Below are 56948 nucleotides of genomic sequence, written 5' to 3'. Positions count from 1 at the left end.
CCTCAAGGCGGCGACCGTGATGTTCGGCGAACGGCTCGACCCGCACGTGCTCGGGCAGGCGATGGCCGTGGCCAAGGGGTGCCAGGTCTTCATCGCCGTCGGGTCGACGCTCCAGGTGCAGCCCGCCGCCTCCTTGGCCGGGATGGCGGCGGAGGCCGGGGCCCGGCTGATCATCGTCAACGCCGAGGAGACCCCGTACGACGCGCTCGCCGACGAGGTGGTGCGCGAGCCGATCGGAACCGCCTTGCCGGCGCTCCTGGCCCGGATCACCGCCGACCGCTGAACGGGAGATTGGGGCCTAGCCCGAGAACCCGTCGGCCGCCCGGCGCATTTCTGCCACGTCCAGCTTCTTCATCTTCATCATGGCGCCGGTGGCCCGGGCGGCCCGCTCCGGGTCCGGGTCGCTGACCAGGTCGATGGCACCGGGCGGGATGACCTGCCAGGACACCCCGAACCTGTCCTTGACCCAGCCGCAGGCGGACTCCTGGCCGTCCTTGGTCAGGGCGTCGTAGTAGTAGTCCGCCTCGGGCTCGTCGGCGCAGTGGATCTGGAAGGAGATCGCCTCGGTGAAGGGGAACTGCGGTCCGCCGTTGAGACCGATGAACTTCTGCCCGTTGATCTCGAACTCGACGATCATCACCGAGCCCGCCTGCCCGGGGCCCGCATCCGTGTAGCGGCCGATCCGGCCGATCTTGCCGTCCTTGAAGACGGACAGGTAGTAGTCGGCGGCCGCTTCCGCGTCGCCGTCGAACCACAGACACGTGGTGAAACCGTTGCCGCTCATCTCTGCCTCCAGGCCGGTGTGTGGACGGTGGTTACCGTTCACCACATACAGACCGGCCCCGGACCCGAATTTCATCGGTGGGCCCGGGGCCGGTCTGTGTTCGGCCGGGATTTCGCTCGTACGGCCTACTTCGCGGGCTGCGCGCCCATCGCGAGCATGCGGTCGACGACACGCTCGGTGGCGTGGCCGTCGTCCAGGTCGCAGAACTCGTCGCGGAACGCGGCCCGCGCCTGCGCGTACTGCTCCCCGATGGTGTCCGCGTTCCGGACGGCCTCGATCAGGCTCGCCGAGTCCGCCAGCAGCGGGCCGGGCGCCTTCTCCTCCAGGTCGAAGTTGAAGCCGCGCAGGGTGCCCTTGTAGTGCTCCAGGTCGTACGTGAAGAGCAGGATCGGCCGGTCGGTGAGCGCGAAGTCGAAGAGCGCGGAGGAGTAGTCCGAGATCAGCACGTCGGCGACGAGCAGCAGGTCGGCTGCGTCGGGCCAGCGGGAGACGTCGACGACGAAGCCGTCGCGGACGCCTTCGCGGACCTGCTCGCCCACGTGGTGGTGGCCGCGGACCAGCAAGACGTGGTCCTCGCCCAGCTCGCGGCGGGCGTGCTCCAGGTCGATCCGCAGGTCGAGCTTGTAGCCGCCGGACCAGCCCTCGCAGTTCTCGCGCCAGGTGGGCATGTAGAGGACGACCTTCTTGCCCTCCGGCAGGCCGAGCCGCCGCCGGACCTCGGCGATCCGCTCCGCGTCGGGCCGTACGAGGGCGTCCGTACGCGGGCTGCCGGCCTCGATGACCTCGCCGTCGTAGCCGAGGGCGCGCTTGAGGAGGGGCGTCGCGTACGAGCTCGGGGAGGCCAGCAGGGACCACTGGGCACTGTCGTGCGCCAGCCCCTCCAGGATCTCGGGGCTCGTGTAGTAGTCGTGGACGAAGTCATGGCCGATCTGCTTGATCGGCGTGCCGTGCCAGGTCTGGACGACGACCTGACCGGCGCGGCGCTCGAAGCGCATCGGCACGTTGTCGTTGGTCACGTAGTAGCGGGCGCGGGCCAGCAGCTCCCAGGACTCGACGCTGCCGTACTGCACGGCGCGCGCGGTCGCCGGGACCTCGGCACGGCCGTCGCGGACCAGCCAGATGTGCTCCAGCTTCTCGCCGCGGCGCAGCAGTTCCTCGTGGATGGCGCGGGGGGAGTCCCCGGCGCCGTTCCCCTGGAAGGTGTCGTAGACGACGACGTCCTTGACAGGCAGGGCGCGCTGCGCCGGGTAGGTCTCGAAACGGGCCACGCGCTGGGCGTAGCGGGAGCGGTCGTGCGGGCTGAGCAGCGGGTCGGCGACCAGCACCATGCGGTCGTAGAAACGGGTCTCGACCCGCATCCGGCGGCCGTGCGTGGTGAAGGGGTGCGGTCCGGCGACGAGCAGGCCGGGGCCCATCTGCACGGGGGCTCCGCGGTCGACGCCGAGGAGGCCGGCGGTGGTTCCGCCCTGGGCGGCCGGCCGCAGCGTGGGCCACCAGCGGCCTTCGGGAAGCGTGGTGCGGCCGGCGTAGGGCTCGGGGAGCACGGGCTCGAAGGTGGTCTCGAAGCCGTCGCCGTCTCGAGTGACGGGGTAGCTGAACTCCACGCCGTGCGCGTTGTGCAGGACGAGCTCGTACGGCTCGTCGGTGGGCGCCGTGAACCGGCCGCGCAGGGTGACCGTGCCGTCCTTGGTCTCGACGGTGTCGACCAGCGGCGGCGAGGGCTGCACGGAGAGGGTCAGGTGTCCGGTGTTGCCGCGCTTGGCGAAGAGGGCACGGCCCGCGTCCTCGCCGGGCAGCGGAAGGACCAGGCCGTTGAAACCGCCGCGCTCGTCGTGGGCCACGCGGTGCTCGGTGCCGTCGGCGCCGAGTACGGACAGGCTCCACGGCTCCGGCATCCACTCACCGGGCTCGCACGGGGCGTCCGGTACGGCGGCCAGCTCGGCCAGCGGCACACGGGCGGTGAACGGGATCCGGCCGGCGCCCGCCTCGGCGGTCTCCAGCGGGAAGGTGAGGACGGTGCCGGTGCTGACGTGGACGGCCTGCAGGGTGGCGGCTCCGCCGAGCTCGGCGGAGAGTTCGCCGGTGATCAGGACGGCGTCGTCACCGGCGGGGCGTACGTCCAGGGCGCGGGCGCGGACGATCTCCACCTGGATGGTGAGGGAGCCGGAGACGGCCGGCACGATCCGGACGTCCGGGGCCACCCAGTGCGCGGGCGGGTTCTGGCCGGTGTCGTTCTCTCCGCCCTTGAGGCGGGCGCGGTGCAGGCCGCCGGCCCCGGTGACGGCGACGGAGGTGGTCCATATCCCCTCGCGCCAGGTGCCGCCCGACTGGAAGATCGACGGGTCGACGACGGCGGTGAAGCCGGCCCAGTCGGCGTGCTTCAGGGCGAGGTGCGGCGCGTTCACGGTGGCCATCGGGGAGGCGACCGTACGGGTGCTGACGACGGAGCGGCGGCGCTTGCCGCCCTCGCGGAACACCAGCATCTTGCGGGAGCCGAGGCGGCTCTCGGCGCCGAGGTGGCCGGGCACGGCGTAGCCGCGCAGGAGCAGCTTGCCGTCGGCCCAGGCCGCCTGCTCCAGGCGGCTGACGACGCGGCGCTCGCGCGGGCCGAGGGTGAGGATCTTGGCGGGGACCGGCGGACGGCCCTGCAGGAAGGGGTAGTCCGCCTGCGGGCGGGCGATTCCCTTGACGGGCACGCTGTAGTGGTAGTCGCGCTGGTGGTCCTGGAGGGCGATGAAGTCCTCGACTCGGCCTTCGCTCGCCAGGAACGCCTTGAGTCGGTCGGCGACGGTCAGGTCGGACCAGGGGCCGGTGCCGATCTCCCGGACGAGGCCCCCGACCTCCTTGACGAACGCGGCACGGAAGTCGGGCCCGCCTTCACCGACGTACTTGTAGATGAGCGGGAGTTCCTCGCTCAGTACGTTGTAGTCGTAGTCGCGCAGGTAACGGACGTACTTGGCGCCCTGCTTGGCCTTGAGGGACTCGCGCACCAGGCGGACGGACTTCACGCGGTCGATGAGGGAGACGGGGTCGGTGGAGCGCTGGGTGATGGAGCGCTCGCCGGTCTCGCGGACGCGCCAGTGGTAGACGCAGTCGCTGATGATGTCGACGCTGGAGGCGAAGTAGTGCGCGGGGATGCTGACCGGGGCGTCCTCGTAGAGGATGCCCTCCGGGTACTGGAAACCGTGCTCGTCCCAGAAGGTGCGCCGGTAGACCTTGTTCCACGCGGTGCGGTCGGTGACCAGCGCCGGGAACTTCGAGATGTGGGTCTTCAGCTGCGTCCTGGCGAAGGCGGCCCGGTGGCCCCAGGACTGCTGCATGCCGACGGAGCGGAAGCGCTTCACGTTGCCGCCGGCGAAGTCCGAGCCCGTCTCGTCGAGGGCGTCGATCAGCCGCTGGTAGGCGTAGTCCGGCATGGTGTCGTCGCTGTCGACGAACGCCAGGTACTCGCTGTCCTTGTGGGCGTGCCGGGCGCCGACGTTGCGTGCGGCGCCGAGACCGGCGTTCTCCTGCATCACGACCCGGAAGCGCTTGTCCCGCGCCGCGAAGGCCTTGGCGATGACGGCGCTGGTGTCCGTGGACCCGTCATCCACGAGGATGGCCTCGAAGTCGCCGAAGGTCTGAGCGGCGATGGATTCCAGGCACTCGTCGAGGTAGAGCTCGACGTTGTAGACGGGGACGACGATGCTCAGGCGCGGGGGCATGGGTGGCGGGTTCTCCAGCGTTTTGTGCTTTATCGATGATCAGCTGCTCACAGCATCCTACTAGGTAGCAGAATCATGAACTCCTCCCTTATCGGGCATACCACGGCTGATCGCCGGGGCGGACGGCAAAGATTTAAGCCGCCCGCCACCTCGACGACGCGGTCCTGGGTCAGACCTCCAGCTCGGCCTCGATCTTCTTCAGCTGGTGGCGGGCCATCGCGAGGTTGGCCCGGCCCCTGTCCAGGGCGAGGTAGAGGAAGAAGCCGGAGGTGCCCCGGCCCTTCAGCAGCCGGATCAGGTGGTACTGGCTGCCCAAGGTGATGAGGATGTCCTCGATGTCGTCGTTGAGGCCGAGCATCTCCATCGTGCGGACCTTGGCGCGGACCACGTCCGTGTTGCCGGCCGCGGCGACCGCGAGGTCGAGGTCCTTCCCGCCGCCGACGGTCCCGAGGGCCATGCCGCTGCCGTAGTCGACCAGGGCGGCGCCGAGCGCGCCGTCGATGGTGGTGGTGGCTTCCTTGAGCGTGGTCTCGACGTTTGCCATGAGGGGTTCCTCTTTCTTCTTTCGCTTTTTCACTTCGCCGTGGCGGTGCTGGTTACGGTTCAGTCGGTTGGCGTCGTGCCTGGTCAGGCGGGCGGAGCGGGCGGCAGGGGGGGAAGGGGCGGAACGCCGTTGCCCCGTCGGCCGAGGGTGTGGTCGATGAGTTCGGCTATGCGCAGACTGGAGCGCCGGGCCTCCAGGTGGAGCCGCCCGACATTGACGCGCGGCTCCGCGGTCAGGGTGAGGACGGCGGCCTCGCCCGACGCGTAGGTGGCCACGTAGCCGTGCTCGCCGCGCACCAGCAGTTCGCGGAATCCGCCCTGGCCGGTGCTGTCGCTCAGCCGCTGGGCGACCCCGAGGGCGGCCGCGGTCAGTGCCGCGACCGTCTCGGCCTCGGTGGCGGCGCTGTCCTGGGCGAGTACGAGGCCGTCGGCGCTCGCCGCGAGGGCACCGGTGAGCTGGGGCACCCGGGCCCGCAGCCTGCGCAGCTCGGCGAGTATCTCGGCCTCTGCCTCGGGCGGCACCGTGCTCATGTCGGCCTTTCTCCTCTCGGGCTGCCTCCGCTCGGAGCGGTCGGCGCGCAGGGCCGGTCGCAGCGGGAGCCTCACAGGCTTGCCTCCAGTGCGTCGCGTAACCGGCGGAGCAGCGCCACGTCCGGGGATTGGGCCTGGGTCATCCAGTCGGGCAGGGGGTCCGCGACCGGCGGTGCGGCCGGGGTGTGCGGGGTCTCGACCAGTCCGGCCGCCGCCAGGCGCCGTACGTCGAGCAGTGTGTGGAAGGCGGGCCGGCCGAGCACCCACGCGAGGTCCGCCGGGGTGCGTACGCCGTCCGCGTGGTGCAGCAGCATCCGCTGCCGGGCGGTGACCGTCTGGCCGGGGGCGGCCGGCCTCGGTACGACCGGGGAGGTGTCCAGCAGGGGGTACGGCCAGACCGCGTCGAGCAGTTCCCGGCGGCGCCGGGTCTCCCGCTCCACGGCGGCGGCCGGGACGGAGCGGACGGAGCCGATCCAGTGGGTGGCCCCGCGGCGGAACCGGGAGGGGCCGCTGCCCGGGGAGAGCGCGAAGAAGGCGGCGTCGAAGATGGCGGCGAGGTGGCAGATCTCCAGCTCCCCGCCCGCGAGACCGCCGCTGTCGACGAGGAAGCGGGCGACCTGGCGGCGTGCGCCGGCCCGGTCCACGGCCTCGCGCCAGCGCTCGGGGGCGAGGCCGCCGCCGGTGGTGAGCAGTACGTCGAGGCCGGGTGTGGCCGGGCTCTCGGCGTGCACGATGCGGCCGTTCTCCAGGAAGAGGGTGCCACGGTCGCGTAACAGGGCGCCGGTGGCGTGTTCGGCGGCTAGCCGGGTGAGGAGCGGGGAGACGGCGACGGTGGCGGTCGGTGCGGTGGTGGAGGCGGTGGCCGGGGTGGTCATCTGAGCACCAGTCCCTCGGCGAGGGCGCGGAGCCTGTGGCGTGCCAGGGCGAGATTGCCGTCGGCCCGGTCGAGCCACAGGTGCAGGAAGACGCTGCTGTCGAAGCTCGTCTCGACGAAGCGCAGCACGTGGTAGCCGGTGCGGGTGGTGACGATCAGGTCCTCGACGGGCGGGCCGGCGGACGTCCGGCCGGACCCGTCATCGGGTATCCGCTCCGGCTCCGCCGGGGCGAAGGACTCGTACTCGGCGGCCGCGCGGGCCAGCTCGGCGGTCTCCGCGGCGGTGGTCTCGTGGTCGCCCACGGGCGACTCCCCCGCGGTGCCGAGGGCCAGTCCGCTGCTCCAGTCGACCAGCGCGGCCCCCCGCGCACCAGGCAGGGCCATGGCTTCGAGCAGGCATTCGTCGATCCCGGGCACGCGGGCTCCCCTCCCGGCCGGACGTGCGGGGTGCACGGTCGTACGGCGCGACAGGAGGGAACTTACTCAACTTCCACAGTACGAAAGGGCGTTCTGGCATTTTCCGCTGGAACATGCACGGTAGGGCATGAGAGCTTGGCCGGAACCCGTCGACTTTTGATCACGAAGCAAGCGGAAGATCGTCCGCGAGCCGGAACGAGCCGCCCTCGCGCTGCACATAGCCCTCATGGCTGAGGGTACGCAGCAAGTGGTAGACGGTGGGCAACGGAATGCCGGTGAGCCGCGCGAGGCGCTTCGCCGTCACCCCGCCTTCCGCGTACATCGCTTCCAGAAGGCGCAGCGCGCGCTGCACGGAACCGATCAGGGTGGGCGTGCTGTCCTTCTGGCTGTGGTGCTCGGTTCCCATGAGTGGTCCCCCTGCTCCGGTACGAGGCCTGGCGGACCCATCAAAGTCGCTCATCAGCCGCAAAACCAGCTGACTCGCGTAAACCTGAGCATAAGATCACCGCATCTCGGCCCCGGCGGGGGGCGGGCAGGGCCTGCCACCCATCAGCCCGCGGGCCGCTCCGGGAGGAGGCGCTCGGCCATGGTCTCGATGAGGGCCTCCACCGGATAGGCCTCCAGCAGCGTCGGAACGGTCAGGTCGTCCACGATGAGGCCCAGCATCGCGAGGTGGAGCAGCACCACCCCCTGCCGGTCCCCCGGCAGGCCCGACTCCAGGTGCCAGGTGACGTCGGCCTCCAGCCCCGCGCCCTGGAAATTGGCCAGTTCTGCCTGGAGTTCGGGGCGCCGGGTGCCCTCAAGCCTTAGCTCCAGCATCGCGATGTGCACGCTGCGCTCGCGCCGCATCCGCTCCAGGAGCCGGCCGAGCAGCATCTCGGTGTCCAGCGGAGCCGTCAGGTCGGCCGGGTCCGGGACCAGCCGCTCCCGGGTGCGGCGGAGGATCTGCACGAGCAGCTGGGCCCGGTTGGCGAAGTAGTTCGAGGCGGTACCCGTCGGCACGCCCGCCTCGGCGTCCACAGCGCGCAGCGTCAGGCCGCGGGAGCCGTCGCGCGCCAGGACTTCGATGGCGGCGTCGAGCAGTGCGGCACGGCGCTGCGGATTCTGGCGCATGCGCAGGTCCCTCCGGTCGTCGCTGGTGGGCGGAGCGTCGCTGCGGTCACGGTGAGCGGCGGTGAGCGGCGGTGAGCGGGGAGCGGGGAGCGGCGGTGAGCACTGCAAGTGCAGTGATCCGCCCACGGTAGCGGATGCGCACACAGATCCGGATGCGGCCGGTCGGGGCCCTCCCCACCGCCCCCTCCCCCGTGTCAGGCTGCCCGTCATGGAGCGGATCGTCGAGGAGATACGCGAGGACCTGGCCCGCCGGATCGCCGTGGCGGCGGACCGGCTCGCCGAGCGGACGCTGGCCGAGGATCCCGCGTACGCCGCACTGCTCGGCCGGGCCGAGCTGCGCGAGCGGATCCACCACACCCTCCGTCAGACCGTCGAAGGCTTGGTCCGCAGCTCCCGAGGCCTGCCGCCGGAGCTCGCCGACGCCCGGGCCGCCGGCACGCTCAGGGCCGAGCAGGGGCTGCCGCTCGACTCGCTGCTGCGCACCTACCGCAGCGGCGGGCGGCTGCTCTGGGCGGCCCTCACCGAGTCCGTGACCTCGCACGACCGGGCGGCGCTGCCCCGCCTGCTGGCGGGCGCGACCACGCTGTGGGACGTACTGGACCAGATGACGGACGCCGTGTCCGAGTCCTACCGGCAGGCGCAGGCCGCCCGCACCGACCGCGACCGGGAGCGCCGCGCGGTCCTGCTGGACGTCCTGCTCGACGGGGCGGGCGGCGCGGGCGGCGCGGCCACCGCTGGGGGCACGGCCGGCCCGGACGGTCCCGCCGCCCCGGAGGCCGCGGCGCGGTTGGGTCTGCCCGAGCGCGGCCGCTTCGCGGTGGTCGTGGTGGCCGCGGATGGTTCCGGCCGGGCGGCGGAGAGAGCCGGTGCGGTGGCCGGGGAATTGCGCGTGCTGTGGCGGATCCGTGCCGACGCGGAGATCGGCCTGGTGGAGCTGGGCCATCATCCGCTGGAGTCCGTACGGGAACTGCTCGCGCCGCTCGCGGTGCGCGCCGGGGTCAGCCCGCTCGTGGAGACCCCGGCCGAATTGGCCCGGGCGCACCGGCTGGCCGCCCTCGCCCTGCGTACCGCCCCGGAGTCCGGCGGCCCGCGCACCGCCCTGCTGGACGAAGGGTTGCCGGCGGCTCTGGTCGCGGGCCATGCCGAACTCGCCGGGCGGCTGCGGCAGGTGGTGCTGGGCCCGGTGCTGGCCCTGCCCGTGGAGGACCGCCGGCTGCTGCTGACCACGCTGGGCACGTGGCTGGCCTGTCAGGGCTCGACGACGTCCGCCGCGCAGCGGCTGTACTGCCATCGCAACACCGTCTCGAACCGGCTTCGCCGCGTCGAGCAGCTGACGGGCCGCTCCCTGTCGGACCCGCGGCACGTGGTGGAACTGGCGCTCGCGCACGCGGCGGTGGTCCAGCGGGCCGCTCCGAGGTGAACAATGATCACTTGGGAGCGACCGGGGCGGCCGGGGCGGCCGTGGACTTCGCCGACTCCAGCAGGTACGGCACGTCGATCACCGCGACCCCCGGGGTGAACAGCAGCCGCGCCTTCAGCCGCAGGGCGTTCTGGTTGTGGAGGGGCTGCTCCCACCAGTGGCCGACCACGTACTCCGGGATCACCACCGACAGCACGTCGGTCGAGCTGTCCGCCGCCAGTTCCTCGATGTGGGCCAGGACCGGGCGCACCACCTCGCGGTACGGAGAGTGCAGGATCTTCAACGGGAGGCCCGGGTCGTGCTCGGCCCAGTCCGCGCGGAGCCGGGCCGCCGCCGCCTCGTCCGCCGCGACCGTGACCGCCGTCAGCGTGTCGGGGCGCAGGCCCTGCGCGTAGCCGAGGGCCTTCAGGGTCGGCGCGTGCACGGCGGCGACCAGGACCAGTACGTGGTGGCGGGCGGGCTTGCGCGGCTTCGCGCCGGGGGCGACGGCGACCTCCTGGGCGACCTGGTCGTAATGGCGGCGTACGCCCTTCATGCCGAGGAAGAGCAGCGGCATGGCGATGACGACCAGCCATGCGCCGTGCGTGAACTTGGTGATCAGGACGATGACCAGGACCAGCGCGGTCAGGGTGGCGCCGACCGCGTTGATGGCGAGCCGGCGGTGGATGTGCACCCGCTCCTCGCGCGGGGTGGCGGGCGAGGCCAGCTCTCCGCGCCAGTGCCGGACCATGCCCGCCTGGGAGAGGGTGAACGAGACGAAGACGCCGATGATGTAGAGCTGGATGAGACGGGTCAGTTCGGCGTCGAACGCGACGATCAGGGCGATGGCGGCGAGCGCGAGGAGCACCACGCCGTTGGAGTAGACGAGCCGGTCGCCCCGGTTGAAGAGCTGGCGCGGCGCGTACCGGTCCTTGGCCAGGATCGAGGCGAGCATGGGGAAGCCGTTGAAGGCGGTGTTCGCGGCGAGGACCAGCACTCCGGCGGTGACGGCCTGCAGCAGGTAGAAGAGGAAGTGCCAGCTGCCGAAGGTGGCGCGGCCGATCTGGGCGAGGGCGGTGGAGGTCGCGGTGCCGGGGGGTAGTCCCAGTTCGGTGGGGTCGGCCGCGACGTGCACCTCGTACGTCATGGCGAGCGCGGTGATGCCCATGAACATGGTCGCCGAGAGCACGCCCATCGCGGCGAGGGTGGTCGCCGCGTTCTTGGCCTTGGGTTTCCGGAAGGCGGGGACGCCGTTGCTGATCGCCTCCACGCCGGTGAGGGCGGTACAGCCTGAGGCGAAGGCGCGCATCCCGAGGAGCACGAGCGCGAGGCCGGTGTAGGTGCCGGCCGCGGTGATCGGCAGGTGGGCGGACTCGGCGCGGATGGTGTCGCCGGTCGCCAGCCGGACGGCGGCGCAGGCGAACATGAGGTAGATGACGAGGACGAAGCCGTAGGTGGGGATGGCGAACACGCGCCCCGATTCGCGTACGCCGCGCAGGTTCATCAGGGTCAGCAGCACCACGAACCCCACGGACAGCGCGACCTCGTGGTCGTCGAGGGCGGGGATGGCCGAGGTGATCGCGGAGACGCCCGAGACCACGGAGACCGCGACGGTCATCACGTAGTCGACGAGCAGGGCGCTGGCTGCGGTCAGGGCAGCGGTCGGGCCGAGGTTCTCGGAGCTGACCACGTAGGCGCCGCCGCCTCCGGGGTAGGCGTGGCAGGTCTGCCGGTAGGAGGCGACGACCACCACGAGGAGGAAGACGATGGCGGCGGCCGCGTACCAGGTGAGGTGGAGCAGCGCGACGCCGCCGAGGGCGAGGATCAGCAGGATCTCCTCGGTGGCGTAGGCCACCGAGGAGAGCGGGTCGCTGCAGAAGATCGGCAGGGCGAGCCGTTTGGGCAGCAGGGTCTCGCCCAGCCGTGCGGTGTCGAGGGGTTCACCGACCAGCACGCGTTTCGCATGGATACGCCTCATGGAGGAATGATCGTGCACGTTTTGCACCAGTCATCCCCTTTGCCGCCTGTGTCACCCGGCGAGCTCCACCGCCCGCTGCGCCAGCCACAGGTCGTGCCGGGCGCTCGGCGACTGGAGCAGGGAGCGTTCCAGTAGCGCCTCCACACGGGACAGGCGCTTGCGCGCACCCGGCACGGAAATGCCCAGCGCCCCTGCGGCCGGGACGAGTTGGGCGTCGTGCGCCAGCCACACGCGGACGGTCTCGCGGGCGCCGGGCGGAGCGTCCGGTCCCGTCAGCGGGCCCAGATGGTTACGGGCCCAGGCGGTCAGGCGCGGATCGCGCAGCACCTCGTCGAGGTCGGGGGCGGCCGCCGGGCCCCCGCCCGGCCCTTCCCCCGGCGCCCCGCCCGGGGTCAGCCGCAGCGCCAGCGACAGAGCTGCCTGGTCCGCAAGGGAGGCGAGCTCCAGGCCGAGCAGCGCCTCGACCAGGCGCAGCCTCGCGGCCAGGGTGTTGCGGTGGATCTTCAGCAGCCGGGTCGCGTGCGAGGTGAAGTTCAGCCAGGCGTGGGCGGTGGCCCGCAGTTCCTGCGCCCCGGGGTCCTGGGGGCGCCGGGGCTCGTGGGCGTGCAGGGGTGCCAGCAGGGCCTCCGCCCAGCCGGTCCCGGCTCCGTGGGCGGCGAGCGCCAGTTCGGGGCCCGGCCCGAAGCGGGCGTGGCGTTCGCCCCGGCCGCGGGCGACCGCCAGGGCGTGGAAGGCCTGGGTGTAGGCGGCGGGGGCCTCGCGCAGGCTCAGCTCCCCGCTGACTCCGACCGCGCAGTCCGGGGCCACCCCCACCAGCGCCCCGGCCAGGGGGTCGTGGTCGGCCGCAGCCGCAGCCAGGTCGGCCGGGACGAGCACGATGAGGTGGCGTACGTACACCGGGCAGCGCACGATCCAGGCCCGGCCGCCCGTCAGCTCCCCGCACAACCGGGCCACTTCGCCGCGCCGGCCGGTCCGGCATTCCACGACGTACATCCGCATCGGCTCGGGCAGCGAGGGTCCCAGCGCCCCGGCGATCTGGTGGGCGGTGGAGAGCCTGCCGTTCATCAGCAGGTGCAGCACCGCCTCCCGGGCCCGCGACTCGGCGAGCCCGGCCCGCTCCTCCCGCCTCGCGGCATCCTCGGCGCGCAGTACGAGGGCCAGCGGTACGGCGGCGTCCGCGAGCAGCGTGGCCGCACCGGGGTGGTGCGGCTGCTCCAGTACGGCGGCCAGCGCGCGCCCGCCGTCCAGCGCGAACAGCAGCGTCGCGGAGCCGCCCTGGTGCAGGACGGCCGACCGTACGCCGCGCGCGCTCATTTCGGCGGCGCCCCGCACCGCGGACTCGGGCCCCCGCTCCCGCCCCTGTTCGCCGGCGTCCACCACACCGGCCCACCCGCCCAGGCGGGCGGCGAGCCACTCCAGCAGAGCGGCCGAGCCCCCGGTGTGGGCGAGCCGGTGGACCTTGAGGATGTCGTCGGACCGGGGCACGGCCGCATTCAACCATCCACCGCACACTGTGCGCAGTGATACCCGTCTCGCCCCGTCACTGGGCGCAGCGAACCCTGCGCACGGCTCCTCACCCGCATAGGTTGGGCGACGAGCGGCTGGATCCCGGCGCGGCGCAATTCGTTGGGCGCGGGGGAAGCACCGGGGTCCGCCGTCGCTCACATCCTGGCGGCCGCGCTGCGGATGGCCTCCCGGATGCGGAAGTACGTTCCGCAGCGGCAGATGTTGGCGATGGAATCGATGTCCTCGTCCGTGGGCTCGCTGGTCCGCTTGAGCAGGGCGACGGCCGCCATGATCTGGCCCGGCTGGCAGAAACCGCACTGGGCGACGTCCTGTTCGAGCCAGGCCTCCTGCACCGGATGGAGTTCGTCCCCGTTCGCCAAGCCCTCGATGGTGGTCACCGACTTGCCCGCGCAGGCGGAGACGGGCACCACGCACGGCCGGATGTCGGAGCCGTCGAGATGACTGGTACAGGCCTTGCAGACGTCCACACCGCAGCCGTACTTGGGGCCGTTGACCCCGAGCATGTCGCGGAGCACCCACAGCAGGGGCAGGTCGTCGGGTGCGTCCACGGTGACGCTCCGCCCGTTGACGGTGAAGGTGTGGGAGGGCACGGCGTACTCCTGGCTCGGGAACTGTCGGGGACTGTCGCGGGGGTCCGGGGCCGCCCGGGGGCCGTCGCGGACCGGCGGGCATCAGCGGGGGTACGGGGTGAAGTCGACGTCGAAGTCGAGGGGGAAGCTGCGCGGCTTGGAACCGGTGGCCCGCGCCCAGGCGTTGGCGATCGCGCCGACGGCCGCGGGCACCCCGAGCTCGCCCGCACCACCGGGCTCCTCTCCCGTGGCCGGCAGTACGTGGACCCGTACGTCACGCGGGGTGTCACGCTGCTGCGCCCAGTGGAACTGACTGTAACTGCCCTCCATCGGCAGCCCCTTGTCGAGGTGCAGGCCGGCCCGCAGGGTGGTGGAGATGGCGTCGGTGAGACCGCCGATCATCTGTGCCTCCAGCCCGCGCGGGTTGACGGGCAGGCCCACGTCCACGGCGATGACCGCCTTGGTGACGCGGACGTGTTCCGGGTCGCGGGTGTCGATCTCGACGAGGCAGGCGGTTCGGGACTTGTACTCCTCGTGGAAGGCGATGCCCTGCGCGCATCCGGCGGGCATCGGCCGCCCCCACTGTCCTTCCGCGGCCGCCTTGTCGAGCACGGCGCGCTGGGCGTCGGTCTTCAGGAAGATACGGCGGAAGCGGTACGGGTCCTTGCCGGTGGCCGCCGCGAGTTCGTCGACCACGATCTCCTCGGCCCCACGGGTGTTGGCGGAGTACACCGAGCGCCAGGAGCCTGTGGGTATGCCGGTCGGCACCTCGGTGAGGGCCTGGGTGGTGAGTCCGAAGTGGTACGGGGACTTCACCGTCGTCAGGAAGAGGGTCTGGGCCAGGGTCGCGTTGCCGATGCCCAGCGGCAGGCTCGCGGCGGTGGCGGTGATGATCTCGCCGAGCCCGTGCCGGAAGTCGGTCTCGGCGGCCGCGACCCGGTGCTCGAAGCTGAGCACCTCGCCCAGGAGGTGGGTGGCTCTGATCTTGTGGTGGGTGGCGGGGCGCATCCGGCCGTGCCGGGTGTCGTCCACACGGGTCCACATCAGCTTGACGGGGCGGCGGCAGGCCTTGGATATCCGGGCGGCCTCCAGCGCGGCGTCGAAGAAGAGCCGCCGGCCGAAGGAACCGCCGGCCTGGACGACGTGCACCTTCACCTTGTCCAGCGGCAGACCGAGGTCGGCGGCGATGGTCTCGCGGGCCACGATGGGGGACTTCAGCCCGGACCATATCTCCGCGCGGTCCTCGCGCACGTCGGCGACGGCGGAGTTGGTCTCCATCGGGGCGTGGCTGACGAACGCGAAGTCGAACTCGGCGTCCACGTGCGGGGTCAGCAGCGGCGGCACCAGCAGCGGCGGGGTCGCGGCGCGCAGCTTCGTACGGATCTGCGCGTCGGACAGCGCGTCGGCCGGGCCGGGGCCCCAGGTGACCTGGAGGGCGGCCTTGGCGTTCAGGGCCTGGCCGAAGGTCTCGGCGACGACGGCGACCCCGGTCGGGACGCTCACCACGTGCAGGACGCCGGGCATGGCCTGGACGGCGGCGGTGTTGGCGACGGACTTCACGCTGCCGCCGAGGGTGGGCGGGCGGCGCACCACGCAGGGCTTGGCGCCGGGCACGTCGAGGTCGAGGGTGTAGCGCTGGGCCCCGGTGACCATGGCGCGGGCGTCGACGCGGCTGGTCGGCCGCCCCACGAGGGTGTGTTTCGCGGTCTTCTTCGGGGTGGCGCCGGGGACGGTCAGGCCGGGGTCGGCCGCGGCCGCGGCGAGGGAGCCGTAGCCGGCGGTGCGGCCGTCGGGGGCGCGGACCGCTCCGGTCGCGGTGGTCAGCGTGGCCGCGGAGAGGCCCCAGCGGCGGGCGGCGGCCGCGACGAGGCGGGCCCGGGCGGTGGCGGCGCACTGCCGGACGGGCCCGTAGAGGGAGCGGATGGAGTTGGAGGAGCCGGTGAGCTGGTTGAAGACCAACTCGGGCCGTGCGTCGTCCAGTTCCACGCGTACGGAGGTCAAGGGCGCGTCGAGTTCCTCCGCGACCAGCATGGCCACGGCGGTGGTGAGGCCCTGGCCGACCTCCTCGCGCGGCAGCCGGAACCGGATGGTCCCGTCCGCCTCGACGGCGAGCGCCAGCAGGGCGGAGGTGGGCGCACCGGCCAGGATGAACAGGTCACCGAGGTCGATGACATCGGCGATGGCGGGCAGGCTCGGCACGACGGCGTGGGCGGGCTGCGGGGCCAGCGCGTCGGTGCCGGCGCGGGTGACGAGGGCGAGGGTCGGCGCCGCGACGAGGTAGGTGAGGAAGGAGCGGCGGCTCTGCCCCGCCGGGTGGTTCTGCCCGGTCATGTCTTGTGTCCCCACCCTGCACGGATCCGCCGGAGCGGACCTTCCCGGCTCATTACCGACACGTAGGGTAGCGATCGACGGGTGGGGTGGGAAGCCGTGGGTCACCACCCGGGTTCATTCGTTCGGGGTACCGCGGCGGGGCCGCCGATCCGTGCCGTACGGCGCGGGGCGCCTCGTACACCTCGGTCGTACGAGCGATCCGGCCCGCACGCGAGGCCGGTTTCCGGCCGCGGGTTCCTGCCCGGTTCGGGCCGCCGGACCCCGCTTCGCGCAGACCGGGGAGGCAGGCGCGCCGGAGCCGATCACGGGGCCCTGACCTCGGCTGACCGGATTCGTTCGCACGCGGGGCAAAGCGGCCGGAAGGCCTGCGACATATGCCGAAAGCAAGTCCGACGCGGATGTTGCCAAACGTCTTACAGGTCGTCGCCGCCTGTGCAACAGTCGTAACCGGTCCTTCCTTCAGACTTGGCCGTGCCGCGCCTGTATCGGAGTTCTCATGCCGTCCCACTTGTTCGCGGACCGTCCCGCGCAACCGCCCGAGCCGGGATCGGTGGACGCGCTGATCTCGCAGACCCGGCGCCTCCGGGGCGAAGTGGACGCGGTCCGCCGCGACACCGTCGTCGACGACGACGACGCCCAGGGCCGCTGGCAGCGCGCTCTGTGCGACCTCGCCGTCCACCACCTCGACGACCTCCGCGCGCACCTGGGCCAGCTCAAGGAGGGCCTGCCGCCCGCCGCCGAGACCGTCGAACTGCCCCCGGCGGCCCCCGAATCCGGGCCCGAGGCGCAGACCCGCGTCGGCAGCGCCGAGTGGAACCTGCTGACCGACGAGGTCAGTTGGTCCGACGAGCTCTTCCAGATCTTCGGCCGGTCCCCCGAGGCGGGCGCGCTCCCCCTCGACGAGCTGGGCTCCACCCTCTTCTCCGAGGACCAGCCGCTGCTGACCGCGTGGGTCACCGCCTGCCTGGTGGACGGCAAGCCGATCGACGGCGAGTTCCGCATCGTCCGGGCCGACGGCCGGGTCCGGACCTTGCACATGAGGGCCGAGCCGGTACTCGACTCCGACGGCTGCACCGCCTCCATGTGGGCCGTGCTGCGGGACGTGAGTGAACTGCGCCGGAGCCAGCGGGCGGTGCGCGAGTCGCGTGACTCGCTCCAGCGCCGGCGGGAGATCGCGCAGACCGAGCACCGGCTGGCGGTCGAGCTGCAGGAAGCCGTGCTCCCCCCGTGGCGCGGCTCCCTGCGGTTCCCGCACAGCAGTACGGGCACCCTCGACGTGGCCGCGCACTACCTGCCGTCGGCGACGAGCGCGCTGATCGGCGGCGACTGGTACGACGCACTCGAACTGGCCGACGGACGCTCCCTGCTGACCGTCGGCGACCTGACCGGGCACGGGGTCACCGCCACCTCCGGGATGGCGATGATGCTCGGCGCCCTGCGCGGGATGGCCATGGCCGGCATCGAGCCGGGCCCCCTGATGGGCTGGCTCAACCAGCTCCTGGAGACCTCCGTACAGCCCGCGCTCGGCTCGGCCGTGTGCTGCCGCTACGATCCCGCGCGCCGCGTGCTCTCCTGGGCGCAGGCCGGACACCCGGCCCCCCTGCTGTTCCGCCGCGGGTCCGGCCGCTCCCTGGCTCCGCCGGAGGGCGTCCTCCTGGGCGCCACCTCCGGAGCCTCGTACGGGCAGGCCGAGGAGTGCCTGGAGGTCGGCGACGTACTCGTCCTGCACACGGACGGGCTGACGCCGCGCAGCATCGAGTTCAGCCGGGCGGACGGAACCGAGCGGCTGCTGGAGCTCGCGCCCCGGTTCTCGGCGGCGCGGTCGGCACAGGACTGCGTGCGGATGGTGATCGAGGAGTTCGGCGAGAGCGAGCGCGAGGACGACGCCTGCGTGCTGGTCGCCCGCGTCGGATCCTGAGCGCTGATCAGCCGTACGGGTTTCAGGGCCGCGCCGGACGGCGCGGCCTTTCTCGTCTCCCTACGCCGTCCGCCACTACACCTCCGTGCCGCGCGGGCTGCGTGGTGCCGGGATGTCGGGGAGGGCCATTTCGATCTCCTCGCGCAGGTCCTCGATGCGCGCGTAACCGGCGTACTGCCCGGTGAGCCGGTACATCTCCCGCAGCCGGTCCCACGTCCGGTGCGAGGAGGTCTCGTTCATCGACACCAGGGCCAGCCGGGCGTAGCGGTCGGCCTGTTCGGGGTCGTCGGCGATGAAGCAGGCCGAGGCCATCGAGATGTAGTCGAAGATCTGTGAGCGCTGGTGGCCGTCGCCGCGCAGCCGGAGGGCTTCCTTGGCGTGGCGGGCGGCGATCGGCGCCGCCGTGACGTCGTGGTCGGCGAGGGTGCGGTACGCCAGGGCCTGCATACCGTGCAGGTCCGCCTCGTCGAAGTGCTGCATCCAGCTCGGCGGCGGTACGTCGCCCTTGTCGGAGACGAACAGTTCCTCCGCCTCGCCCAGGGTGCGGCGCATGGCCTGGCCCTTTCCCATGGCGGCCTGCGCCCACGCCTCGATGGTGTGCAGCATGGCGCGGGTGCGCGGCAGGGTCTGCTCGCCGGAACCGGACTGCGCCAGCTTCATCAGGTCCAGGGCCTCGTTCGGCTTGCCGAGGTGCACCATCTGGCGGGCGGCGCGGGAGAGTGCCTCGCCGGCACGCGGCCGGTCGCCGCCTTCGCGCGCGGCGTGCGCGGCGATGACGAAGTACTTCTGCGCCGTGGGTTCGAGGCCCACGTCGTGGGACATCCAGCCGGCGAGCACGGCGAGGTTGGCCGCCACCCCCCACAGCCGCCGCTGGAGGTGGTCGGGGTGGTGGTAGGCGAGCATCCCGCCCACCTCGTTGAGCTGGCCGACGACCGCCTTGCGCTGGAGGCCGCCTCCTCTGGAGGCGTCCCAGGCGCGGAACACCTCGACGGAGCGTTCCAGTGCCTCGATCTCCTGGGAGCCGATGGGCGCCGCCTCGTAGCGGTCGAAGCCCGCGGGGTCGGCCTGGAAGGACTCCCCGAAGCGCTGTGTCTCCTTGGCGTGGGCGGGGTCGGTGTGGAGCCAGTCGTACATGGCGTTGCTGAGGGCGGAGCCGGCGGTGAGCACGGCGCCCGCGCCCATCAGACCGCGACGGTTGAGCATGAGGTCCATTCCCGTGAATTCGGTGAGGACCGCGGCTGTGCGTTCGGGCGCCCAGGGCATTCCGTCGGGGTTCTCCTGCGCCCCGTCCGGCTGCCGTCTGTTGGTGCGCCGCTGCCGTACGAACCCGAGGTCCTCGATGGTCACGACACGACCGAGCCGCTCGGTGAACAGTGCTGCCAGTACCGTGGGAACCGGTTCGCGCGGGGTCTCCCCCATGTCGATCCAGCGCCGTACCCGCGAGGTGTCGGTGGCCAGCTGGGGGTGGCCCATGGCCGCCGCCTGCCTGTTGACCATCCTCGCCAGTTCGCCCTTCGACCAGCCGGCCAGGCCGAACAGGTCGTTCAAGCGGGTGTTCGGACCTTTGCTCACGTCAAGCCCCCAGGTTCTCGGCTGAGTTGACAGTAACCCGCCGTCAGATGCCCAGCGACTATTCGCCAGGCTTCGCCAGGGCGCGCTCGATGATGCGCCACCCACGGCCGGGTGTCTGGTTGGAATGCGCCTCCCCGCCCCGGTTCACCGGCGGAGCTCCCCAGGGTGAAGTACGGGATCCGGCGGGGCGGCGTACGTAAATCGTCGGCGCACGAAGGGATCCGTAACGCCATGTACGCAGCAACGTCCTCCGTGTCCGCCCCGGTCCGGCCGCACCGCACGCTCCAGGCGGGCGGCGGCCCCTACCTCGAACCCGGCCGCCCCTCCGCTCCGGCGCAGAGCGCCGCCGTACGGGCACGGCGGATGCCGGGATCCGGATCGCAGCCGCTCAGCGGAAGAATCGACCTGTCGGGGCCGCAAGGAGCACAACTGCGGACCGCGCTCGCCTCGGTCCAGCGGATCTGTCCGGAGTTCGCGCCGGTCCAGGTGCTGCGGCGCAGCGGCCGATCGGTCCTCCTGGTGGGCACCACCGGACGGATGACCGCCGTCGCGAAGGTGTTACTGGACCATTCGCCGGAGTGGCGCGAGCGGTACCGGCACGAAATAGCTGCATACCGGGCCTTCGTCCGCCACCGCCCGCCGGTCCGGGTGCCGCGGCTGATCGCCGCCGACCCGGAGAACTGCGTACTGATCGTCGAGCGGATGGCGGGCCGGGTCGCGGCGCTGCAGCGGCATCCCGTGGAGGCCCCGCCGCGGGTCGACCTGCGGGCGGCCCTGGGGGCGGTGTGCCGGGTCAACCAGTGGCGTCCGCCGGCGGATCTGTTCGGGACCCCGCTGAACTACGCGCGGCGGATCGCCCGCGACTACGAGCTGGGCCTGCTGACGGACCGGGACCTCGGTGACCTGCAGAAGCTGCTGCACGGCGTGAAGCTGTCGGGCACGGCTCTGCAGTTCAACCACGGTGACGCGCTCCTGTCGAACCTGCTGCTGTCCCCGGCCGGACCGGTGCTCCTGGACTGGGAGCACGCGGGCTGGTACCTCCCGGGCTACGACCTTGCCACCTTGTGGACGGTGCTGGGCGACGCCCCGGCCGCGCGCAGCCAGATCAGCCGGCTCGCGCAGTCGGCCGGTCCGGCGGTGCGGGACGCCTTCCTGATCAATCTGATGCTGGTGCTCACCCGGGAGATCCGGATGTCGGAGACGGCGGTCCAGCGCTCCATGCTGGCGACCGCTCCGGCCCAGCCCCTGCCGGCGGGCGCCCTGTCGTCCGGCGAGGAGCAGCGGCTGCTGCTGCGCCGGCTGCACGATGACGCAGGGATGGCCCGCGGAGCGATCCGCGCGGCGGTCGGCACCCGCTGACGCGTCCCGCGTCCCCCGTACGCGAAGTCCCGTGGCCCCCACCGCCACGGGACTTCGCTCGTACGCGGGTGCGTACGCGGGCATGTACCCGGGCGCGCACTCCGGCGCGTACGCAGGGAGGATGACCCGCCTCCCCCGCGCGGCGGAAGTGGATCCTCCCGGCGGGCGATCCGCGCCCACCGACGCGGCTGCGATCTTCGGAGCAGACCGGGCAAGCGATGCCCGCCACTCCGGAGGAAACCATGTCCGTGCCCACCGAGACGAGGCCGTCGGGCGGTAGCATGCGCGCCGCCTGGAAGGCAGCGCACACCCCGGTGGCGGGAGTTCCGCGCTGGGCGCGGATCGCCGCATACGCCATCCCCTTCACCGTCCTGCCGTCCGGCATCTGGCGACTGGGTCTCCTGTTCGTCGACCATTCCGGGGCGGACAGCGGGCAGCTGCCTGACTGGCTGCCGCTCGATGTGTACGTCGTCATCCTCTCGGTCGTCTCCGAGCTGCTGGCCTTCACCGCCGTCGGGCTGGTCGCCCCGTGGGGAGAGTCGGTCCCCCGCTGGATCCCGGTCCTGGGCGGACGGCGGATCCCGGTGGCGGCCGCCGCCGTCCCCGCCGCGCTCGGCGCCTGCGCGCTGACCGCCCTGTGGACCGTCCTCGCGGTGGTGACCCAGGTGGCCGGGACGACCCTCCAGGGTGATCCGCTGCCCGCCGGCTTTCCGAGCGAGGCGGGTGGCTGGACCGCGCTGTGGTTCTACGTCTGCTACACCCCGCTGGTGTTGTGGGGCCCCCTGCTGGCCGTGGTGACGGTGGCGTACTGGAGGCGGCGTACGGGAGGCTGCGGCGTCGGATGCCTTGACATCACATGATCCCCCTAACACCTTTTCTGGCTCAGCATCAGACATGCCGGAGCCATTCCCCTCCTCCCCACTCCGCTGGAGCCTGCCCATGTCCGCAAGCGCTTCACGCACGTACCGCGAGAGCCTCCCGTCCCGGCGTACCCTCCTCGCCGGGACCGGCGCCGGGGTGCTCACCGCCGCCGTGCTGCCGTCCGCCGCCGCGCGGGCCGTCGGCGCCGACGCCCAAGAGGGACCCTCGCTCGGCGAGTACGACGTCGTCGTGGTCGGATCCGGCGCCGCCGGGATGACCGCCGCGCTCACCGCCGCCAAGCGGGGGCTGAGCGTCGTGGTGGTGGAGAAGGCGCCCACCTTCGGCGGGTCCGCCGCGCGTTCGGGGGCCGGGATCTGGCTGCCCAACAACTCGGTGATCCTGGGTGCGGGGGTGCCGGACACCCCGCAGAAGGCGGCGGCGTACCTCTCCGCCGTGGTCGGGCCCGGGGTGCCGGCGGACCGGCAGGCCGCCTTCCTCGCGAACGGGCCGCGGATGCTGGACTTCGTGATGGCCTGCAGCCCGCTCAGGTTCCGCTTCATGGAGGGGTACAGCGACTACTACCCGAACCTGCCGGGCGGGTTGCCGAACGGCCGGTCCATCGAGCCGGACCAGCTCGACGGCAACGTCCTGGGCTCCGAACTGGCGCGCCTGAACCCGGCGTACATGCCGGTCCCCGCCGGGATGGTGGTCTTCAGCCAGGACTACAAGTGGCTGAACCTGGCGGCCGTGAACGCGAAGGGCCTGGCCGTCTCCACCGAGTGCCTGGCGCGCGGCACGAAGGCGGCGCTGCTCGGGCAGAAGCCGCTGACGATGGGCCAGGCCCTGGCGGCCGGGCTGCGCGCCGGGCTGCAGCGGGCGGGGGTGCCGGTGTGGCTGAACAGCCCGCTGGTCGATCTGGTCCAGGAGGGCGGTGCGGGCGGCGCCGTGACGGGGTCGTGGTGGAGAAGGAGGGCGTACGGGGCACCGTACGGGCCCGGCGCGGGGTGGTGATCGGCTCGGGCGGCTTCGAGCACAACGCGCAGATGCGGGCGCAGTACCAGCAGCAGCCGATCGGCACCCAGTGGTCGGTGGGCGCGAAGGAGAACACGGGTGACGGGATCCGGGCGGGGCAGCGTGCCGGGGCTGCGCTGGCGCTGATGGAGGACGCGTGGTGGGGCCCGTCGATCCCGCTGCCCGGGGAGCCGTACTTCTGCCTCGCCGAACGGACCCTGCCGGGCGGGCTGATCGTGAACGGGAACGGCGCGCGGTTCGTCAACGAGGCGGCCCCGTACAGCGATGTGGTGCACGTGATGTACGAGAAGGACCGGGGCGCTGCCGGTTCGCACATCCCGGCGTGGCTGATCGTGGACCAGAACTACCGCAGCAAGTACCTGTTCAAGGACGTCCTGCCGACGATCGTCTTCCCGGACTCGTGGTACGAGGCTGGTGCGGCGAAGAAGGCGTGGACGTGGGACGGGCTGGCCGGCCAGATCGGGGTACCGGCGGCGGCGCTGCGGGCGACCCTGAACCGGTTCAACGCGCAGGCGTGGAACGGGACCGACTCCGACTTCCACCGGGGCGACACGGCGTACGACCACTACTACACGGACCCCGGGGTGACACCGAACTCGTGCCTGGCACCGGTCTGGGCGCCGCCGTTCTACGCCTTCAAGATCGTGCCGGGTGACCTGGGCACGAAGGGCGGCATCGTGACGGACGCGCGGGCCCGGGCACTGCGGGCGGACGGCTCGGTGATCCGGGGCCTGTACGCGGCGGGGAACGCGAGCGCGGCGGTGATGGGCCACAGCTACGCGGGGGCCGGATCGACGATCGGCCCCGCGATGACGTTCGGCTACGTGGCGGCGAACGACATCGCGGACGCCTGATTGCTCCGGAGCAGCCGGATCAGCCCTGCTGGAAGAGCTCGGCGGGGAGCGGCTTCAGCAGGGCGTAGAGGTCATCGGTGATCGGGCGGTCCCAGCTGGCGATGGTGACCAGCACGTTGTCGCTGCGGTCGAACTGGACGCAGGAGATGCGGGACTCCGACAGCTTGATCTTCCGGACGATGAGGAGGTTGTCGCCCTGCATGACGGGGCAGTCCTCGACGCCGGTGACCTCGACGTCCTCGTCGTTCTCCAGGGCGTCGAGGAGCTGGGCCACCTCGAAGGGGACCTGGCCGTCGGCGAGCTCCCGGGCGGGGGAGCCCTCGGGGAGGTTGCCGATGATCATCGCGGGGCCGCGTCCGCCGAACAGGTCGTAGCGGAGGAAGACACCCTGGCAGCTGCCGTCGGGCGCGGGCAGCAGCCCGGCCCCGAGATTGCCCGGCCAGTCCCCCGGGTCCATGGCCAGGACGTCGAAGTCCGGGCCGGCGGGTGTGGCGGCGCGGTGGCGGCGGAGGAAGGACATGCCGCCATGGTACGTGGCCGGGCGAAGATTTCCGGCCCGGGGCCCCTCATCGGGCCGCTGCCCTGGCCGGGGGCGGGCGGCGGGACCGGGGCGCGTCAGACGGGCGGTACGAACCTGAAGTAGTGCGGGAGCAGGGTGGCGTCGCCGGAGACCCGCAGGGCCGTTGGCCGGCAGGCGGTGCCAGAGGAAGAGGGCCAGGTCCGAGGCCGCCCCCGCGGCCTCGACGTCCGCCGGGGCGGTGGAGCGGGGCTCCGGCAGGACCTCGTCGCCGTCGAAGACCACCGTCCAGGTTTCCGGGCCGTCCGTACGCCGGAAGCGGTACCGCTCCCCCGCTCCCGCCGGGGCTGCCCGCCAGGAGCGGCGGGCGGGGGCCATGATCTCGAAGGTCTGGGACACGGCGTCCGCCGCCAGGTCCGGATCCAGGGGCGACGGCGTCCCGGTCACGGATTCCGCGTCCCACCGGTGGAGGGCCAGCTCGATCGTCTGCATCCGCATCCAGAAGCCCGAGCTCTGCTCCGCCGACCAGGTCCAGACCGGTACGTCCGGCCCGAGCTCGCGCAGGAGCCCCTCCAGGTCCCGTGCGCCCTGCGCGAACCAGTCCGTCAGCCCGTCGGGCGCGGGGCCCAGGTTGGGGGCACGGTCGGGCATCGGCCGGGCGGCCAGTGCCTCCGGGTCGGCGGGCAGGCCGTAAAGGGACAGGTCCGTGGGGTCCGGTGCCTCGGTCAGGCGTTCGCGCAGGACGTGGACGAGGTAGCGGTGCACTCGTTCCAGGACGGTGGCGATGGGTGCGGTACCCGGGGGGACGGTGGTGCCGGGGACGGTGCAGAACACCTACCGGCCCTCGTTCAACTCGGGCCGCATCCCGCTCAGCAGCTTGCGCAGGTCGCTCTCTCCGCTCATGCCGCCACATCAGGGGTTGTCCGCGTAGAGCCGCCGGTGCCACCAGGGGTACGGATCGCCGCTCCAGTCGGTCCAGTGCGCGGCGGGCGGATCGGGATCGGGGAAGGTACGGTGGCGGAACTCCTCGTCCAGCAGGCGCAGTACGCGGCCCAGCGCGCGCCGGGCTTCGGACGGCACGGCGCGGTAGTGGTCCGCCAGCTCGTCCCTGACGACGGCGACGTCGTCCAACGCGCAACCGGGGCAACCCGGGCACCCCGAGGGGACCAGCCACAGCCGGCGGCCGGGCGTGCGCAGAAAGCGCCGGTACATGCTCAGCAGGCCCGCGACGTTTCCCGCGCGTGCGCCCAGGGCCCAGTGGACCTCCGCGCTCGGAGCGGGCGACAGCCGGTCCACGGACGGCAGTTCCCACGCCCAGGCGGGCGGCCGACGGCCTTCGAAGGTTCCTCGTGCGGCGCGCAGCGCGCCGGGCCGCTTACGCGGCATCGCCCTTTCGGCGGATGATCGTCATGAGGGCCATACTGCCGGTGCGCCGCAGGCGCGGCAACGGCTTTCCGGAGGGCCCCACGGCAGGCCCGACGACCTGCCCGACCACCGGCCCGACGACCGGCCCGGAGGACCGGGCCGGCGCACCACGGGGCGGCTCCGCGCCACCGGTGGTGCGCCGCGCACGGCGGACGGGCGGGCCAGGGCCTGTCGTCGAAGTCCCGCCTGGCGGTGCCTTGACGACAGGCCCTAGGTCAGGTCGAACTCCCCGCCCCGCGCGTCCAGTACGAACCTGCGCCACTCGTCCGGCGCGAAGATCAGCGAAGGGCTTTCGGGTCGCTCGCTGTTGCGCATCGCGATGAAGCCCTCGACGAAGGCGATCTGGACGTCCCCCGCTCCCCGGCTGCTCGACCGCCAGTCCGCCTCGGTGAGATCGAGGTCCGGCTTGCCCCAGCCAGCGAGGGGCTGTGAAGTCATGCTCTCGGCCACGTGCGTGCTCCTCCCGGTACGTCGTCCGGGGGCAAGGTTAACCATCGCGGCGGGTGCCGCACAGGGCACGGTGAGTCACCCGTGGCCGGTGCGGCACTCCGCGCGGCCCCGTCCGCGACGGGCCGACTCCGTTCAGGACGTGGGCGGCTCGGCGCCCACCAGCCACATGGAGAAGAACTGCGCGCCGCCGCCGTACGCGTGTCCCAGGGCCCGGCGGGCTCCCGGAACCTGGTGTTCCGCGGCCTGGCCGCGGACCTGGAGGGCCGCCTCCGCGAAGCGGATCATGCCGGAGGCGCCGATCGGGTTGGTGGACAGGACACCCCCCGAAGGGTTGACGGGAAGGTCACCGTCGAGTTCGGTGACGCCGGCCTCGGTGAGCTTCCAGCCCTCGCCCTCCGCCGCGAAACCGAGGTTCTCCAGCCACATCGGCTCGTACCAGGAGAACGGCACGTACATCTCCACCGCGTCGATCTCCCGGCGCGGGTCGGTGATCCCCGCCTGGCGGTAGACGTCGGCCGCGCAGTCCTTGCCGGCCTGCGGGGAGACGAAGTCCTTGCCCGCGAAGAGCGTCGGCTCGCTGCGCATCGCCCCGCCGTGCACCCAGGCCGCCGGTTTCGGCGAACGGGCCGCGCCCTCCCGGTCGGTGAGGATCATCGCGCAGGCGCCGTCCGAGGAGGGGCAGGTCTCGGAGTACCGGATCGGGTCCCACAGCATGGGCGAGGCCTGGACCTTCTCCAGGGTGATGTCGTGCTCGTGGAGGTGGGCGTACGGGTTCTTCAGCGCGTTGCGCCGGTCCTTGTACGCCACCAGCGAGCCGACCGTGTCGGGGGCGCCGGTGCGCCGCATGTACGCGCGCACGTGCGGGGCGAAGAATCCGCCCGCGCCCGCCAGCAGCGGCTGCTGGAAGGGAACGGGGAGCGAGAGGCCCCACATGGCGTTGGACTCGGACTGCTTCTCGAAGGCGAGGGTCAGGACGGTCCGGTGGACGCGGGCCGCGACGAGGTTGGCGGCGACGAGCGCGGTGGACCCGCCGACCGAACCGGCCGTGTGCACGCGCAGCATGGGCTTGCCGACCGCGCCGAGGGCGTCGGCCAGGTACAGCTCGGGCATCATCACGCCCTCGAAGAAGTCGGGGGCCTTGCCGATGACGACCGCGTCGATGTCCGCCCAGCTCAGCCCGGCGTCGGCAAGGGCGCGCGCGGCGGCCTCCCGGACGAGGCCGGCGATGGAGACGTCGTGGCGGGCGGCGACGTGCTTGGTCTGGCCGATGCCGACGACGGCCACGGGTTCCTTGCCCGACGTGCTCATGAGGGGTCCCCTTCCAGGACGGCGACCAGGTTCTGCTGGAGGCAGGGGCCGGAGGTGGCGTGCGCGACGGCCCGGTCGGACTCGCCGCGGTGGATCCTGGCGGCGGCCTCGCCGATCCGGATCAGGCCGGCGGCCATCATCGGGTTGGCGGCGAGCGCCCCGCCGGAGGCGTTGACGGTCACCTCGTCGCCGAGGCCGAGGGCCTTGCGCAGCACGACCTCCTGGGAGGAGAACGGCGCGTGCAGTTCCGCCGTGTCCACCGGGGCCTCGAAGACCCCGGCGCGCTCGGCGGCGGTCCGGGTGGACGGGGAGTCGGTGAGGTCGCGCAGGCCCAGCCCGTGGGCCTCGATGCGGTGGTCGATGCCGGTGATCCAGGCGGGGCGCGCGCACAGCCGCCGTGCGGTGTCCCCGGCGGCGAGGATCACGGCCGCCGCGCCGTCGCCGATGGGCGGGCAGTCGCCGGTGCGCAGCGGGCGGACCTGGTAGTCGCCGTGGGGCACGGTGCCGCGGAGCTGGGCGTGCGGGTTGGCCTCGGCGGCGGCGCGGCTGCGGGCCCCGATGGCGGCCAGTGACGCCTCGTCCGTCTCGCCCGCGTCGATCAGGGCCTGGGCCTGGAGGGCGGCCAGGGCCACGGAGTCGGGCCAGAGGGGGGCGAGGTAGTACGGGTCGAGCTGCCGGGTCAGTACGTCGCGTACCGACCCCGGGGAGGACTTCCCGTAGGAATAGACGAGCGCGGTGTCGGCCTCGCCGGTCTGGATCTTGACCCAGGCCTCGTAGAGGGCCCAGGCGCCGTCCATCTCGACGTGCGACTCGGAGATCGGCGGCCAGGCGCCGACCCCGTCGAGCGTCATGGTGAAGGAGAAGGCCCGGCCGGCCAGGTAGTCGCTGGAGCCGGAGCAGGTGAAGCCGATCTCACCGGCCTTCATACCGGTCTGCTCGAGTACCTGGTGGAGGACCGGCATGACCATCTCGACTTCGCTGAGTTCGTCGGTGCGGCGCAGGTGGTCGCTCTGCGCGAAGGCGACGACGGCCACGTCGCGTGCGTGCCTGCTCGTCCTGGGCATCAGATGAGCTCCTTGTACGCGTCGTAGTCCGCGTCCGGCTCGCCGGTGGGGCGGTAGTGGTCGGGATAGCGGCCGCCTTCGGTCCACACGGGTTCGACGCGCAGGCCCATGCGGACCTGGTCGTACGGGATGCCGCCGATCCGGCCGTGCAGTGCGAGGCCCGCCCCGTCGAGGGCGATGTGGGCGTAGACGTACGGGACTTCGATGTCGAGGCCGCGGGCCTTGATGTTGACGATGCAGTACGTGGTGACCGTCCCGGCCGGGCCGACCTCGACCTGGTCGGTGGTGGCGACCCCGCACGTGGGGCAGGCGCCGCGCGGCGGGACGTAGACCTTGTGGCAGGAGGGGCAGCGCTCGCCGATGGTCTTCCGCTCGGAGAGCCCGTTGATGTAGGCGGTCTGGGCGCGGCCGGGGCTGTACGTGTAGTCCAGGCGGGCCTCGGCGACGATGCCGGTGACGGGCTCCGCGAAGACCCCGTCGTGGGGGGCCGCTTCGTGGAGGGCGGGGCCCTCGTACGGCTCGAAACAGGCGATGTCGGTGATCGCCCCGGTGCGCTCGGCGGCCCATCGCACGCGCACCCGCATCCCGGTGCGCACGGATTCGGGGCCGGGGGCGTCGAGGGCGTGCAGCAGGGCGGTGTCGGCGCCCTCGAGCCTGACCAGGACCCAGGCGAACGGCGTGCCCAGGGGCTGGTTCGGACGGGGCCGACCGTTCCAGGCCCAGGTGGTGACGGTCCCGGAGGCCCCGACCTCGACGAGCTCGCGGACCTCCTCGGCGGTGACGGGGTCGTACTCGACGGGCGGAACCATCACCGCACCGCCGGAGGTCTTGACACCGAGCACCCGGCGCTCGCGCAGCCCGGTGAGAAAGGCGGACTGCACGGGCCCGAGGGACCTGGTGAACGGAAACTCGACGACGAGCGGCGCACGGAGCACGTCAGGCGAGGAAGCGGTGGCTGTCACGGGTGGCTCTCCGATTCTCGATTCGGGTGACGAACGTCTTCATGCCGCACCGGGCCCATCCCAGCCCCCCGGGCGTTCGAGGCCGGGGCCTGGGCGGAGCCCCTTCCGTCCGAGGCGCGGTGCCAGGGGCGGAGCCCATCCCCGCCCCGCCGGCGTTTGAGGCGCGGGGCCAGGGGCGGAGCCCCAGCAACGGTGCCGCAGCCGAACCCCCGGTCCCGGGCCCTGCCCGGTGACGGCCCGGCGGGGCTACTCCCGCCGATACACCGCGGGCCGCTTCTCGGCAAACGCCCGCGCCCCCTCCTTGGCATCAGCCGTGTCGAAGACCGGCCACCCCCGCAGCAGCTCGGCCGCCAGCCCCTCCCGCTCCGTCAACTCGGCGGTCTCGTAGACCGACGCCTTGACCGCCTCCACGGCCAACGGCCCGCACTCGTTGACCCGTTCCGCGATCTCCAGCGCCGTCTCCAGCGCCGTACCGTCCGGCACCACCCGCCCGACCAGCCCGATCCGCGCTGCCTCCGCGGCGGAGTACGGACGCCCGGTCAGCAGCATCTCCAGGGCATGCGTACGCGGGATCTGACGCGGCAACCGCACCGTGGAGCCGCCGATCGGGAAGAGTCCCCGCTTGACCTCGAACAGCCCGAAGGTGGCACCCTCCCCCGCCACCCGGATGTCCGTGCCCTGGAGGATCTCGGTCCCGCCGGCCACGCAGTACCCCTCCACCGCCGCGATCACGGGCTTGCGCGGCCGGTGGTGTCGGAGCATGGCCTTCCAGTGCAGGTCGGGGTCGTCCTTGAGCCGGTCCCGGTACTGGTCGCCCGCCATCCCCTTCCCGGCCAGTGCCTTGAGGTCCATGCCGGCGCAGAAGTCCCCGCCCGCGCCGGTCAGCACCACGGAGCGGATCGCGTCGTCGGCATCGGCCTCCAGCCACCCGTCGTACAGCCCCACCAGCAGCGGCAGCGAGAGCGCGTTCTTCGCCTCGGGCCTGTTCATGGTGAGCACCAGCGTGGCGCCGTGCCGTTGCACGGTCAGGTGTTCCGTCCCACCCATTGCCGTCCTCCCGTCTCAAGACCTAGAACAGGTTGCAGTAGGGGCGGGTGCAGTTCAATAGTTTTCTGACAGTCAGTCAGATTTCTTCAGCGGCTCCCTTCCCACCTGCCGTCGGCGGCGCTCTAATGACCGCCGGAGCAGACAGCCATGTGCCCAGCAATGGGTAAGTCCAGGGTCAGGAGGAACGGTGGAGTACAACCTTGCCGACCTGTTCGAGTCGGTCGTGGACGTGGTTCCGGACCGCGAGGCCCTCGTCTACGTGGACCACCCCGGCACCGGCGCCGAGCGCCGCCTCACGTACGCGGAGCTGGACTCGGCGGCGAACCGGATCGCGCACCACCTGCTGGACAGCGGGCTGAAGCCCGGAGAGCACCTGGGCCTGCACCTCTACAACGGGATCGAGTACTTGCAGACCGTGCTGGCCTGCCTGAAGGCCCGGCTGGTTCCGGTCAACGTCAACTACCGGTACGTGGAGGAGGAGCTGGTCTACCTCTACAACGACGCCGACCTCGCCGCGCTGGTCTTCGAGGGAGAGTTCACCGAGCGGGTGGCGGCCGCCCTCCCGCAGGCGGCGAAGCTGCGCCACCTGATCCGCATCGGGGCGGCTCCCGAGGGGGCGACGGAGCCCTCGATCGCACCTATCGCGTACGCGGACGCCGAGGCGGCCGGCTCGCCGGAGCGCGGGTTCGCACCCCGTTCCCCCGACGACCTGTTCATCATCTACACGGGCGGCACGACCGGTATGCCCAAGGGCGTCATGTGGCGGGCGGAGGACCTCTTCTTCGCCGGGCTCTTCGGCGGCGAACCCTCGGGCGAGCCGGTCAAGCGGCCGGAGGAGCTGGCGGAGCGGGTCGCGTCGAAGGGCGCCGGGCTCACCTTCTTCCCCGCCCCTCCGCTGATGCACGGTACGTCCACCCTCACCTCGTTCATCGCCTTCAACTACGGACAGCGGGTGGTCATCCACCGCAAGTACGCGCCCGAGGAGGTGCTCCGCACGATCGAGAAGGAGAAGGTCTCCAGCGTGTCGCTGGTGGGCGACGCGATGCTGCGGCCCCTCATCGACGCGCTGAACGGCCCGCTCAAGGGGACCGACCTGTCCTCGCTGTTCAGCGTCTCCTCGTCTGGCGCGATCATGTCGGAGACGGTGCGCGCGGAGTTCCAGCGGCTGGTACCGGACGTGCTGCTCCTGAACAACTTCGGATCCTCGGAGTCCGGATCCAACGGGCGGGCGACGAACGACTCCGGCCCGGAGAAGGGTTTCCGCCTGGAGGTCAACGACCGTACGCAGGTGGTGGACCCGGTGACGCACGAGCCGGTGGCGGTGGGCGAACCGGGCCGCCTCGCGCAGCGCGGCCACGTGCCGCTCGGCTACTACAACGACCCGGCCAAGACCGCCGAGACCTTCTTCCAGAAGGGCACGGAGCGCTGGGTGCTGCTCGGCGACATGGCCACGGTGGACGAGCAGGGCATCGTCACCGTCCTCGGGCGCGGCTCGCAGTGCATCAACACCGGCGGCGAGAAGGTCTACCCGGAGGAGGTCGAGCAGGCGCTGAAGTCACACCCGGACGTGTACGACGCCCTGGTCGCGGGCGTTCCGGACCCGACCTGGGGCAGCCACGTGGCCGCGGTAGTACAGATCCGGGCGGGCGCCCCGGAGCCGACCCTGGACGAGATCCAGACCCACTGCCGCACCCGCCTGGCGGGCTACAAGATCCCCCGCCAGCTGGTCATCACCCCCGCCGTCCAACGCTCCCCGAGCGGCAAGGCGGACTACCGCTGGGCCAAGACGGTGGCGACGGAGGCGGACACGGCCCGCTGACCGGCAACCCCCGGGCCGAATCCAGCCCGCCGGCACTTGAGGCGCGGGGCCTGGGGCGGAGCCCCGGGCCTCTGAGGCACGCCCGCCCACCGAGCCCAGGCCAAATCCAGCCCCGCCAGCGCTTGAGGCGCAGGGCCTGGGGCAGAACCCTAGGTCCTCGAGGCGCACCCGCCCACCCGGCGCAGGAGGCGACGGCGTCAGGCTCCGGACGACAGGAACCGCTCCACGCGGGCGGCGAACCACTCCGGGTCGTCCAGCCACGGGAAGTGACATGCCTGGGGCTGGACGTCGACCGCGCCCCGCGGGAACAGCGTGGCGAGCTCGGCCGCGAGCGCGGGGTTGGGATTGCCGTCCAGCTCCGCGGCCAGGACCAGGACCTCACCCTCCACCCGGCGGAGACCGGCCCGGGTGGCAGGCGGATCGAACGCGCCGGGCCCCGCGAACGCGGCGGCCGCCTCCTCGTTCTGCTGGTGCTCGCCCGCCGCCCAGTGCGCCTGGACCTCCTCGTCCCAGCGGCCGTGGAACAGCGGCGCGGCCAGGTCCCACTCCTCCACACCCCGCCCGCCGGGGCCGCCCGCCAGGATCCGCTGGTAGGCCGCGATCGCCGTGTCGTAGGGCTCGCTCCCGGCCCGCAGCCGGGCCGCTTCCAGCCGCTGCTCCGTCGTGGCGGGGAGGTCCACCGCCCACGCCGTCGGGGTGACGAGGACGACCCGGCCCACCCGCTGGGGATGCGCGGCCGCGTACAGCTGGGCCAGGTTGCCGCCGGCGGAGTGCGCGAGGAGGTCCATCCGCTCCAGACCCAGGTGTGCCCGTAGCGCCTCGACGTCGGCGACCTGGTGGTCGACGCGGTACGTGGACTCGTCCGCCGGTATCGCGGAGTCGCCCGTGCCGCGCAGGTCGAGCAGGATGAGACGACGGTTCGCGGTGAGCCCGCCGAGGTCCCCCAGGTACTCCGAGGCGCGCATGGCGCCGCCGGGAAGACACACGAGCGGCTCGCCCTCGCCGCGGAGGTGGTAGGCGAGTTCGGTTCCGTCGTAGGTGCTGAACGTAGGCATGCGGGCCATCACATCAGACGATCACTCGTTCGAGTCATTGATTTACCGGGCCAGGTCCTGGCAATCTACCGAATGATCGGTCGGTTGACTCACGATGAGGTGACGGCATGGCGGCACACGCGGATCTCCACGACGAAGGCGAGCGGCTCAGCGGCGACGAGCTGGCCGCCCTCCAGCTGACGCGGCTGCGCGCGACCCTGCACCGCGTGTACGACTGGGTGCCGTACTACCGGCAGGCCTTCGACAAGGCCGGTGTGCACCCCGACGACTGCCGCTCACTCGCCGATCTCGCCCTGTTCCCCTTCACCACCAAGGCCGACCTGCGGGACCAGTACCCCTTCGGGATGTTCGCCGTGCCGCGCTCCGATGTGCGCCGCATCCACGCCTCCAGCGGCACCACCGGGCGCCCCACCGTCGTCGGGTACACCGACGGAGACCTCTCCACCTGGGCTGATGTCGTCGCCCGGTCCATACGCGCCGCGGGCGGCAGACCCGGCCAGATCGTCCACATCGCCTATGGCTACGGACTGTTCACAGGCGGCCTCGGCGCGCACTACGGCGCAGAGCGGCTCGGCTGCACGGTCGTGCCCGCCTCGGGCGGGATGACGGACCGCCAGGTCCGGCTCATCCAGGACTTCCGGCCGGAGGTCATCATGGTGACCCCCTCGTACATGCTGACCCTGATGGACGAGATGGAACGCCAGGGCATCGATCCGCGCTCCACCTCGCTCCGCACCGGGATCTTCGGCGCGGAGCCGTGGACCGAGGAGATGCGCCGGGAGATAGAGGAGCGGCTGGGCATCGACGCGGTGGACATCTACGGCCTGTCCGAGGTGATGGGACCTGGCGTGGCGCAGGAGTTCGCGTCGAGCAAGGACGGGCTCCACATCTGGGAGGACCACTTCTACCCGGAGGTGATCGATCCGCTGACGGGCGCAGTGCTGCCGGAGGGCGAGACCGGCGAGCTGGTGTTCACCTCCCTCACCAAGGAGGCCATGCCGGTGATCCGTTACCGCACCCGGGATCTGACGCGGCTGCTGCCCGGCACGGCCCGGCCGGCGTTCCGCCGGATGGAGAAGATCACGGGCCGCAGCGACGACATGATCATCCTGCGGGGGGTGAACCTGTATCCCACCCAGATCGAGGAGATCCTCCTGCGGACGGCCGGTCTGGCTCCCCACTTCCAGCTGCGGCTGACGAGGGAGGGCCGGATGGACGCCCTGACGGTACGGGTGGAGGCGCGCCGGGAGGCGGACGCCGCCCGGCGGGAGGTGGCGGCCGCCGCGGTGGTCCGGGCAGTCAAGGAGGGGATCGGGGTCTCGGTCCGGGTCGAGGTGGTGGAGCCGGAGACCCTGGAGCGCTCGGTGGGCAAGATCAAGCGGCTGGTGGACCTCCGCGCTGCAGAAGGAGGAGAAGGAGCGGACACGCGGGCGGCCGGATGAAACCACCCCTGACCACCCCTTCGGGCCTATTTCGACGTGGCTCCCGGGAGCGGGCGGGCCCGCCCGGGTAGTGCATGAGCGTGACCTCGATCTTCCGGCGGCTGTACCGCCGGTTCCAGGGCTCGGCCGCGGGGCTGGCCTGGAGCCGCGGCCGGGAGATGGAGCTGATGCACCGGGCGATGGGCTTCGCGGCCCTGGGGTTCCTCACCCTGGTGCCGCTGCTGGTGGTGGTGGCGGCCGCCGCACCCGGCAGCGGCTCCGGCTTCGGCCGTTGGCTCGGCCAGGCCCTCGGGGTGACGGCGTCCTCGCGGGCCCGGGTCGAGACGCTGTTCAGCGCGGCGGACCTGGCGCTGGAGCGGACCACCGCCTTCGGTCTGGCCGCCCTGGCCGTGTTCGGCCTGACCTTCGGCTCCGCCGTGCAGACCGGCTACGAGAAGGTCTGGGACCTGCCGACCGCCCGCTGGCACACCATGTGGCGGCACGTCGTCTGGCTCGCCCTGCTGGTCTGCTACCTCGCCCTGCTCGTCGTTATCCCCGCGCCGTCGGACGACGCCGTCGGCACGACCGTGGGCACCGTCGGCGACCTCGTCGGCACGTGCCTGTTCTTCATCGGCTCGCAGCGGATGCTGCTCGGCGGCCGGGTCCGCTGGCGCGCCCTGGTGCCCGGCGCGGTGGCCACGAGCATCGGCCTGCTCGGGCTGCGCGTGTTCTCGCAGATGGTGTTCTCCCCGCTGATCGCCTCGAACGCCGTGACCTACGGCCCTTTCGGCACGCTGCTGGTCGTCCAGTCCTGGCTGGTCGGGGTCGGCTTCGTCGTCTACGGCGGAGCCCTCGTGGGCCGGCTCCTCCACGAGTACCTCACCCTGCGCCGCCTCCGGCGCAGCGGACACCTCCCCTTCGAAGACCCCCCTTCCGACCACCCCTCATGACCCCTGAAGGGGCTGACCGGGCCGGGCCGACGGTGCCAGGATGGGCGGGAACCGTCTGCCAACACCTTCACCCCCAGGGGGATTGATGTCTGTACAGGACCGGGAGACCAAGGCCGAGGGCCGGGTCTGGCTGATCACCGGGGCCTCGTCCGGCTTCGGCCTGACCCTCACCGAGGCCGTACTCGCGGCCGGGGACACCGTGGTCGCGGCGGTCCGCCGCCCCGCCTCCCTCGACGCTCTGGCCGCCGCCCATCCGGAGCGCCTCGTACCGATCGCGGTGGACGTGACGGACACGGCGCGCGCCGACGAGGTCGTCACGGACGTCGTGGACCGCTTAGGCCGGATCGACGTCCTCGTCAACAACGCCGGGCGGGGTCTGGTCGGCGCCGTGGAGGAGACCTCCGACAGCGAGCTCCGCGAGCTGATGGAGCTGCACTTCTTCGGCCCGGCGGCGCTCACGCGGGCGGCGCTGCCGCACATGCGGGCCCGGAAGTCGGGTGCGGTGGTGCAGATGAGCAGCATGGGAGGGCGACTGGCGTTCCCCGGTGTCGGGGCGTACTGCGCGACGAAATTCGCCCTGGAAGGTCTGACCGAGGCGCTCGCCGCCGAGGTCGCCGCCTTCGGCATCAAGGCGCTCATCGTGGAGCCCGGCTCCTTCCGTACGGGCTTTGCGGGCGGAAGCGCCTTGCGGCACACCACGGCCCTGCCCGCTTACGAGGACGCGGTGGGCCCGGTACGCGCGGGGCTGCCGGCCAGTGACGGCCATCAGCCGGGCGACCCCGTGAAGGCGGCCGCGGCGATCCTCGCCGCGCTGGACGCGGAGAACACGCCGCTGAGGCTCGTACTGGGCAACGACGCGGTCGACTTCATCACCGCCCACGCGGACGCCGCCCGCGCGGAGGCCCTTGCCTGGGAGCCGGTCAGCCGGGGCACGGACTTCGACGCCGTGCCGCCTCCGGCGCGGTAGGCCCATGACCGGCCGGGTCCGGCTTCCGTCCAGGCCCGCGCCAGCCGCCCGGACCCGCGGACCCGCCCGGGGTATACCGGCGCCCGCCCCAAGTGCAGCGCCGGGCCCCAAGCGCCCGAGCCAGGGCTCGGATCACCACCCTGCCGGCGTTCCGGACGGGCGACCGACGTCGGGTCCGGCGGTCGCCCGGGCGGGGCCGCGGCTGCCCGAGTCACGGCTCGGATGAGCACCGTCCCCGCGATGTGGTCAGGGCGGGCGGTTTGACGTCGGGCCCCCGCCCGAGCGGGCCCCGGGCCGCAAGCGCCCGAGCCACGGCTCGGATCACCAACCTGCCCGCGTTCCGGGCGGGCGGCCGAGGTCGGTCCGGCGGGCGCCCGGGCGGGGCCGCGGCTGCCCGAGCCGAGGGCGGGGCCGGCGGGCGCCGGAGCCGGCCGGGCCGCGGCTGCCCGAGGGGGGTCCGCCTCGCGCGTGCCGGGGCCCGGTCAGGGGGGTGCCGGAGGCACCCGGCGGCGCGTCAGCCCGCGAAGCGGTCCCGGAGTTCGCGCTTGAGGATCTTGCCGCTGGCGTTGCGCGGGAGGGCGTCCACGAACAGCACCCGCTTGGGGGCTTTGAAGTGGGCCAGCCGCTCCCGCGCGTACGCCAGCAGCTCCGGCTCCGTCACTTCCCCGCGCGGCACCACCACCGCCGTGACCGCCTCGATCCACCGCTCGTCGGGCAGCCCGACCACCGCCGCCTCGGCCACCCCCGGGTGGGTGTACAGCACGTCCTCGACCTGACGTGAGGCCACCAGCACTCCGCCGGAGTTGATGACGTCCTTCACCCGGTCGACGATCGTGAAGTACCCCTGCGCGTCCCGCACCGCGAGGTCCCCCGAGCGGAACCACCCGTCCCGGAAGGCCCGTTCCGTCGCCTCGGGGTCGTTCCAGTACCCCAGACACAGCTGCGGCGACCGGTAGACCACCTCGCCCGCCGTGCCGTCCGGGACGTCCTTGCCGTCCTCGTCGACGACCTTCGCCTCCACGTGACGCACCGGCCGGCCGCAGGAGTCCATCCGCCCCTCGTGCTCGTCCGGCCCCAGCACCGTGGCCAGCGGCCCGATCTCGCTCTGGCCGAAACAGTTGTAGAAGCCGAGTCCCGGCAGCCGCTCCCGCAGCCGCTCCAGTACGGGCACCGGCATGATCGAGGCTCCGTAGTACGCCTTGCGCAGCGCGCCCAGCTCGCGCACCGCGAACTCCGGGTGGTTGGCCAGGGCGATCCACACCGTGGGCGGCGCGAACAGGCTGTCCGCCCGCGCCGCCTCCACCAGGTCGAAGATCCGCTCCGCCACCGGCGCGTCGAGGATGGTGTTCTCCGCGCCCACCGCCAGGTACGGAAGCAGGAAGACGTGCATCTGCGCCGAGTGGTAGAGCGGCAGCGAGTGCACCGGCCGGTCGTCCTCGGACAGGTCCAGGGCCTCGACCGCGCTCTCGTACTCGTGGACCAGCGCCCTGTGCGTCATCACCGCGCCCTTGGGCAGGGCGGTGGTCCCGGAGGTGTAGAGCAGCTGCGCCGGCACGCCCGGGTCCCGGCCGGGCTCGAAGGCGAGCGGTTCGCCCGGCTCCGTCAGCTCGGCCAGGAAGGAGCCGGGGGCGTCGCGCAGCGGACGTACGGGATACCCGTCGGGGATCCGTCCGGCCAGCTCCGGGTCGGCGAGGACCAGCGCGCTGGTGCAGTCGTCCAGGATGTGCGCGAGGTCCTCGCCGGTGAGGTTCTGGTTGACCGGTACGTGCGTGAGCCCCGCCCGGGCGCAGGCGAGGAAGGCCAGCAGATAGGCGTCCGAGTTGTGCGCGAAGGTGGCGACGCGGTCGCCGTCGGCCAGCCCGTACCGCTCCCGCAGGACGGTGGCCCCGGTGGTGACGGCCGCGTCGAGTTCCGCGTACGTCCAGCTCCGCCCGCCGTAGCGGACGGCGACCCGGCCGGGGACCCGCCGCGCGCTGTCGTGTACCAGTCCGTCGACCGTGTTGTGCCGCACTGCCGTCATGGCGTGATCCTCGTCCCCTCACCGGCCGAGGTCAATGACCGGGATACCCAACGGGATGTTGACAGATCATCGGACTGCCTGCGTGAGTGTGGGGGCACGTACGCACCGCCTGTTGCACGGACAACCTTGCGCATCCGCAGGCTACTTGGAGGTATGTTGCTCCGCACCCGCCCGATATTACGCCGCGTCGCCCTCACCGGCACCGCACTGCTCGCCGCGACGGCCGCGATACCGCAGGCCTCGGCGGCGACCGGTGAGCGGATACCCGCCGGCGGTGGCCTGTCCGCCGTCATCCGGTACACCGAGAACGGCATTCCGCACATCCTCGCCCGCGACTACGCGCACCTCGGCTTCGGCACCGGCTGGGCCCAGGCCGCCGATCAGGTCTGCGTCCTCGCCGACGGGTTCGTGACCCTTGCCGGTGAGCGCTCTCGCTGGTTCGGCCCCGACGCCGCGCCCGACGGATCGCTGTCCTCCGCCGCCCGCAACCTCTCCAGCGACCTGTACTTCAAAGGCGTACGGGAGTCCGGGACGGTCGAGAAGCTGCTGGAAACGCCCGCTCCGGCCGGCCCCGGCAAGGACCTCAAGGAGCTGATGCGCGGCTGGGCCGCCGGCTACAACGCCTGGCTCGCCCAGAACGAGGTCACCGACCCCGCCTGCAAGGGCGCGGGGTGGGTCCGCCCGGTCAGCGTGACCGACGTGGCCGCCCGCGGTTTCGCGGTCTCGGTCCTCGGCGGTCAGGGCCGCGGCATCGACGGCATCACGGCCGCCCAGCCGCCGGGCACGGCCGGCGCCCGTACGGCGGCGCCGCAGGAGCCCGACCCGGCGGCCGCGGCCGAGGCGGCCGAGGAGTTCTTCGACACCACCCGCTACGACATGGGCTCCAACGCGGTGGCCTTCGCCGGATCCACCACAGCGAGCGGCGGCGGCCTGCTGCTCGGCAACCCGCACTACCCCTGGCAGGGCGGGCGGCGTTTCTGGCAGTCGCAACAGACCATCCCGGGCGAGCTGAACGTCTCGGGCGGCTCCCTGCTCGGTACCGCCGTGGTCACCATCGGCTTCAACGAGAAGGTGGCCTGGAGCCACACGGTGGCCACGGGCACGCCCGTCAACCTGCACCAGCTCACCCTCGACCCGGCCGACCCGACCGCCTACCTGGTCGACGGGAAGCCGGAGAAGATGACCCGGCGGACCGTCACCGTCCCGGTGGCGGGCGGCGATCCGGAGACCCGCACCCAGTGGTGGACCCGCTACGGCCCGGTGGTCTCGAACCTCGGCCCGAGTCTGCCGCTGCCCTGGACGGCCGGTACGGCGTACGCGCTGAACGATCCCAACGCGGCGAACCTGCGCGGCTCCGACACCGCGCTCGCCATGGGCAAGGCCCGTTCGGTGGCCGGGATCCGGGACGCCCTGAAGCGCACCCAGGGTCTGCCGTGGGTCAACACCGTGGCCGCCGACTCGACGGGCGGCACCCTCTTCACCCAGTCCCAGGTGCTGCCCCGGATCACCGACGAGCTCGCGGCGCGCTGCTCCACTCCGCTGGGCCGCGCGACGTATCCCGCTTCGGGGCTGGCGGTGCTGGACGGTGCGCGCGGTGACTGCGGGCTCGGTTCGGATCCGGACGCGGTGCAGCCGGGGGTGTTCGGGCCGGGGAAGGCGCCGACGCTGCGCGATGCCCCGTACGCCGAGAACTCCAACGACAGTGCGTGGCTGGCCAACGCGGAGCGGCCGCTGACCGGTTACGAGCGGATCTGGGGAAATGCCGGCACCCCGCGCTCGATGCGCACCCGTGGCGCGATCGAAGACGTGGCGGCGATGGCGGCGAAGGGCCGGCTGACCGTGGCCGACCTGCAGAAGCAGCAGTTCGCCAACCGGGCGCCGGCCGGTGACCTGGCGGCGGCGGACGCGGCGCTGGCCTGCGCCGCCCTGCCGGGTGGGACGGCGACGGCGGGTGACGGCACCGCGGTGGACGTCTCGGCGGCCTGCGGAGTGCTGGCGGGCTGGGACCGTACGGCCGACAGCGCCAGCCGTGGCGCGCTGCTCTTCGACCGGTTCTGGCGCAAGCTGACGGCGACGACCCCGGCCAAGGACCTGTGGCTGGTGCCGTTCTCCGCGGCCGACCCGGTCCGCACGCCCCGCACGCTCAACCGGGCGGCGCCCGGGATCGGCCGGGCGCTCGCGGAGACCGTGCTGGAACTGAGGGCGGCCGGGATCGCGCTGGACGCCCCGCTGGGCGAGCACCAGTTCGTGGTCCGGGGCGGGCAGCGGCTGCCGGTGGGCGGCGGCACCGAGGCGCTCGGCGTCTGGAACAAGATCGAGGCGCCGTGGAACGCGGCGGCCGGCGGCTACGCCGAGGTCGTGCACGGGTCCAGCCACATCCAGGCGGTCGGCTGGGACGGCGGCCGCTGCCCGGTGGCGCGCACCCTGCTGACGTACAGCCAGTCCTCGAACCCGGACTCGCCGTACTACGCCGACCAGACCCGGCTGTTCTCGCAGGAGCGCTGGGTGACGTCCAGGTTCTGCGAGCGGGACATCCTCACCTCGCCGCGGCTCAAGGTGGTCTGGGCCCGCGAGCGGCGGTGACCCGCGCCCTCTTCCTGGCCCCGGCCCTCACGGGCTGACGGCCAGGAAGAGGTACGCGGCCAGCACCACGAGGTGTACGCCGCCCTGGAGCAGCGTGGCGCGGCCCGGGGCGATGGTGAGGGCACTGACCACGACGGTCAGGGCGAGCAGCACCATGTGGACCGGGCCGAGGCCCAGCATGAGCGGGCCGGAGAGCCAGACCGAGGCCAGGGCGATGGCCGGGATGGTGAGGCCGATGCTGGCGATGGCGGATCCGTAGGCCAGGTTGAGGCTGGTCTGGACGCGGTCGCGGCGGGCGGCGCGGACGGCGGCCAGGGTCTCGGGCAGCAGCACGAGCAGAGCGATGATCACACCGACGACCGCATCGGGCAGGCCGGCGTCGGCGACGCCCTTCTCGATGGTGGGGGAGACGGCCTTGGCGTCACCGACCACCGCGACGAGCGCGACCAGCAGCAGGCCGAGGCTGATCAGGGCGGCGCGGGAGGTGGGCGGCGGGGCGTGGTCGTCGTGCTCGCCGGGGCTGCGCTCGATGTCCACGGGCAGGAAGTAGTCCCGGTGGCGGACCGTCTGGACGGCGACGAACAGCCCGTACAGCGCCAGCGAGGCGACGGCGGCGAAGGTCAGCTGCGCGGTGGAGAACTCCGGGCCGGGCTTGCTCGTCGTGAAGGTCGGCAGGACCAGGCTGAGGACCGCGAGGGTCGCGACGGTGGCGAGGGCCGCTCCGGAGCCCTCGGCGTTGAAGACGGCGACCCGGTTGCGCAGGGCGCCGACGAGCAGGGACAGGCCGACGATGCCGTTGCAGGTGATCATGACGGCGGCGAAGACGGTGTCCCGGGCGAGGGAGGACGCCTTGTCGCCGCCGCCGGCCATCAGCGTGACGATGAGCGCCACTTCGATGACGGTGACGGCGACGGCGAGGACGAGGGAACCGAACGGTTCGCCGACCCGGTGGGCAACGACCTCGGCGTGGTGCACGGCCGCCAGCACCGCGCCCGCGAGGCAGAGCGCGACGAGGGCCACCGCGAGCGGCGGCAGATCGCGTCCCCAGCTGAGCACGAGCGCGACGAGCGCCACCACGGGGACCAGGAGGGTCCAATCGGTCAGGGGGGATCTGCGGGTAGCCGTCCTCATATCGGCCAAGTTGCCAGAACTGTCCCTCCGGCGCGGCGCAAGGCGCGCCTCCGGAGCCCTGGCGTGGCGCTTCTCACGGAACCTCCGGGCGTGGCGGGTGCAGGGTGCACCGACAACACCGCGGGGCGCCGGAGGATGGGGCATGACCTCACCGGAAGCGCCCTCGGCCTGGACCCAGGACCAACTGACCGATCTGCACCGCACCGTGCTCTGGGCATTGCTGCGCTACGTCTCCCCGCCGCCGGGAGCCGGGCGCGCGGACGCGGGGCGGCCCGTGCGCGGCGTGCTGCAGCCGCCCGGGCCACCGGAGGTCACCCGTGTGGTCCTGTGGGACGGCCACGACCTGGACACGTCGGTCGCCTACGACCTGCCCCTGGTCGACGACGAGTACGACACCAACATCCCGTGGACGGCCATCGCGGGGATGCTGCGGCGGCTTGCCGCCGGTCCGGGTACGGACGGGAGCGGCGCGGCGTGCGCGGAGTCCCGGGACGGCCTGGGCATCCTTGTCGTCGACGCCCGCGCCGAGGCCGCGCGCTTCCGGGACGATCCCTCGTACGACCGGACCGACGCGCTGCACGCTGCGGTCTCCGTGCTCAGGCCCTCCGTGGATCCGGAGGACGAGCCGGAGCCCGAGCTGATGCTCGGCGGCTTCTTGCTGACCGGCCCCGACACGGTACGGCTGTACGTGGACCGGGCGGCCGGCCCGGCCGCCCGGATCGGCCTGGACGTCGCCCTGCGGGACGAGGAGGGTCGCGTACGAGGGGGCTACACCGCGCTGACGGCGGCGCTGCCCTCCCTCGTACGCGACGAGCTCGAATGGAACGCCTCGGAGGCCGAGGATCCGTACTGCGCCGAGGCGTACGACTTCACCCGCTGGTGACCCGGCCGGCCCGCGGCTCACATCGCGCGCTCGCGTCCCTCCCAGTACGGGTCGCGCAGGCGGCGCTTGTACAGCTTGCCGTTCGGGTCGCGCGGCATCGTCGCGATGAAGTCGACCGTCTTGGGGCGCTTGTAGCCGGCGAGCCGCCTCTCGCAGTGGTGCAGGATCTCCGCTGCCAGGGCCTTGCCCGCCTCGAAGCCCTCCGCCGGTTCGATGACGGCCTTGACCTCCTCGCCCCAGTCGGCGTGGGGGATGCCGAACGCGGCGGCGTCGGCGACCGCCGGGTGGGTCAGCAGGGCCGCCTCGATCTCGGCCGGGTAGATGTTGACCCCGCCCGAGATGATCATGTCGATCTTGCGGTCGCGGAGGAAGAGGTAGCCCTCCTCGTCCAGCAGGCCCAGGTCGCCGACGGTGAAGAAGTCGCCGATGCGGTTCTTCTTCGTCTTGCCCTCGTCCTTGTGGTAGCTGAAGCCGCCCGTGTTCATCTTGATGTAGACGGTGCCCAGTTCGCCGGCGGGCAGCCGGTTGCCGTCGTCGTCGAAGACGGCGAGTTCGCTGATCGGCCAGGCCTTGCCGACGGTTCCCGGCTTCTTCAGCCAGTCCTCGGCGGTGGCGAATGCCCCGCCGCCCTCGCTGGCGGCGTAGTACTCCTCCACGCACCGGCCCCACCAGTCGATCATCGCCCGCTTGACGTGGTCCGGGCAGGGCGCGGCGCCGTGGATGGCATGGCGCATCGAGGAGACGTCGTACGCGTCCTTCGTCTCCTGCGGGAGCGCGAGGAGCCGGTGGAACTGCGTCGGGACCATGTGGGTGTGCGTGCAGGCGTGGTGGTCGATCAGCCGCAGCATCTCCTGCGGTGTCCATTTGTCCATCAGGACCAGCGGGTGGCCGATGTGCAGGGCGGCGCCGGCGAATTGGAGGACGGCCGTGTGGTAGAGCGGCGAGCAGACCAGGTGGACGTTGTCGTCGAAGGGCCGGATGCCGAAGATGCCGAGGAAGCCGCCGAGGTACGTCTCCTCCGGGAGCTTGCCGGGCAGCGGCCGGCGGATCCCGCGCGGGCGGCCGGTGGTGCCGGAGGTGTAGTTCATGACCCAGCCGAGCGTGCGCTCCTCGGGGGCCGTACCGGGCTGCCCTTCGAGGAGTTCCCCGTACGCCCGGAAGCCCGGGACCGCTCCGACGGCGTACCGGCGGTTCACGGGCAGGGCCGCCTCGTCGGCCGCGGCGGTGGCGGCGTCGGCGAAGCGCTCGTGGGCGATGAGGACCTTGGCGCCCGAGTCGGAGACGATCCAGGCGATCTCGGGGCCGACGAGGTGGTGGTTGACGGGGACGAGGTAGAAGCCGGCCTGGGAGGCGGCGAGGTAGGCGGTGAAGAACTCGACGCCGTTGGGGAGGACGACGGCGAAGACGTCGCCCTTCTCCAGACCGGCGGCGCGCAGGCCGTGGACGAGGCGGTTGACGTCGGCGTGCAGCCGTCCGGCGGACCACTCCTCGCCGTCGGGGGTGACCAGGACGGTCCGCTCGGGGTCGGCGGCGGCCTGCGCCCAGAAACCGTTGGGCTTTTCGGTCATGCTGCTCACGCCTCTCTCAGGCTCGGCCGGCGATGCGGTTGATGCGGTCGATGGCGCGCTCGAACCCGCTGGTGAGGTCGTCGAAGACCGCCTGGACGCTGCGTTCGCTGTTCATCCTGCCGACGATCTGGCCGACGGGGGTGCCGAGGAGCGGCTGGACCTCGTACTTCTGGATCCGCGAGACGGCCTCGGCGACGAGCAGGCCCTGGAGCGGCATGGGCAGCGCGCCGGGACCTTCGGGGTCGTCCCAGGCGTCGGTCCACTCGGTGCGCAGCTGGCGGGCGGGTTTGCCGGTGAGGGCGCGGGAGCGGACGGTGTCGCCGGAGCCGGCGGCCAGCAGTTTCTCGGTGAGGGCGCGGGAGTGCAGGTCGGCCTCGGTGGTCGTGAGCCAGAGGGAGCCGAGCCAGGCGCCCTGGGCGCCGAGGGCGAGTCCGGCGGCGATCTGCTCGCCGCTGCCGATGCCGCCGGCGGCCAGGACCGGGAGCGGGGCGACGGCCTCGGCGATCTCGGGGACGAGGACCATGGTCGCGATGTCGCCGGTGTGGCCGCCGGCCTCGTAGCCCTGGGCGACGACGACGTCGATGCCGGCTTCGGCGTGGCGGCGGGCGTGTTTGGCGCTGCCGGCGAGGGCGGCGACGAGGACGCCGTGGTCGTGGGCGCGTGCGATGACGTCGGCGGGCGGGGAACCCAGGGCGTTCGCCAGGAGTTTGATGGGGTAGTCGAAGGCGACGTCGAGCTGGTTGCGGGCGACCTGCTCCATCCAGCCGGTGATCCGCCAGCCCGAGGCCTCTCCCTCGGCGAGCGCGGGCACGTGGTGTTTGGCGAGGGTGTCGCGGACGAAGGCACGGTGACCGGCCGGGATCATCGCCTCGATATCGGCTTCGCTGATGCCGTCGACGGCCTTCTTGGCGGGCATGACCACGTCGAGGCCGTAGGGCCTGCCGTCAGTGTGCGCCTGCATCCAGTCGAGGTCTCGCTTGAGGTCGTCGGGTGCGGTGTAGCGGACCGCGCCGAGTACGCCGAATCCGCCCGCGCGGGTGATGGCGGCGGCGACCGCCGGGAAGGGCGTGAAGCCGAAGATGGCGTGTTCGACTCCCAGTTTCTTGCTCAGCTCCGTCTCCATGGGCGGCAGGATGCCGCAGCCCCGCATCCGAGGGAAGAGATTTTCTGATGCAGTGTCAGATTCTTTCCGGTCCGTCAGGTGCGAACGGTCCCCGACGGCCGGGCAGATACCCACTAGCGTGCGGCAGATCCAGCCTCGCCCGCGGACACCTCCCATCGGTGGCCGGGGAGAGCGAGGCGCGGGATCCGGGGCGGAGCCCGGGATACGGCGTCGCAGGCCGACTCGGAAGCGAACAGGAGGGCCGGACATGGCAGCAGGCACGGGGGCCGACGCAGCGGCAGGTGAAGAAGGCGCGGCCACCGGTGAACCCGGAAACGCGCTGAGCCGGCGGCGCCTGGGCGCACGGCTGCTCGCACTCGGCGGGGTGCTCGTCCTGCACGCCGCACTCCCCGGCAGCTCCGCCGGGGCGGCCGGCGGCGCGGCCGAGCGGCGCGCGCTCCAGGGGCTGCGGCTGCGGTACGGCTCCGCGCGCCAGGCCGGGCTGCTGGACGAGCACCTGGAGGGGGTGGCGGAGGAGGCACGGCGGTTCCTCGGCCCCTCCCCCGAACACCCCTACTACGCCGGGGCAGTGGTCCTCGCCGGCCGGGGCCGCACCATCGCGCTGCACCGCGCCATGGGTGACGCCGTACGGTACGCGGACTACGACGGGCGGACGGACCGGGTCCGGGAGTTCCCGGCGGCCGAGCGGATCGCGATGGCCGAGGACACCGTCTTCGACCTGGCCTCGTTGACGAAACTGTTCACCTCCATCCTGGCCGTTCAGCAGATGGAGCGGGGCCGGCTGGAGCTGGAGGCCCCGGTGCACCGGTACCTGCCCGCCTTCACCGGTGGCGGCAAGGAACTGATCACGGTCCGTCAGCTGCTCACGCACACCTCGGGGCTGCGCTCCTGGGCACCCTTCTACCAGGAGTCCACGCGCGAGGGCCGGCTGAGGCTGCTGTGGTCAGTGCGGCCGCAGGAGACTCCCGGGTCCGTCTACCGGTACTCCGACCTGAACCTGATCACCCTCCAGCTGCTCCTGGAAGAGATCACCGGCCGCACTCTGGATGTCCTGCTCCACGACGAGATCACCGCTCCGCTCGCGATGCACCGCACCCGGTACAACCCGCCGCGCTCCTGGCGCCGGGTCACCGCCGCCACCGAGGTGCAGCGCCCGCCCTGGTCCGGCCTGGACCGCGGGCTGGTGTGGGGCGAGGTCCACGACGAGAACGCGTACGCGCTCGGCGGGGTCGCGGGCCACGCCGGGGTCTTCGGCACCGCCTGGGACCTGGCCGTGCTCGCCCGCGCCCTCCTCGACGGCGGGGTCTACGCGGGCCGGCGCATCCTGCGTCCCGCCTCCGTGGAGCTGCTCTTCACCGACTACAACACCGCCTTCCCGGGTGACGACCACGGTCTCGGCTTCGAGCTCTACCAGCACTGGTACATGGGCGCCATGGCCACCCCTCACTCCGCCGGGCACACCGGCTTCACCGGCACCTCCCTGGTCCTGGACCCCTCCACCGACTCCTTCCTGATCCTGCTCGGCAACTCCGTCCACCCCGTGCGCACCTGGCGCGCCGGCAGCGCGCCGCGGGTCGCCGTCGGCAACCGCTTCGCCCGCGCCGTCCCTGTTCGTACGAGGCACGGCGGCCCTGCCTGGTTCTCCGGGATCACTCCGGGCGCCTCGGGCACACTGAACCTGCCGCCGCTCACCCCTGCGACGGCCTCCGCCCGGCTGCGCTGTGCCGTGTGGTGGGACACCGTGCCCGGCGAGGGCGCGTTCCACCTGGAAGCCTCGGCGGACGGGGAGCACTGGGAGCCGCTGCCGTTCACCACGGTGCGGTCCACCGGCGGCGCCGCCGAGTCCTGGCCGCGCGGCTCCGCGGGCGGCTGGGGAGGCCGCATCTGGCATCGCCTGGAGGCCCCCCTCACAGCCGCCTGGTCGGGCCGCGAGGTGCGGCTGCGATTCCGGCACACCGCGACCGGCCGCTACGTCGGGCGCGGCGTGTACGTGGACGTCCTGCGCGTGGCGGAACCGGGCCGCCTCCTCTTCGCGGAGGACCGCCCCGCCGACGCCGCCCGCATCGTGGCCATCGGCTGGACCCGCTCGTCGGACTGAGCCCGTCGTCCCCGTGCATACCGGTGATCGGCGGCCGTGTGCGGAGTGTCCCGTTGACCCTGCGGAGGGAAGCTGCTGGCCTGCTCGTACGCGTGCCAGGCCCGCTGGCCGCCGTCCGCAGGAGTGATCCGGGGAGAAGGACTCAATGAGCCAGGACAACCGGCCGCCGGTCCCAGACCTGCACGCGTCGAGCGCAGCCGCGGAGGTGCAGGCTTCCGCCCGCGGCTGGCACACCGTTCAGCTGGCGGTCTTCGGGTTCATCGGGATCTGCGGTGTCCTCAAGAGCGGCGGCAGCTCGGCAGCGCCCCGGGGCATCGAGGAACTGGCCGGGCTACTGGTCCTGGTGGCGCTGGCCGTGGCCTGCTGGGCGACGTATCTGGTCGCCCGCGTCGCCTGGCCCGTGCCGGAGCCGGTACCGGACGCCGGCACGTGGCCGGAGGGCAGGAACAGCGCGGACCGATCCGCCCGACGGCTGCGAAGGGGGCTCATGTGGACGTTCCTCGCCGTCGTGCTGGTGGCCACGGCGGCCGCCTCCTCCTGGTGGCCTTCTCCCCCCAAAGCCTCCGAGGACCAGTTCGTGCAGGTCTCGACCTCGGCGGGCACGGTCTGCGGCACTCTGGGCTCCGGCAGCGACGGAAACGTCCTCCTCCGGACCCAGGGGCAGAACATCGACATCCCGCTCAGCCGGATCTCGGGCCTGGCTCCCGCACGCACCTGCCCGTAGCGGGCACTCGGCGGGCACTCGGCGGGCACTCGCCCGCGCTGGGCGGGACGGCACCACGACCCGCGGATCCCGTCACGGAGGGTCACCGAGGGAACGGCAGACCGGGCTGCCCTCCAGCGGTCGGCAGCCCGGGCTGACGCGCCCCCGCGTCAGCCCGGCCGCTCCACGGCGAGGCTCCGGACCCCACCCGCGCACACGGTCTACGTGCCGGGGCCCGCGTCTTCCGGCCAGCCGTAGCCCGTACGGGGCGGCCTGGGCAGGGCGCCCACCGAGGCCAGGTCCCGGTCGGCGGCCCGCATCAGCTGCCCGGCCAGGTCACGCATCGCCCGGCTCGCCGCCAGCTCGTCACCGATCGCGGGGATCTCCACGTCCTCGGGATTGCAGCGCGCCGTGCCGCGGCCGACCATCGTCGTCTTGCCGTTCTCGAGCACCGCCCGGGCTTTGGTGGTGCCGTCCTCCTCGATCAGGTAGACGCCCACATTCCACTCTTCGGCGTGAGTCATCGCGCGCCTCCTCCCGCTCCGGTACCGATTCCAGGATCCCTCCGAGCGGGCGGATCCGGCCATCCCAGAACCTCGGCTCCGGTCCCTTCAGCGCTCGGCCAGGACCGGGTCCGCAGCGTCGCGCTGGTGCGGGACCGCGGACGACCCCCACGGCTGGACCGAGACCGTCCGCGTAGGGGCGGGGATGGCGATGCCCTCGGCCCGGTACCGCTCGTGCAGGCGCTTGATGAACTCGTGCTTGATCCGGTACTGGTCGCTGAACTCGCCCACGCCCAGGATCACGGTGAAGTTGATCCTGGAGTCCGCGAACGTGTGGAAGCGAACGGCGGCCTCGTGGTCGGCGACCCCTCCGGAAACATCGGCCATCACCCTGTCGACGACGTCGAGGGTGACTCGCTCGACGTGCTCCAGGTCGCTGTCGTAGCCGACACCCGCCTGGACGAGGAGCGACAACTTCTGTTCCGGCTGGGTGAAGTTGGTCATGTTCGTACGCGCGAGGCGGCCGTTGGGGATGATCACCAGGTTGTTCGACAGGTTGCGCACCACGGTGTTGCGCCAGTTGATGTCGACGACGTACCCCTCCTCGCCGCTGCTGAGCCGGATGTAGTCACCGGGCTGCACCGTCTTCGAGGCGAGGATGTGCACTCCCGCGAAGAGGTTGGCCAGCGTGTCCTGCAGCGCCAGGGCGACCGCGAGGCCACCCACTCCGAGGGCGGTGAGCAGTGGCGCGATGGACACGCCCATGGTCTCGAGAGCGACGAGTACGCCCATGGTCAGGACGACGACACGCGTGATGTTGACGAAGATGCTGGCCGATCCGGCCACTCCCGTACGGGACTGGGCCACGGACTGCACGAGCCCCGCGACGACCCTGGCCGCCGTGACCGTGGCGATGAGGATGAGCAGGGCGGTCAGCGACTGGTTCACGATCCCCGTGAGCCGCGTGGTGAGCGGCAGCGCCGTGGCCGCCGCGGCGGCGCCGCCGATGACGGCCGCCCAGGGCGCGAGGGTGCGCAGCGCGTCGACGATGACGTCGTCCCCGCTCCACGCCGTCCTGCTCGCGTGCGTGCCCAGCCAGCGCAGGAGGGCGCGCAGCAGCAGCCCGGCCGCGACACCCGCGGCGATCGCGATGGCGGCCACCACCCAGTCGTGCAGGACGAGATCGCGGCTCACAGGGTCCCCTCCGGAGCCATGGGCGCCGACGAGCGGCGTATGTGTTGTGTCGTCACTTTGTCACCTGTCAGATCGTGCTGTGCGGGGCCCCGTTCGGGCGTGTGTACGCACACACGGTTGGTGCTGCCATCCTGCCCCATGGTCGGCGCGGCGCCGCAGGTGGGCCGGTGTGACCTCGGGCGGCACGGGCGGGGTCCGGCCGCACCGCGCGTGCTGTCACCCCACAGAGTCTGCGGTCTTGCGTACGACCTCGCGCCGGCCCTGCGTGTTCCTGCGCGGTTCGGCGTGGTTTCGAGCATCTATTGACATGAACTCGACCCTGCGCTGCACTGGTGCCCCTCTCACGCTCCGCTCGGCCACACCCGGCTGGAGGCAGCCATGCGTCTGCTCCGATTGCTGATCGCCACCGCGTGCGCGGTGTTCGCACTGGCGCTGCCCGGCGTCGGCGCCGGCCCCGCGCGGGCGGCCGCCGGCCCGCCGCAGACCGTACCGGCCCTGCGTCAATGGACGGCCGGCACCGGTACCTACACCTTCACCGACGCCACCCGGATCGTCGTCGACCCAGCTTCCGCCGCCCAACTGGCGGACGAAGCCGCCACGTTCGCGCAGGATCTGGGCGCGCTGGCCGGACGCGGCGTGGCCGTCGCCACCGGGAGCCCGGCCGCCGGTGACATCGGCCTCAGCCTCGGCGGCGCGGCTCTGCCCGCCGAGGGCTACCGGATGACGGTCGCGGGATCCCTCACCCTCCAGGCCGCGACCGACACCGGCGCTTTCTACGGCACCCGCAGCGTCCTCCAGCTCCTGCGCCAGTCCGCCTCGGTACCGGCCGGCACGGCCGTCGACTGGCCGACCAAGGCCGAGCGCGGGCTCATGGTCGACCAGGGGCGGAAGTTCTTCACCGTCGACTGGCTGAAGCAGCACATCAAGGAGCTGGCCTACCTCAAGCTCAACTACTTCCACTTCCACCTGTCGGACACGTTCGGATTCCGCATGGAGAGCTCCACCCACCCGGAGATCGTCTCCGCCGACCACTACTCCAAGCAGGACATCGCCGACCTCGTCGAGCTCGGCCGCAAGTACCACGTCACCATCGTCCCGGAGATAGACACCCCCGGTCACATGAACGCGGTCCTGGCCGCGCACCCCGAACTCAAGCTCAAGAGCAGCCTCGGCGCGGTCAGCCCCGACTTCATCGACCTCTCGCTGCCCGGTTCGTACACGCTGATCAAGGACCTGATCAACGAGTACCTGCCGCTGTTCCCGGCCCCGTACTGGCACATCGGCGCGGACGAATACGTCACCGACTACGCCAAGTACCCGCAGCTGCTCGGCTACGCCCGCGCCCACTACGGCGCGAACGCCACCGCCAAGGACACCTACTACGGGTTCGTCAACTGGGCGGACGACCTGGTGCGGGCAGGCGGCAAGACCACCCGGATGTGGAACGACGGCATCAAGTCCGGCGACGGGACGCTGCGCCCCCACCCCGGCATCGTCGTCGAATACTGGTACAGCTACGGCCTCACTCCCCAGCAGTTGGCCGACGCCGGGCACGTCGTGGCCAACGAGTCCTGGACCCCGACCTATTACGTGCTCGGGGGCGCGAAGCCCGACACCAAGTGGATGTACGAGACCTGGACCCCCGACCGCTTCGAGGGCGGCAACACCCTGTTCGACCCCGCGAAGAACCCCGGCTCGCTGCTCCACGTCTGGTGCGACAACCCCACCGCCGAGACCGAGGAACAGATAGCCGCCGGAATCATGTACCCGCTGCGCGCGCTGGCCCAGCAGACCTGGGGATCGCCGAAGCCCGCGGCGACGTACGCCGCGTTCACCCCCCTCGTCGCGGCCGTCGGGCACAACCCCGCCTGGCCCGGCCTCACCCAGCCGGGCAACCTGGCCCTGGGCCGCCCGACCACCGCCTCCAGCACCGAGACGGCGAACTTCCCGGCGACGGCAGCCACCGACGGCGACCCCGCCACCCGCTGGTCCAGCGCCTACAGCGACCCGCAGTGGCTCCAGGTCGACCTCGGCACCACCCAGAACGTCGGCCGCGTCGTGCTGCGCTGGGAAGCGGCGTACGGGAAGTCCTTCCAGATCCAGCTCTCCGACGACGCCGCCACCTGGCGCACCGTCCACTCCACGACCACCGGTACCGGCGGGGTCCAGGACCTGACCGGGCTGACCGGATCGGGCCGGTACATCCGCGTGTACGGCACCCAGCGGGGCACCTCGTACGGCTACTCGCTGTACGAGTTCGAGGTGTACGGCGGCCGGCCGGGCGGCACGCGGACCCTCACCGCGGGCGGCAAGGCACTCGACGACCCGGCCAGCTCCGGCACGTCCGGCACCCGGTTGATCACGTGGACCCCGCACGGCGGGCCCAATCAGCAGTGGCAGCTGACCCTCAACAGCGACGGCAGCCACACCCTGGTCAACGGGGCGTCCGGGCTGTGCGCGGACGTCTCCGGCGGCTCGACCGCCGCCGGCGCGGCCGTGGTCCAGGCGACGTGCACCGGCGGCGACAGCCAGCACTGGAAGATCGGCGCACTCGGGGCGAGCGGCTACTCGGTGACCAACAAGAAGAGCGCCCTCCTCCTGACCACGGCCTCCGGCACGGACGGAGCCCTGGTCACCCAACAGCCGGCCGGCGGCTCGGCCTATCAGCAGTGGCAGATCGCGTAGGACAGGGCCTAGTGACGGACCAGGCAGAAGGGGTGCCCCGCCGGGTCGGCGTAGATGCGCCAGCCCCGGTCGGCCGGGCCCTCGTCGAGCAGGGTCGCACCGTGCGCGAGCACCTGCTCCTGCGCGCGGTCCAGGTCCGGGACACCGAAGTCCAGGTGGCACTGCTGTGGCCGGGCGGGGTCCGGCCACCGCGGCGGCTGGTGGTCCGGCGCGTGCTGGAAGGCGAAGACCAGGCCTGACGGGGTGTGGAGCGTGGTCCAGTCCGCGTCGACCGACCACCGCCGGTCGGGCTGGTCGACGGTTCCGCCCAGCACCGACCGGTAGAACCCGGCCAGCCGCTGCGGCTCGGGACAGTCCAGGACCACGCACTGCAGTTCAGCGATCAAGGGAAGACACCCCTAAGGAGTCGAGAGCGCCGCGTCGATCATGCGGCGGGTGGCGGAGGTCAGTTCGGTGAGGTCCGGGGCCGGGCGGGAGCGGGCCAGGGCGCCGGCCAGTCGGTCGTAGAGGAGGCCGTCGGTCCAGGCGACCAGCAGTTCGGCCGCCTCCTCGGGCCGCTCCGCGCCGAGGGCGGCGAGGATACCCGCCGCCCGGGCCCGGGCCCCCTGGCCCGCCCGGTGGAAGTCCGTCTCCAGTTCGAGGTTGCGGGCCGCCTCCAGGCTCAGTTCGAAGCGGGCCAGCTGGCGTTCGCGTCCCACCGTCAGCCAGCGGTGCAGCAACGCGGCGAGCGCCGCCGCGGCCGCGTCCCGGTCCGGCAGCGGACCTCGGGCCCCTGCCCCGTCGCCCGCGGTCCCGCCTCCGGCCACGTCCACGTCCACGTCGCCGAGATCCAGTTCCGCCAGCCGCTGGTAGCAGGCGCCGATCAGGGCCGTCCGCGTACGGAAGTAGTAGGAGGTGCTGCCCGCCGGCAGCCGCGCCGCGCCGTCGACCGCCCGGTGGGTCAGGGCCCGCAGGCCGCCCGCGGCGACCAGGCCGATCGCGGTGTCCGCGATGAGGGTTCTGCGGTCGGCGCCGCGCTCGGTACCGCGCTCAGGGGTGGACATGGCCTCACTCTACAGCTGTAGAGTGAGGCCATGTCCTCTACAGCTGTAGAGGACAGGTGGTCGACAGGGAGGGGCATCTCATGTCTCAGCGTCACGCGGTCGTGGCGGGTGCGGGGGTCGGCGGACTCACGGCGGCCGTGGCCCTGCACCGCCGCGGCTGGCGCGTCACCGTGTGTGAGCGGGCGCCGGAACCGGCCACCGCGGGAGCCGGCATCGTCCTCGCCCCCAACGCCCTGCACGCTTTAGACGCCATCGGCTTCGACGCCACCCGCGCCACGGGCCACGCCGTCCCGGCGGCCCTGGGCCTGCGCCTCCCCGGCGGCGGCCGGCTCAGCCGCGCCGACACCGCCGGGCTCGCAGCCCGTTACGGCCGTCCCCCGCTCGCCGTGCACCGCGCGGACCTCGCCGCCGCCCTGGCCGCCGCACTCCCCGGTCGGACGGTCGCGTACGGAGCCGCCGTGACCGCCGTGGACCAGGCCGGCGGCCGCGCGGTGGTCCGGACCTCCTCCGGAGACCTCAGCGCCGACGTCGCGATCGCCGCCGACGGCATCCACAGCCCGCTGCGCCACCAGTACTTCCCGGACCACCCCGGCCTGCGCCACAGCGGCGAGACCGCCTGGCGCACCGTCCTGCCCGCCGTCCCCGGCCCGGCGCCCGAGGCCGCCGAGACCTGGGGCCGGGGCGAGCGCTTCGGCATCGTCCCGCTCGCCGACGGCCGGGTCTACGTCTACGCCACCGCCGTCGTCCCCGAGGGCCACCGCCCCACCGACCCGCGCGCCGAACTCCTGCGCCGCTACGGAACCTGGCACGACCCGATCCCGGCGCTGCTGGAGCGGATCGACCCGGAGGCACTGCTCCAGCACGACCTGTACGACCTGGCAGCGCCGCTCCCCCGCTACCACCAGGGCCGGCTCGCCTGGGTCGGGGACGCCGCCCACGCCATGACCCCCAACCTCGGCCAGGGCGGCTGCCAGGCCGTCGAGGACGCCGTCGTCCTCGCCCACCTGCTGGCCGCGCGGGACGTGCCCGCCGCCCTCGCCGCCTACAGCGCGGCCCGCGTCGCCCGCACCGACGCCATCCGCGTCCGGTCCCGCCGGGCGGGCCGGGTAGCGGCCCTCACCCACCCCCTCGCGGCGGCCGCCCGCGACCTGGCCGTCCGCGCCGTCCCGGCCCGCGCCGCGCTCCGGGCGCTGGACGATCTCTACGGCGGCTTCACCCTTCCCGCTCACGCGCTCCCCGGGTACACGGCATAACGCCGTGCCCGCGCGCGTTGGAACTCGTTACCGAGGTTGTTGACTGTTCAACACGAAGGCAGGCAGAGCCTATGAAGACCGAGATCGACTGGGACAACCCGACCGACCCGAGGCCCGGGAGCTGGCAGCTCGACCACGTCAAGCAGTACGTGGCCTCGAAGGGGGCCGAGGGCCAGTTCTGGAACGGCACCCAGACCCTGCTGCTCACCACGGTGGGCAGGGTCTCCGGCAACCCGGTGCGGACGCCCCTCATCTACGGCGAGGACGACGGCCGTTACCTCCTCGTCGCCTCCAAGGGCGGCGACCCGGCCCACCCGCTCTGGTACCGGAACCTGACCGAGCACCCCGAGGTGCGCATCCAGGTCGGCCCGCAGACCCTCCAGGGCACGGCCCGCACCGCGACCTCCGAGGAACGCGCCGCGTACTGGCCGCTGATGCTCCGGCACTGGCCCGCGTACGACGAGTACCAGGCCAAGACGGACCGCGAGATCCCGATCGTGGTCATCGAACCGGTGACCGGAACCAACCGCTAGCAGGCGCTCAGTGCCCCAGCACCGCCATCGCCGCGTTGTGGCCGGGGACGCCGCTGACGCCGCCGCCGCGCACCGCCCCCGCACCGCACAGCAGTACGTTGCGGTGGGCGGTCGCCACGCCCCACCTTCCGGCGGTGTCGACGTCCGCAGCCCCGTACGGCCAGGACAGGTCCCGGTGGAAGATGTGGCCGCCGGGCAGCCGCAGGTCGCGTTCCAGGTCCAGCGGGGTCTTCGCCTCGATGCACGGGCGGCCGTCGGCGTCGAAGGCGAGGCAGTCGGTGAGCGGTTCGGCCAGGTGCGCGTCGAGCTGCGCGAGGGTGGCGGTCAGCAGCACCTCGCGCGCCTGCTGGTTGTCGTGTCCGAACAGCCGGGCCGGGGTGTGGAGGCCGAAGAGGGTGAGCGTCTGGTAGCCCTGCTCCACCAGCTCCGGCCCGAGGATGGTCGGGTCGGTCAGCGAGTGGCAGTAGATCTCCGAGGGCGGTACGGAGGGCAGTTCCCCGGCCGCCGCCTCCGCGTAGGCCCTGGCGAGCTCCTCGTAACCCTCGGCGATGTGGAAGGTGCCGCCGAAGGCCTCGCGCGGGTCGACGGAGGTGTCCCGCAGCCGGGGCAGCCTCCGCAGCAGCATGTTGACCTTGAGCTGGGCCCCCTCGGGGGCGGGCTCGGCCGACGGGGCGGGTACCTCGCCGAGGAGATCCGCCAGCGCCCGCGGTGAGGCGTTGACCAGGACCGTGCGGCCGACGACCCGCCCTTCGCCGGTCGCCGTACGGAATACCACCTCGGTCGGCGCGATGCCGTCCGTGTCGATCCGCAGCACCTCGTGGCCGGTGGCGATCTCCGCCCCCGCCGCCCGCGCGGCGCCGGCGAGGGCGTCCGTGAGCGCGCCCATGCCGCCGACGGGCACGTCCCAGTCACCGGTCCCGCCGCCGATGACGTGGTAGAGGAAGCAGCGGTTCTGCGCGAGCGAGGGGTCGTGCGCGTCCGCGAAGGTACCGATCAGCCCGTCGGTCAGGACCACGCCCCGGACCAGGTCGTCGGCGAAGTGCCGTTCCACCGCCTGGCCGAGGGGCTCCTCGAACAGCATCCGCCAGGCCGCCTCGTCGTCGATCCGGGCGCGCAGCGCCTCGCGGGTGGGCAGCGGCTCGGTCAGTGTCGGGAAGACCTTCGCGGCGACCCGGCCGGTGGTGCCGTAGAAGGCGCGCCAGCTCTCGTACTCCCGCTCCGAGCCGGTCAGCCGCGCGAAGGACTCCCTCGTGCGCGCCTCACCGCCGCCGACGAGC

Annotated in this window: 45 protein-coding genes and 3 pseudogenes (2 of these 48 running past the window's edge); 17 read left to right on the top strand and 31 right to left on the bottom strand. The window is 72.6% G+C overall.

Translation table 11 applies throughout. The features are described from left to right. Positions 1-283, top strand: the 3' end of a protein-coding gene (locus tag AB0D48_RS10650) for a Sir2 family NAD-dependent protein deacetylase (protein WP_362393363.1). The gene continues 449 nt to the left of window position 1, outside the view; the window shows 283 of its 732 coding nt (coding positions 450-732); its start codon lies off the left edge, out of view; it ends in the stop codon at positions 281-283. A 15-nt stretch (positions 284-298) separates the two neighbouring features. On the opposite strand, the gene AB0D48_RS10645 is transcribed toward AB0D48_RS10650, so the two are convergent. The 8 genes and pseudogenes from AB0D48_RS10645 to AB0D48_RS10610 all read right to left on the bottom strand — a co-directional run bounded on the left by AB0D48_RS10645 (position 299) and on the right by AB0D48_RS10610 (position 7966). After that, the gene (locus tag AB0D48_RS10645) at positions 299-784 is read right to left on the bottom strand and encodes a VOC family protein (protein WP_362393360.1); all 486 of its coding nucleotides are present in this window, start codon (positions 782-784) and stop codon (positions 299-301) included. 125 nt (positions 785-909) lie between these two features. Then, positions 910-4488, bottom strand: a complete 3579-nt coding sequence (locus AB0D48_RS10640; protein ID WP_362393357.1) for a bifunctional glycosyltransferase family 2 protein/CDP-glycerol:glycerophosphate glycerophosphotransferase — start codon at positions 4486-4488, stop codon at positions 910-912. A 169-nt stretch (positions 4489-4657) separates the two neighbouring features. Beyond that, entirely contained in the window at positions 4658-5032 is a 375-nt protein-coding gene (locus AB0D48_RS10635) for a hypothetical protein (protein WP_362393355.1), read from the bottom strand. 83 nt (positions 5033-5115) lie between these two features. Next, on the bottom strand, positions 5116-5553 hold the full coding sequence (locus AB0D48_RS10630) for a roadblock/LC7 domain-containing protein (protein WP_362393769.1): 438 nt from the start codon (positions 5551-5553) through the stop codon (positions 5116-5118). A gap of 80 nt (positions 5554-5633) precedes the next feature. Then, on the bottom strand, positions 5634-6437 hold the full coding sequence (locus tag AB0D48_RS10625; RefSeq protein WP_362393352.1) for a transcriptional regulator: 804 nt from the start codon (positions 6435-6437) through the stop codon (positions 5634-5636). After that, positions 6434-6853: a hypothetical protein gene (locus AB0D48_RS10620; RefSeq protein ID WP_362393349.1), complete on the bottom strand. Its 420-nt coding sequence runs from the start codon at positions 6851-6853 to the stop codon at positions 6434-6436. The genes AB0D48_RS10625 and AB0D48_RS10620 overlap by 4 nt, the downstream gene beginning before the upstream one ends. 181 nt (positions 6854-7034) lie before the next feature. After that, a pseudogene (locus AB0D48_RS10615) lies at positions 7035-7259 on the bottom strand (helix-turn-helix domain-containing protein); the annotation flags it as partial. A gap of 143 nt (positions 7260-7402) precedes the next feature. Then, positions 7403-7966 (bottom strand): TetR family transcriptional regulator, encoded by a 564-nt coding sequence (locus tag AB0D48_RS10610; RefSeq protein ID WP_362393346.1) that lies wholly within the window; start codon positions 7964-7966, stop codon positions 7403-7405. Positions 7967-8174: 208 nt separating this feature from the next. Between AB0D48_RS10610 and AB0D48_RS10605 the strand changes: the two genes are divergently transcribed. After that, positions 8175-9386 (top strand): helix-turn-helix domain-containing protein, encoded by a 1212-nt coding sequence (locus AB0D48_RS10605; protein ID WP_362393343.1) that lies wholly within the window; start codon positions 8175-8177, stop codon positions 9384-9386. Between the two features lie 7 nt (positions 9387-9393). Here the strand turns inward: AB0D48_RS10605 and AB0D48_RS10600 are convergent, their stop codons facing one another. The 4 genes from AB0D48_RS10600 to AB0D48_RS10585 all read right to left on the bottom strand — a co-directional run bounded on the left by AB0D48_RS10600 (position 9394) and on the right by AB0D48_RS10585 (position 15770). Continuing rightward, positions 9394-11343 (bottom strand): APC family permease, encoded by a 1950-nt coding sequence (locus tag AB0D48_RS10600; RefSeq protein ID WP_362393340.1) that lies wholly within the window; start codon positions 11341-11343, stop codon positions 9394-9396. A gap of 51 nt (positions 11344-11394) precedes the next feature. Further along, positions 11395-12828, bottom strand: a complete 1434-nt coding sequence (locus tag AB0D48_RS10595; RefSeq protein WP_362393337.1) for a helix-turn-helix domain-containing protein — start codon at positions 12826-12828, stop codon at positions 11395-11397. A gap of 176 nt (positions 12829-13004) precedes the next feature. Next, positions 13005-13460, bottom strand: coding sequence for a (2Fe-2S)-binding protein (locus tag AB0D48_RS10590; RefSeq protein WP_362393334.1), 456 nt, complete (start codon positions 13458-13460; stop codon positions 13005-13007). A gap of 81 nt (positions 13461-13541) precedes the next feature. Next, positions 13542-15770, bottom strand: coding sequence for a molybdopterin cofactor-binding domain-containing protein (locus AB0D48_RS10585; protein WP_362393331.1), 2229 nt, complete (start codon positions 15768-15770; stop codon positions 13542-13544). A gap of 496 nt (positions 15771-16266) precedes the next feature. Here AB0D48_RS10585 and AB0D48_RS10580 point away from each other — a divergent pair, with 496 nt between their 5' ends. Next, positions 16267-17688, top strand: coding sequence for a SpoIIE family protein phosphatase (locus tag AB0D48_RS10580; protein ID WP_362393328.1), 1422 nt, complete (start codon positions 16267-16269; stop codon positions 17686-17688). 75 nt (positions 17689-17763) lie between these two features. Here AB0D48_RS10580 and AB0D48_RS10575 read toward each other — a convergent pair whose 3' ends face one another. After that, the gene (locus AB0D48_RS10575; RefSeq protein WP_362393325.1) at positions 17764-19260 is read right to left on the bottom strand and encodes a hypothetical protein; all 1497 of its coding nucleotides are present in this window, start codon (positions 19258-19260) and stop codon (positions 17764-17766) included. 231 nt (positions 19261-19491) lie between these two features. On the opposite strand from AB0D48_RS10575, the gene AB0D48_RS10570 reads away from it, so the two are divergent. From AB0D48_RS10570 to kstD, 3 genes and pseudogenes are all read left to right on the top strand, one after another. After that, positions 19492-20619: an aminoglycoside phosphotransferase family protein gene (locus AB0D48_RS10570; RefSeq protein WP_362393322.1), complete on the top strand. Its 1128-nt coding sequence runs from the start codon at positions 19492-19494 to the stop codon at positions 20617-20619. A gap of 242 nt (positions 20620-20861) precedes the next feature. Then, positions 20862-21479 carry a hypothetical protein gene (locus tag AB0D48_RS10565; protein ID WP_362393319.1) on the top strand — a complete coding sequence of 206 codons (618 nt, stop codon included), beginning with the start codon at positions 20862-20864 and terminating at the stop codon, positions 21477-21479. A gap of 79 nt (positions 21480-21558) precedes the next feature. Continuing rightward, positions 21559-23366, top strand: a pseudogene (gene kstD / locus AB0D48_RS10560) (3-oxosteroid 1-dehydrogenase). Between the two features lie 19 nt (positions 23367-23385). On the opposite strand, the gene AB0D48_RS10555 reads toward kstD, so the two are convergent. The 8 genes and pseudogenes from AB0D48_RS10555 to AB0D48_RS10520 all read right to left on the bottom strand — a co-directional run bounded on the left by AB0D48_RS10555 (position 23386) and on the right by AB0D48_RS10520 (position 30139). After that, complete coding sequence (locus AB0D48_RS10555) at positions 23386-23886, bottom strand: hypothetical protein (RefSeq protein ID WP_362393766.1); 501 nt, start codon at positions 23884-23886, stop codon at positions 23386-23388. Positions 23887-24396: 510 nt separating this feature from the next. Beyond that, positions 24397-24648: pseudogene (locus AB0D48_RS10550) on the bottom strand (hypothetical protein); the annotation flags it as partial. A 147-nt stretch (positions 24649-24795) separates the two neighbouring features. Next, on the bottom strand, positions 24796-25269 hold the full coding sequence (locus AB0D48_RS10545) for a hypothetical protein (RefSeq protein WP_362393316.1): 474 nt from the start codon (positions 25267-25269) through the stop codon (positions 24796-24798). A 249-nt stretch (positions 25270-25518) separates the two neighbouring features. After that, a complete protein-coding gene (locus AB0D48_RS10540) occupies positions 25519-25758 on the bottom strand; it encodes a DUF397 domain-containing protein (RefSeq protein WP_362393313.1) in 240 nt (79 codons plus the stop codon). Between the two features lie 132 nt (positions 25759-25890). Next, positions 25891-27066, bottom strand: coding sequence for a thiolase domain-containing protein (locus AB0D48_RS10535; protein WP_362393310.1), 1176 nt, complete (start codon positions 27064-27066; stop codon positions 25891-25893). Then, positions 27063-28130, bottom strand: coding sequence for a thiolase domain-containing protein (locus AB0D48_RS10530; RefSeq protein ID WP_362393308.1), 1068 nt, complete (start codon positions 28128-28130; stop codon positions 27063-27065). The genes AB0D48_RS10535 and AB0D48_RS10530 overlap by 4 nt, the downstream gene beginning before the upstream one ends. After that, positions 28130-29092, bottom strand: a complete 963-nt coding sequence (locus AB0D48_RS10525; RefSeq protein ID WP_362393305.1) for an OB-fold domain-containing protein — start codon at positions 29090-29092, stop codon at positions 28130-28132. Before AB0D48_RS10525 ends, AB0D48_RS10530 begins: the two co-directional genes overlap by 1 nt. Positions 29093-29338: 246 nt before the next feature. Further along, entirely contained in the window at positions 29339-30139 is an 801-nt protein-coding gene (locus AB0D48_RS10520; RefSeq protein ID WP_362393302.1) for a crotonase/enoyl-CoA hydratase family protein, read from the bottom strand. A gap of 187 nt (positions 30140-30326) precedes the next feature. On the opposite strand from AB0D48_RS10520, the gene AB0D48_RS10515 reads away from it, so the two are divergent. Continuing rightward, positions 30327-31958 (top strand): acyl-CoA synthetase, encoded by a 1632-nt coding sequence (locus AB0D48_RS10515; RefSeq protein ID WP_362393299.1) that lies wholly within the window; start codon positions 30327-30329, stop codon positions 31956-31958. Positions 31959-32155: 197 nt separating this feature from the next. Here the strand turns inward: AB0D48_RS10515 and AB0D48_RS10510 are convergent, their stop codons facing one another. Then, the gene (locus tag AB0D48_RS10510; protein ID WP_362393296.1) at positions 32156-33013 is read right to left on the bottom strand and encodes an alpha/beta hydrolase; all 858 of its coding nucleotides are present in this window, start codon (positions 33011-33013) and stop codon (positions 32156-32158) included. Positions 33014-33120: 107 nt separating this feature from the next. On the opposite strand from AB0D48_RS10510, the gene paaK reads away from it, so the two are divergent. The 3 genes from paaK (at position 33121) to AB0D48_RS10495 (ending at position 36351) form a co-directional block, all read left to right on the top strand. Continuing rightward, complete coding sequence (gene paaK, locus AB0D48_RS10505) at positions 33121-34455, top strand: phenylacetate--CoA ligase PaaK (protein WP_362393293.1); 1335 nt, start codon at positions 33121-33123, stop codon at positions 34453-34455. A gap of 74 nt (positions 34456-34529) precedes the next feature. Next, positions 34530-35384: a YhjD/YihY/BrkB family envelope integrity protein gene (locus tag AB0D48_RS10500; RefSeq protein WP_362393290.1), complete on the top strand. Its 855-nt coding sequence runs from the start codon at positions 34530-34532 to the stop codon at positions 35382-35384. 85 nt (positions 35385-35469) lie between these two features. Further along, positions 35470-36351: an oxidoreductase gene (locus AB0D48_RS10495; RefSeq protein ID WP_362393287.1), complete on the top strand. Its 882-nt coding sequence runs from the start codon at positions 35470-35472 to the stop codon at positions 36349-36351. 514 nt (positions 36352-36865) lie between these two features. Here AB0D48_RS10495 and AB0D48_RS10490 read toward each other — a convergent pair. Next, entirely contained in the window at positions 36866-38371 is a 1506-nt protein-coding gene (locus tag AB0D48_RS10490) for a fatty acyl-CoA synthetase (RefSeq protein ID WP_362393284.1), read from the bottom strand. Between the two features lie 153 nt (positions 38372-38524). Here AB0D48_RS10490 and AB0D48_RS10485 point away from each other — a divergent pair, with 153 nt between their 5' ends. Continuing rightward, the gene (locus AB0D48_RS10485) at positions 38525-40954 is read left to right on the top strand and encodes a penicillin acylase family protein (protein ID WP_362393281.1); all 2430 of its coding nucleotides are present in this window, start codon (positions 38525-38527) and stop codon (positions 40952-40954) included. A 27-nt stretch (positions 40955-40981) separates the two neighbouring features. Here AB0D48_RS10485 and AB0D48_RS10480 read toward each other — a convergent pair whose 3' ends face one another. After that, positions 40982-42085, bottom strand: coding sequence for an ionic transporter y4hA (locus tag AB0D48_RS10480; protein ID WP_362393278.1), 1104 nt, complete (start codon positions 42083-42085; stop codon positions 40982-40984). Between the two features lie 142 nt (positions 42086-42227). On the opposite strand from AB0D48_RS10480, the gene AB0D48_RS10475 reads away from it, so the two are divergent. Continuing rightward, a complete protein-coding gene (locus AB0D48_RS10475; RefSeq protein WP_362393274.1) occupies positions 42228-42968 on the top strand; it encodes a hypothetical protein in 741 nt (246 codons plus the stop codon). Between the two features lie 17 nt (positions 42969-42985). Here the strand turns inward: AB0D48_RS10475 and AB0D48_RS10470 are convergent, their stop codons facing one another. Both AB0D48_RS10470 and AB0D48_RS10465 read right to left on the bottom strand, forming a co-directional pair. Next, complete coding sequence (locus tag AB0D48_RS10470; protein WP_362393271.1) at positions 42986-44536, bottom strand: acyl-CoA synthetase; 1551 nt, start codon at positions 44534-44536, stop codon at positions 42986-42988. 16 nt (positions 44537-44552) lie between these two features. Continuing rightward, a complete protein-coding gene (locus AB0D48_RS10465; RefSeq protein WP_362393268.1) occupies positions 44553-45659 on the bottom strand; it encodes a nitronate monooxygenase family protein in 1107 nt (368 codons plus the stop codon). Positions 45660-45906: 247 nt separating this feature from the next. Here AB0D48_RS10465 and AB0D48_RS10460 point away from each other — a divergent pair, with 247 nt between their 5' ends. Beyond that, positions 45907-47757 (top strand): serine hydrolase, encoded by a 1851-nt coding sequence (locus AB0D48_RS10460; protein WP_362393265.1) that lies wholly within the window; start codon positions 45907-45909, stop codon positions 47755-47757. Between the two features lie 145 nt (positions 47758-47902). Continuing rightward, positions 47903-48481 (top strand): hypothetical protein, encoded by a 579-nt coding sequence (locus AB0D48_RS10455; protein ID WP_362393262.1) that lies wholly within the window; start codon positions 47903-47905, stop codon positions 48479-48481. Positions 48482-48681: 200 nt separating this feature from the next. Here the strand turns inward: AB0D48_RS10455 and AB0D48_RS10450 are convergent, their stop codons facing one another. Both AB0D48_RS10450 and AB0D48_RS10445 read right to left on the bottom strand, forming a co-directional pair. Then, on the bottom strand, positions 48682-48984 hold the full coding sequence (locus AB0D48_RS10450; protein ID WP_362393259.1) for a DUF1876 domain-containing protein: 303 nt from the start codon (positions 48982-48984) through the stop codon (positions 48682-48684). Positions 48985-49071: 87 nt separating this feature from the next. Beyond that, positions 49072-50157: a mechanosensitive ion channel family protein gene (locus AB0D48_RS10445; RefSeq protein WP_362393256.1), complete on the bottom strand. Its 1086-nt coding sequence runs from the start codon at positions 50155-50157 to the stop codon at positions 49072-49074. Positions 50158-50535: 378 nt separating this feature from the next. Between AB0D48_RS10445 and AB0D48_RS10440 the strand changes: the two genes are divergently transcribed. After that, positions 50536-52842 carry a family 20 glycosylhydrolase gene (locus tag AB0D48_RS10440; RefSeq protein ID WP_362393253.1) on the top strand — a complete coding sequence of 769 codons (2307 nt, stop codon included), beginning with the start codon at positions 50536-50538 and terminating at the stop codon, positions 52840-52842. An 8-nt stretch (positions 52843-52850) separates the two neighbouring features. Here AB0D48_RS10440 and AB0D48_RS10435 read toward each other — a convergent pair whose 3' ends face one another. Together AB0D48_RS10435 and AB0D48_RS10430 are read right to left on the bottom strand one after the other, a co-directional pair. Next, positions 52851-53228, bottom strand: coding sequence for a VOC family protein (locus tag AB0D48_RS10435; RefSeq protein ID WP_362393250.1), 378 nt, complete (start codon positions 53226-53228; stop codon positions 52851-52853). 12 nt (positions 53229-53240) lie between these two features. Further along, positions 53241-53885: a TetR family transcriptional regulator gene (locus AB0D48_RS10430; protein WP_362393247.1), complete on the bottom strand. Its 645-nt coding sequence runs from the start codon at positions 53883-53885 to the stop codon at positions 53241-53243. An 80-nt stretch (positions 53886-53965) separates the two neighbouring features. Here AB0D48_RS10430 and AB0D48_RS10425 point away from each other — a divergent pair, with 80 nt between their 5' ends. Both AB0D48_RS10425 and AB0D48_RS10420 read left to right on the top strand, forming a co-directional pair. Then, on the top strand, positions 53966-55138 hold the full coding sequence (locus AB0D48_RS10425; RefSeq protein WP_362393246.1) for an FAD-dependent monooxygenase: 1173 nt from the start codon (positions 53966-53968) through the stop codon (positions 55136-55138). Between the two features lie 71 nt (positions 55139-55209). After that, positions 55210-55671 (top strand): nitroreductase family deazaflavin-dependent oxidoreductase, encoded by a 462-nt coding sequence (locus tag AB0D48_RS10420; RefSeq protein WP_362393243.1) that lies wholly within the window; start codon positions 55210-55212, stop codon positions 55669-55671. Positions 55672-55678: 7 nt separating this feature from the next. Here the strand turns inward: AB0D48_RS10420 and AB0D48_RS10415 are convergent, their stop codons facing one another. After that, positions 55679-56948, bottom strand: the 3' portion of a protein-coding gene (locus AB0D48_RS10415; protein ID WP_362393240.1) for an NAD(P)/FAD-dependent oxidoreductase. Its footprint extends 338 nt past the window's final position; the window shows 1270 of its 1608 coding nt (coding positions 339-1608); the start codon falls outside the window, past its right edge; the stop codon is at positions 55679-55681.

The organism is Streptomyces sp. NPDC048269 (assembly GCF_040652395.1).
GTDB lineage: Bacteria > Actinomycetota > Actinomycetes > Streptomycetales > Streptomycetaceae > Streptomyces.
The sequence above is the reverse complement of the archived record's forward strand: the minus strand, read 5'-3'. Positions and strand labels throughout refer to the sequence as shown.

What these genes read in the sequence shown, in the direction of transcription:
- AB0D48_RS10645 (WP_362393360.1), bottom strand. Translation starts at nt 784, where the DNA reads ATGAGCGGCAACGGTTTCACCACGTGTCTGTGGTTCGACGGCGACGCG.
- AB0D48_RS10640 (WP_362393357.1), bottom strand. Translation starts at nt 4,488, where the DNA reads ATGCCCCCGCGCCTGAGCATCGTCGTCCCCGTCTACAACGTCGAGCTC.
- AB0D48_RS10635 (WP_362393355.1), bottom strand. Translation starts at nt 5,032, where the DNA reads ATGGCAAACGTCGAGACCACGCTCAAGGAAGCCACCACCACCATCGAC.
- AB0D48_RS10625 (WP_362393352.1), bottom strand. Translation starts at nt 6,437, where the DNA reads ATGACCACCCCGGCCACCGCCTCCACCACCGCACCGACCGCCACCGTC.
- AB0D48_RS10610 (WP_362393346.1), bottom strand. Translation starts at nt 7,966, where the DNA reads ATGCGCCAGAATCCGCAGCGCCGTGCCGCACTGCTCGACGCCGCCATC.
- AB0D48_RS10605 (WP_362393343.1), top strand. Translation starts at nt 8,175, where the DNA reads ATGGAGCGGATCGTCGAGGAGATACGCGAGGACCTGGCCCGCCGGATC.
- AB0D48_RS10600 (WP_362393340.1), bottom strand. Translation starts at nt 11,343, where the DNA reads ATGAGGCGTATCCATGCGAAACGCGTGCTGGTCGGTGAACCCCTCGAC.
- AB0D48_RS10585 (WP_362393331.1), bottom strand. Translation starts at nt 15,770, where the DNA reads ATGACCGGGCAGAACCACCCGGCGGGGCAGAGCCGCCGCTCCTTCCTC.
- AB0D48_RS10580 (WP_362393328.1), top strand. Translation starts at nt 16,267, where the DNA reads ATGCCGTCCCACTTGTTCGCGGACCGTCCCGCGCAACCGCCCGAGCCG.
- AB0D48_RS10570 (WP_362393322.1), top strand. Translation starts at nt 19,492, where the DNA reads ATGTACGCAGCAACGTCCTCCGTGTCCGCCCCGGTCCGGCCGCACCGC.
- AB0D48_RS10565 (WP_362393319.1), top strand. Translation starts at nt 20,862, where the DNA reads ATGTCCGTGCCCACCGAGACGAGGCCGTCGGGCGGTAGCATGCGCGCC.
- AB0D48_RS10555 (WP_362393766.1), bottom strand. Translation starts at nt 23,886, where the DNA reads ATGTCCTTCCTCCGCCGCCACCGCGCCGCCACACCCGCCGGCCCGGAC.
- AB0D48_RS10545 (WP_362393316.1), bottom strand. Translation starts at nt 25,269, where the DNA reads ATGCCGCGTAAGCGGCCCGGCGCGCTGCGCGCCGCACGAGGAACCTTC.
- AB0D48_RS10535 (WP_362393310.1), bottom strand. Translation starts at nt 27,066, where the DNA reads ATGAGCACGTCGGGCAAGGAACCCGTGGCCGTCGTCGGCATCGGCCAG.
- AB0D48_RS10530 (WP_362393308.1), bottom strand. Translation starts at nt 28,130, where the DNA reads ATGCCCAGGACGAGCAGGCACGCACGCGACGTGGCCGTCGTCGCCTTC.
- AB0D48_RS10520 (WP_362393302.1), bottom strand. Translation starts at nt 30,139, where the DNA reads ATGGGTGGGACGGAACACCTGACCGTGCAACGGCACGGCGCCACGCTG.
- AB0D48_RS10510 (WP_362393296.1), bottom strand. Translation starts at nt 33,013, where the DNA reads ATGCCTACGTTCAGCACCTACGACGGAACCGAACTCGCCTACCACCTC.
- paaK (WP_362393293.1), top strand. Translation starts at nt 33,121, where the DNA reads ATGGCGGCACACGCGGATCTCCACGACGAAGGCGAGCGGCTCAGCGGC.
- AB0D48_RS10500 (WP_362393290.1), top strand. Translation starts at nt 34,530, where the DNA reads ATGAGCGTGACCTCGATCTTCCGGCGGCTGTACCGCCGGTTCCAGGGC.
- AB0D48_RS10495 (WP_362393287.1), top strand. Translation starts at nt 35,470, where the DNA reads ATGTCTGTACAGGACCGGGAGACCAAGGCCGAGGGCCGGGTCTGGCTG.
- AB0D48_RS10490 (WP_362393284.1), bottom strand. Translation starts at nt 38,371, where the DNA reads ATGACGGCAGTGCGGCACAACACGGTCGACGGACTGGTACACGACAGC.
- AB0D48_RS10485 (WP_362393281.1), top strand. Translation starts at nt 38,525, where the DNA reads ATGTTGCTCCGCACCCGCCCGATATTACGCCGCGTCGCCCTCACCGGC.
- AB0D48_RS10480 (WP_362393278.1), bottom strand. Translation starts at nt 42,085, where the DNA reads ATGAGGACGGCTACCCGCAGATCCCCCCTGACCGATTGGACCCTCCTG.
- AB0D48_RS10475 (WP_362393274.1), top strand. Translation starts at nt 42,228, where the DNA reads ATGACCTCACCGGAAGCGCCCTCGGCCTGGACCCAGGACCAACTGACC.
- AB0D48_RS10470 (WP_362393271.1), bottom strand. Translation starts at nt 44,536, where the DNA reads ATGACCGAAAAGCCCAACGGTTTCTGGGCGCAGGCCGCCGCCGACCCC.
- AB0D48_RS10465 (WP_362393268.1), bottom strand. Translation starts at nt 45,659, where the DNA reads ATGGAGACGGAGCTGAGCAAGAAACTGGGAGTCGAACACGCCATCTTC.
- AB0D48_RS10460 (WP_362393265.1), top strand. Translation starts at nt 45,907, where the DNA reads ATGGCAGCAGGCACGGGGGCCGACGCAGCGGCAGGTGAAGAAGGCGCG.
- AB0D48_RS10455 (WP_362393262.1), top strand. Translation starts at nt 47,903, where the DNA reads ATGAGCCAGGACAACCGGCCGCCGGTCCCAGACCTGCACGCGTCGAGC.
- AB0D48_RS10450 (WP_362393259.1), bottom strand. Translation starts at nt 48,984, where the DNA reads ATGACTCACGCCGAAGAGTGGAATGTGGGCGTCTACCTGATCGAGGAG.
- AB0D48_RS10440 (WP_362393253.1), top strand. Translation starts at nt 50,536, where the DNA reads ATGCGTCTGCTCCGATTGCTGATCGCCACCGCGTGCGCGGTGTTCGCA.
- AB0D48_RS10430 (WP_362393247.1), bottom strand. Translation starts at nt 53,885, where the DNA reads ATGTCCACCCCTGAGCGCGGTACCGAGCGCGGCGCCGACCGCAGAACC.
- AB0D48_RS10425 (WP_362393246.1), top strand. Translation starts at nt 53,966, where the DNA reads ATGTCTCAGCGTCACGCGGTCGTGGCGGGTGCGGGGGTCGGCGGACTC.
- AB0D48_RS10420 (WP_362393243.1), top strand. Translation starts at nt 55,210, where the DNA reads ATGAAGACCGAGATCGACTGGGACAACCCGACCGACCCGAGGCCCGGG.